The following is a 57,466-nucleotide window of genomic DNA, read 5'->3' on the forward strand; positions in this document are numbered from 1 at the left end:
ACAAATATTTCTGTTTGCTTAACTTCTGCAAGTGCCCACACAGTTTGCTTGGCTTGATATAATTGTTAAAGAGCGTTTCTCAGCAACCTTGGCTGCGAGAGGTGCGTATTCTACACACCGTGTGTTTTCCGTCAATACTTTTTTGAAAAAAGATTTTTTAGAAAACTTAGGTTTTCGGCGGCTTCGTTGCCTGCCTTGAACGTGGAGCGCATTTTAGAGATTTAACTCGTCCCGTCAAGCGCTTTTATCACCTTTCTAACTGTTTTTTTACTGACTGCGTAAAGTTTCAGCAAATGTGATCAGATCCAACATGAATAAAGGGCGTTGGCAGATAAAGGCATTGATGCGTAAAATAGAAGCCTGACTAATTACTGGCAAATATGGCGTAACCTTATAATGACTTACAAACGAATCGATACATCTGAATACCCACAACAACTCGCACAGAAGGCAGATCGGGTTAGAGAGATGTTTCGTCCATTTCACATTAATGATGTGGAAGTGTTTGAATCGCCTGCCAGTCATTACCGGATGCGTGCTGAGTTTCGGGTTTGGCACGAAGGTGACGACTTGTACTACATTATGTTTAACCCTGAAACGCGTGAAAAAATCCGCATGGATGAATTCATACCAGGGAGCCTGCTTATTAATGAACTAATGAAAGAGCTTATTAGTTTATTAAAGCCGAATGAGGTTTTACGTAGAAAACTGTTTCAAGTGGATTTCCTGACGACCACCACCGGCGAAGCCATTATCTCTTTACTCTACCATCGTCCTTTAGATGACCAATGGGAACAGGAAGCTATTCAACTTCGCGAGGCGCTGAGCGCTATAGCTAAGGTTGAAGTTATAGGAAGAGCTCGTAAGCAAAAACGCGTGTTATATAAAGAAAGCGTCATGGAAGAAGTTAAGGTTGATGGGAAAAGCTATCTGTCTCTACAAACCGAGAACAGTTTTACTCAGCCAAATGCCATTATTAATCAGCAAATGATCAGTTGGGCTAAACGTCACGCTGGCAAAAAGTCACATGACTTACTTGAGCTCTATTGCGGTAACGGCAATTTTACCTTACCGCTGGCTGAAAACTTTAACCGCGTTTTAGCTACAGAAATTAGCAAAAGTTCTGTAGCGGCAGCTCGCGAAAACGCAGAATTGAACAACATTGAAAATGTCACCGTTGTTCGTATGTCTGCCGAAGAGTTTAGCGCAGCATTAAGTGGTGAACTGGAATCTAAACGAGCGGCTGATGCCGACATTCACAGTTTTGATTGTAAAACCGTATTAGTTGATCCACCCAGAGCAGGCTTAGATGAAGACACACTGAAGCTGGTGTCTCAGTACCAAAGGATAATTTATATTTCCTGTAACCCAGACACTTTGACAGAGAACATTCATGATTTATCCAGTAGTCATAAAGTGACTGCAGCTGCAATGTTTGATCAGTTTCCCTATACAGACCACATTGAAACAGGCGTTGTTATGGAAAGGAAGAGTTAACCTTGAACGGGCTCTTCAGCAACTGGAGCAAAATTAAGCTTACGGTTTAGACGAAGATTCGAGACATGGGCATAAATAATAAGACCAGCACCAAATAAAATAATAACAGGTTCACCCCAGTGACCTAGAATATCGCGTTGGGAGTAAATAAATGCACCTAACAGCAATAATGACAACAGATGCCATTTACCGTGCTTCCGGGCACCGCTAACAAGAGATAGAAGTCCGATAACGACACTCAGGCCTAAAATAGCATTTTCCAGAAAATCTTCGCCGATAAAAGCGAGGCCGGCCATAGCTAACAACGGCAGAATCACAGGCAGCAATAAGCAATGAATCGCACACAGAGTGGTGACCCAAATTCCTGCTTTATCTAAATTTTTAGATGCTGCTGACATACTAGAAACTACCTTCTGCGCGAACCTAAGATGTAATATTATAACATACGAAAAAAATAACCAAGGGAGATCAGAAAAAAATTGTTTTTTCTGGTAATTCTAATTAAGCAGTTTGGATAGAAAAAGGCAGCACTTCGGTTATTGATTTCGCCCCACAGGCAATCATTAGCAGCCGATCGAAGCCTAGTGCTACGCCGGAACACGCGGGAAATCCTGACTCTAACGCCGCCAATAAGCGAGTATCTTCGGGTTGTGTGGGCAAATTAAGCTGTTTGCGTCGTTGGTTATCCTGGTCAAAACGCAGGCGTTGCTCTGCTGGATCCGCCAGTTCATTATAACCATTGGCCAATTCCACTCCCTGATAATAAAATTCGAACCGTCTGGAGACACGCGGATTATGCGGGTCAATTTTGGCCAGAGCAGCTTGCGATTTTGGAAACTCGGTGATGCAAACCGGTATCTCCGCAGGAAACTGCCCTTCTATTAATTCCGAAAAAGCGACTTGAAGAATGGTATTTTCGTCGGCTTCTTTGGACATCCAGTCCATTAAAGCGGGTTGTTCAATAAGCTGCTGCCTGATGCTTTCAACACCGGAGGCCGTCAAAGGGTCTTCGCCCAGATAATCAACAAAACACTGCTGGTAAGTGATGACTTTCGTTTCTGGAGCGTCACACATTTCAGTCAACAGTTCTGAAACTTCTGCAATTAATTGAATGTCGTTGTATCCCACCCGATACCACTCAAGTAAAGTAAATTCAGGGTTATGAAAACGTCCTATTTCGTCGTCGCGAACCACATGGCTCAATTGATAAATATCTTTTCCATAAGCTGCAAGAATTCGCTTCATTGCGTATTCGGGAGAAGTCTGCAAATAGAGTGTTCTATTTCCTGAAGTCAGCGGGTACTTGAATTCCGTGGTGAGATTATTCAGGTGGCAATCTGTTACTCCAAACTGAGACAACAAATGCGTATCGACTTCGGTGACCTTTCTTTCATAAAAAAACTGGCGGACTTGCCGCATGCAATCAGCGCGTTTAACAAGCACTGACCAATCTGCTGCTGGCCGCCAGTCGGTCGTCATATCTATTTACTTTTGAACGCGGGAAACGTATTCGCCCGAGCGAGTATCAACTTTGATCACTTCACCAATTTGTACGAATAACGGAACACGAACAACCGCGCCTGTACTCAGCGTGGCAGGTTTTCCACCAGTACCGGCGGTATCACCTTTAAGCCCGGGGTCAGTTTCAGTAATTTCCAATTCAACAAAGTTTGGCGGCTGCACATTAATCGGCTTCCCTTCCCATAGGGTCAGAGTACAAACATCCTGCTCGACTAACCATTTCTCAGCATCGGCAACAGCTTTAGCGTCTGCCGGAACTTGCTCAAAGGTTTCATTATTCATGAAGTGCCAGAACTCACCATCGTTATAAAGATAAGACAGTTCCAACTCAATAACATCAGCGCCTTCAACGGATTCGCCCGACTTGAAAGTTTTTTCGACAACTTTCCCGCTGATTAATTTGCGAATTTTAACTCGGTTAAAAGCCTGACCTTTACCGGGTTTAACCATTTCATTTTCAACGATCGAGCATGGCTCGCCGTCCTGCATGATTTTCAAACCACCTTTAAATTCACTCGTACTATAATTCGCCATAACAAGACTTTCCTTTGTAAATGCCTGATCATTTGCGCGCAATAATAAAACAAATAGCGACTTTTTTCAGGTAAAATATGGAGTATTTGCAGCAGTCGCGGAGGCGTAGTGTCTGAGCCAGCGTATCCTATCTCTATAAATGATCGTCCTGACTGGCAGTTCGAGCTGAAACAAGCCTATACCCAGCCAGAGGAACTGCTACGTGCACTCAAACTCGATCCCGCATTATTTAGTGACGATATCAAAGCTCGTAAGCTTTTTGCTATGCGAGTACCAAGGCCTTTTGTTGCACAAATGAAAGTACAGGACAGTAACGACCCATTATTACGTCAGGTTCTTCCTTTACACAACGAATTTGATTCGGCTCCCGGTTACAGCACCGACCCCCTGCAAGAGCAGAAAGGCCCCGTAAATGGACTTCTGCACAAGTATAAAAGCCGAGTATTGTTGATACTGCAAGGCGGCTGTGCGGTTAATTGTCGTTATTGCTTCCGGCGTCACTTTCCTTACGATGAATTAACCTTCAGTAAACGCCAGCTAACGGAGACACTGGAGTACATCCGGCAACACCCGGAAATTAATGAGGTGATTCTGAGCGGCGGCGACCCTCTGATGGCGAAGGACGAGCGGCTTAAGAGTTTAATTAACGAATTTGAATTATTGCCTCAACTCACCCGTTTACGTATTCATAGCCGGCTGCCAGTCGTGATACCCTCCCGCCTGACGCATAAGCTTAAAGAAGTGCTCAGCAACAGCCGCTTGCAAAGTGTTCTGGTGCTTCACGCGAATCATGCAAATGAGATTTCTCCTGAGTTAGCCGAAGCACTCGATGACTGGCACCAGGCGGGTATCCATTTACTGAACCAGAGCGTTTTACTTAGCGGAGTAAATGATAATTTAGCCGCGCTTACCGAGCTTAGTGAAACGTTATTTAGTGCCCGGGTTATGCCTTACTATTTGCATCAGCTGGACAAAGTTGAGGGCGCGAGCCATTTCGCGGTTAGCGACGAGAAAGCGCAAGCCTTGTGGCAAAAAATGACTCATGAATTACCTGGGTTTCTGGTTCCTCGTCTTGTTAGAGAGGAAGCTGGCGAGCTCAGTAAAACCGCTATCATGCCGGACGGCACTAATACATTAACAGAGGAAAAACTATGAGCGATAACCTGGAAAGTGTAGAAAGCAAACTGCAGGATCATCTTCAGCAACTGTATCGTCAAGTTATTGATGCAGACCAGTACCTTGATGACCTGCGTCAACAAGGCAAAGCCAAGTTCCAGGGCGTTTTCGCTGAGCAAACTGTCTTTGAAAGCACGGGTAACCGTTTTCAGCCCTACCTTAATGAAATTGCTGCCAACTTTGAAAAATGGCAGCAGGACAAAGAAAACGAGCAGCAGCTGCAGTTACTGGTACAACAATTACAGTTAATGACCGAAACTCTTGCTCGTCTTAAAGCTATTCGTCAGGCTGGCTAATAAGCGTTTCTTCAAACCAGTGAGTTAACATTTCTTCTTCAAAATATAAGTCGTTTCGACGCACCCGTGATGCCAGGCTGTCGTAATTGAATCTCATGTTTTTTACGTGAGCCTGGCCTTCTTTTATAGCCTCACCCGACTTATCAGCTAAGCGATAATCAAACTCCATTCGCGGGAAATCAATTTCCCGAACAATGCGCACGTAATTTGAGCTCGAACGCCCAAATGTCGGCTCCAGTCGACCGGTTAAATCAACATCCGTCACGGTAATTTCCAACTTCTGATCTTCCGGAAGCTTTGCCGCCAACTCCTGAAAATGCTCGGTCAGTTTATCCATGATCTTTTGTTCATAATCCTCTCTTGAACCGCTAGCTGGATGAATATCTGTGTAACTATCAACATCTTTCCAAGAAACCTCAGCCGTACCAGCTAATGCTGTAAAGCTAAAGGCTAATAAAGCCGTTCCTACTATACCTTGAACACGCATGCTATCTTCCTCCCATACAATCGCCAAGGATGTCATCTTGATGTTAGAACACAAATAATGAAAAAAATTCCATAAAAAAAGGGAGCCATCAAGGCTCCCTTCTTCAAAAGTGCGTTAGGAGGCTTACATCATGCCGCCCATACCGCCCATTCCACCCATGTCGCCGCCTGGCATACCGCCTGCGTTGTCATCTTGTGGAATATCAGCAATCATTGCTTCGGTCGTGATCATCAGTGCGCCAACAGATGCGGCGAACTGAAGCGCCGAACGGGTGACTTTGGTTGGATCCAGAATACCCATTTCCAGCATATCGCCGTAGGTGTCGTTACCAGCGTTGTAACCATAGTTACCTTCGCCACCACGAACATTGTTAGCAACCACTGACCCTTCAGCGCCAGCGTTCATTGCGATTTGACGCAACGGTGCTTCCATCGCACGCAGGGCTAAACGAATACCAACGTTCTGCTCTTCGTTATCACCACGCAGTTCTGCCAGTTGGCTTGCCGCGCGAACCAGAGCAACACCACCACCAGGCACCACGCCTTCTTCAACAGCTGCACGAGTTGCATGCAACGCATCTTCCACGCGTGCTTTTTTCTCTTTCATTTCCATTTCAGTAGCAGCGCCGACTTTAATTACCGCAACACCGCCAGCTAACTTAGCCAGACGCTCTTGCAGTTTTTCACGGTCGTAGTCAGACGTCGTGTCTTCCATCTGCTGCTTGATTTGGTTAACGCGACCGTCGATAGCGGTATCGTCGCCATTACCGCCAACAACAGTAGTATTGTCTTTAGTAATCACAACGCGCTTCGCTGTACCTAAGTCTTCCAGCTGAGTTTTTTCCAGCTCCATACCAATTTCTTCAGAAACCACAGTACCGCCAGTCAGAACAGCAATGTCCTGCAGCATCGCTTTACGACGGTCACCAAAGCCTGGTGCTTTAACCGCTGCAACTTTAACGATGCCACGCATGTTGTTCACAACCAGAGTTGCCAGCGCTTCGCCTTCAACGTCTTCAGCAATGATCAGCAGAGGTTTACCGGCTTTAGACACACCTTCTAATACCGGCAGTAACTCGCGGATATTAGAGATTTTCTTATCAATCAGAAGAATGAACGGGTTGTCTAATTCAACCGAACCGCTTTCCTGATTGTTAATGAAGTAAGGAGACAAGTAACCACGGTCGAACTGCATACCTTCAACAACGTCCAGCTCGTCAGTCAGTGCCTGACCTTCTTCAACGGTGATAACACCTTCCTGACCGACTTTGTCCATAGCCTGAGCAATGATTTCACCAATAGTGTGATCAGCGTTTGCAGAAATAGTCGCTACCTGAGCGATTGCTTTGCTGTCGGCACAAGGCTGAGAAATTTTCTTCAGCTCTTCAACTGCAGCGATAACCGCTTTGTCGATACCGCGTTTAAGATCCATTGGGTTCATGCCTGCGGCGACTGACTTCAAGCCTTCGTTAACAATAGCTTGAGCCAGAACGGTTGCAGTTGTTGTACCGTCACCTGCTTCGTCATTTGCTTTAGACGCGACTTCTTTAACCATCTGCGCGCCCATGTTCTCGAACTTGTCTTCCAGCTCGATTTCTTTCGCAACAGAAACACCGTCTTTAGTAATAACTGGCGAACCGAATGATTTGTCTAATACAACGTTGCGACCTTTTGGACCCAGAGTCACTTTTACTGAATCAGCAAGAATATTAACGCCTTTCAGCATTTGTTGACGCGCTGTGTTACCAAACTTGACTTCTTTAGCTGCCATTTTTGCTTTCCTCTTAAATTCGTTTAGTCGGTTGTGCTAGTAAGCGTTTCTGACGTCTTATTCTTCAACAGCCAGAATGTCGCTTTCGCTCATGATTAAGTACTCTTCACCGTCAATTTTCTCGGTTTTAACACCGTAACCTTCATTGAACAGCACTTTGTCACCAGCTTTTACATCTAGTGCACGTACCTCACCGTTATCCAGAATGCGGCCTTTGCCTACTGCTACGATTTCGCCGCGAGTAGATTTTTCTGCCGCAGAACCAGTCAGAACAATTCCGCCAGCCGATTTTGCTTCGACTTCGGTGCGTTTAATAATGACTCGATCGTGTAAAGGACGAAGTTTCATTGTTGATAACTCCTCAACCTATTGTTGTTAGTGGTTAATACCCCTAAGGGGCGTGTAAAAATCATCGTGCTCATTAAATGGGGGAGGAATTTTTGTTATCAAGGGGGAAGCACAAAAATTTTTATGCTAATTTGCAAAACTGACAGGCGCTATAGGGAGGTTTTATGACACAGCAACCACAATTAATTTTATGTACCACAGACAGTCAGGACTCGGCTAAACAACTGGCTCGTTCTTTGCTCGAAAAAAAACTCGTGGCCTGCGTCAATATAGTGCCGAATATAACCTCCATGTATTCGTGGCAGGACGAATTGTATGAAGACCAGGAATGGCTTTTGCTGATAAAATCGACTGCGGAACGTTTCAGTGACATAAAAAGTACCATCAGTGCGATTCACCCTTACGATTCCCCAGAATTAATAAGCATCAATATTGAAGATGGCTTACCCGATTATCTGACGTGGATACAGGACTCAGTTAAATGATACAAAGATTCATCACATGTCTCGCAGCCTTAACCCTGGTTTTTGCCGTCGTTGCGCCAGCACATAGTGTGCAGTCGAATCCATTTCAGCAGAACAATCAGTTTTTGTCGGTAGATCAGGCTTTCGATTTCGACAGCGAAGTTAACGGCAACAGAGTGACTGTCAGTTGGGTTGTCGCTCCCGAGTACTATTTGTATCAACACCGTTTTAAGGTGGTTCCCGAAAATGCGTTAGCAGCAGAACCTGAACTCCCGCAAGGCGAGTCTCACAGCGATGAGTTTTTTGGTGAATCGATTGTGTATCGCGACTACGTTGAGTGGTCTTTTACACTTAATCCGGACTTTTCCGGCAACACCATTACCGTTCAGTATCAGGGCTGTGCAGATGCGGGTTTATGTTACCCGCCCACTGAAAAGCAGATCAAACTCTCCAGTATTAGTGAGACTGGCTCAGGCTCCACCACCGCACCGCCAAACACCGACAGCAGCCTGTTCGGTATAGGTGAACAACATTTAATCATTACATTGTTACTCTTTTTTGCTTTGGGTATTGGTTTAGCTTTTACCCCCTGCGTGTTTCCTATGTACCCCATTTTATCCGGCGTTGTGCTGGGCAACCGTGAACGTAACTGGAAAAACACACTTTGGCTTTCCTTTATATACGTTCAGGGTATGGCCATTACCTATTCTTTATTAGGTCTGGTTGTGGCGTCGGCGGGTATGCAGTATCAGGCTTATTTTCAGCATCCGGTGGTGTTAATTGTTCTGGCTGTATTGTTCGCCCTTTTTGCTTTAAGTATGTTCGGGGCTTATACGCTACAACTTCCTATTAGCTGGCAGTCGAAACTGCAAAGCTTTAGCGGCCAACAAAGCGGTGGCAATGTCGTTGGCGTCTTTACTATCGGCGCTATTTCCGGCCTGGTCGCATCGCCGTGTACCACAGCCCCCTTATCAGGAGCGTTACTCTTTATTGCGCAATCGGGCGATATGGTAAGCGGCGCCGCTATTCTTTACGCATTAAGCCTGGGGATGGGCGTGCCGCTTATTTTATTCGGCTTAAGTGGCGGCAAGCTTCTGCCCAAAGCCGGCGCGTGGATGAACGTGGTTAAGCAGTTCTTCGGTTGGCTGTTATTGGCGGTTACCTTATTCTTAATTGAGCGCCTTATTCCGACCAGTATCAGCATGTGGCTATGGATTTTTTACTTTATTCTTGCCGCCGTATCTCTGGCTGTTTCGATAAGCCAGCCGCTTCGCATCACCACAAAAGTTATCACTATTGTACTTCTGGCAGCGGCGGCTACCACAGGAAGTTACTGGCAGGTGAATAAAGCGCAATTGGAACAAAAAAGTCACGGCCTTTTTACTGTTGTTAGTAATGTAAGCGACGTACAGCAACAAATAGCAGAGAGTGACCGCTGGGTAATGCTAGACCTTTATGCTGACTGGTGCGTGGCCTGCAAAGAATTCGATCAGTACACCTTTTCAAATGAACAGGTTCAGGCGCAGTTTCAGGAGTTTAAACTCATTCAGGCCGATGTTACCCGCAATAATGCGCAAGACGTAGAAGTTCTGAGTCGCTACAAGGTGCTGGGCCTGCCCACTATTCTGTTCTTTGACCCGGAAGGCAACGAACGCCCTGAATACCGGGTTACTGGTTATATGAACGCTGAAGATTTCAAAAAGCATCTGGAAAAGATAGTTTCCGAGTAAACTTGTGCCTAAATGCGCTGATAAGACCAGTAAAGTGCTGCAATCTTGCTTTTTTTCCCTATAATACTGTTGTTATAGGAACCCAAACTGAAAGTTGTGGTCACTTTTAATAGTTTTCGTAACTTCACAGCAAATGGCGGCACAATGGCAGAACGTTTTAAAATATTAGTGCTCAATGGCCCGAATCTCAATTTACTGGGGCAGCGTGAACCAGAGCTTTATGGTAAGCAAAGCCTAGATGATATCGCTGATTCGCTGGGGGTCATTGCTAAACAACACGCAACAGCATTAGATTTCCGTCAGTCCAATGCTGAACACCAGTTAATTGACTGGATTCAGCAAGCCGCCAAAGACTCTGTCGATTATATTGTGATTAACCCGGCAGCCTACGCACACACCAGTGTGGCCTTACGCGATGCGTTATTGGCTGTGAAAATCCCTTTCATTGAAGTACACCTTTCTAATATTTATCGCCGTGAGAGCTTCCGCCACCATTCGTATTTAGCGGACGTGGCCGACGGCGTTATCTGCGGGCTTGGCGCCCGTGGTTATGAATACGCTTTACAAGCAGCTTTAACTACATTGAACAACACAGATAACTAAAGGTAGACGTTAGCATGGATATCCGAAAAATTAAGAAACTGATCGAGCTCGTTGAAGAATCTGGCGTAGCAGAACTGGAAATTACTGAGGGCGAAGAGTCAGTTCGGATTAATCGTTACAGTGCGCAGCCTGCACCTATGCAATACGCGCCACAACCGCAGCAAGCGCCTCAACAAGCCCCACAATCTGCTCCGGCAAACCAACCGGCGGCTGAACCAGCCAGTGAAGAAATTAGCGGCCACGTTGTTCGCTCGCCTATGGTCGGAACCTTCTACGAAGCGCCATCGCCTGATGCAAAACCTTTCGTTACTGTTGGCTCGCGCGTTAATGCCGGCGAAACACTGTGCATTATTGAAGCCATGAAAATGATGAACCAGATTGAAGCAGACAAATCCGGTGTCGTTAAACAGATTTTAGTAGATAACGAAGAGCCGGTTGAATTTGATCAACCACTGTTTATCATCGAATAAAGTAACCGCAGGTATTTGTCATGTTAGATAAAGTGGTCATTGCCAACCGTGGCGAAATTGCACTGCGCATACTGCGAGCCTGTAAAGAGCTCGGCATTAAAACAGTGGCAGTTCATTCAACGGTTGATAGAAACCTTAAACACGTTTTACTTGCAGACGAAGCAATTTGCATAGGTAAAGCGCCAGCGAACGAGAGCTACCTGAACATTCCCCGTATTATCAGCGCGGCTGAAATTACGGATGCAGCAGCTATTCACCCGGGTTACGGCTTTCTGGCCGAAAACGCCGATTTTGCTGAGCAAGTTGAGCAGTCTGGCTTCATTTTTGTCGGACCAACACCGGATCTTATCCGTCTTATGGGCGACAAAGTGTCAGCTATAAAAGCAATGAAGAAAACCGGTGTTCCTTGCGTGCCGGGGTCAGATGGCCCTCTGGATGACGACGACGAGCGTAATAAGAAACTTGCCAAGCGCATTGGTTACCCAATTATCATTAAAGCAGCAGGCGGCGGTGGTGGCCGTGGTATGCGGGTTGTACGCGAGGAGAGCGAATTACTCAGCTCTATCACTATGACTCAGAACGAAGCTCGCGCAGCCTTCGGCAACCCTGTTGTTTATATGGAAAAATTCCTTGAAAACCCTCGCCATGTGGAAATTCAGGTTCTGGCCGATGGACAAGGCAATGCCATTCATTTAGGTGAACGTGACTGCTCGATGCAGCGCCGTCACCAGAAAGTGGTTGAAGAGGCACCTGCGCCGGGTATTACCCCTGAGATGCGCAAATTTATTGGTGAACGTTGTGCAAAAGCTTGTGTAGAGCTGGGCTACCGCGGTGCTGGTACATTTGAGTTCTTGTACGAAAATGGCGAATTCTACTTCATAGAAATGAACACCCGTATTCAGGTTGAGCATCCGGTTACGGAAATGGTCACAGGTATCGACTTGATTAAAGAGCAGCTGCGCATTGCAGCCGGTCGTCAGCTTTCGGTCAGCCAGGAAGACGTTGTCATTCGTGGTCATGCAATTGAATGCCGGATTAACGCCGAAGACCCGGACACTTTTACACCTTCGCCGGGCACTATTACCCGTTTCCACTCTCCTGGTGGCTTTGGTGTACGTTGGGACTCACACGTTTATGCAGATTACAAAGTACCGCCTAACTATGACTCAATGATAGGTAAGCTGATTACTTATGGCGAAAACCGTGATATTGCTATTGCCCGTATGCGTAATGCCTTAAATGAGTTGATCATCGAAGACATTAAAACCAATATTCCTCTGCAAAAGTCGATTATGGCAGATGAAAACTTCCAGCACGGTGGCACCAATATTCACTACCTTGAGAAAAAACTCGGCATAGGCGGGCATTAATTAATGCCCTGGATACAACTCACACTTTCCTGTAGTGAAGAGCATGCGCCCCAAGTAGGTGACATGCTCATGGCAAACGGCGCTCAGGCGGTAACTTACCGCGACGGCGCCGACACGCCCATTTTTGAGCCTCGCCCCGGCGACGTTATATTGTGGGAACACACTCTGGCCACCGGCTTATTTGATGCCGACGCGGACATCAAAGCCACTATTGCTAACCTGAAACAGTCCAACATTTTCGGCAGCGACTTGCAGTACAAAGTCGATGCACTGGAAGACAAAGACTGGGAACGCGAATGGATGGATAATTTTCATCCGATTCAGTTTGGCGAGAACTTATGGATTTGCCCCAGCTGGCGGGAGATACCAAAACCTGAAGCGGTTAATATTTTGCTCGACCCCGGCATGGCTTTTGGTACCGGAACACACCCAACAACCGCTATGTGTCTGCGCTGGATAGACGCCAACCCACCAACCGGAAAAACCGTGGTGGATTTCGGTTGTGGTTCAGGGATATTAGGCATTGCCGCGTTATTGTTTGACGCTGAGCACGTTGTTGGCATTGATATTGACCAACAAGCGCTGATTGCGACGAAAGATAACGCTAAGCGTAATAAGGTGGGGGATAAATTTAGCCTTTATCTGCCCAGCCAGCAACCTGAAACGCAGGTTGACCTGGTGCTAGCCAATGTCCTTGCCGGCCCTTTACGAGAACTCGCTGATACCATACTGGCTTTTGTCGCCCCCGGAGGACAACTGATTTTATCCGGTATACTGGAACGGCAAATAGAGGGGGTTATTGAGGCTTACCAACCGCACATTCAATTCGATACCCCGACTATAGACGGCGACTGGGCAATGCTCAGTGGCACTCGTATTGCTTAACAAGCGTACGCTTTGTCAATAGTGAAAAATGAAAAAAAGACTCAAATTGCGTAATAAATAGCCTTTTCTTTATTGCGCAAATTCCCTAAAATTCCTCACCCTTTCGCTGAGTAGTTTTTAACCGATGCGGATTGGTCCATATCAACTCGACAATCAGGTCATATTAGCTCCCATGGCTGGAGTTACTGATCAGCCGTTCCGTCAGCTGTGTTACAGCACGGGGGCTGGGCTTACAGTATCAGAGATGCTGTCCAGTAACCCCAAAGTATGGCAGACCGATAAATCCAGGCAACGCATGGATCATTCGGGAGAGCTAGGCATTCGTGCTGTGCAGATAGCGGGCTCCGAACCGGCGTTAATGGCTGAGGCTGCGCGCGTGAATGTGAGCATGGGTGCGCAGATTATTGACGTTAATATGGGCTGCCCGGCGAAAAAGGTAAACAAGAAAATGGCTGGCTCGGCGCTTATGCAGCACCCCGAGTTAGTAGAAAAGATATTAACAGCTGTGGTTGCAGCTGTTGACGTTCCGGTAACGCTGAAAACCAGAACTGGTTGGGATCCTGAACACAGAAACGGTATTGATATAGCGCAGCTGGCAGAACGTTGCGGTATTCAGTCTCTTGCCATTCATGGTCGTACTCGTGCCTGTATGTACAAAGGCATTGCCGAATACGACACCATAAAGGCAATTAAGAGCGCCGTTTCTATCCCGGTAGTGGCTAACGGCGATATCCGTACACCATTGCAGGCTCAACAGGTTTTAAAGCACACCGGGGCCGACGCCATTATGATTGGTCGCGGCGCGCAGGGTAACCCCTGGCTGTTTCGGGAAATTGCTCATTTTCTTGAAACAGGACAGGAGCTAAGCCCGCCGTCCTTAACCGAAGTGGCTGAGACCGTTATTCATCACGTTGGCAAACTGCACGAATTTTACGGCAGTTACCAGGGTGTCAGAATCGCCCGGAAACACGTTGGTTGGTATTTAAAAGAAAAAGCCAGCAATGATGAATTCAGGCAAACATTTAATCGTCTTGAGGATGCCAGCAAGCAACTTAAGGCACTTGAAGATTATTTTGTCACTGTAGAGAAGAGATAAGCGCATTATGTTTGATCAAAACCCTAGTCGTGAGAACGTATCTCCCCTAACCACTATCGGCAATAACGCACAGCCAAAGCCACTGCGTGATTCCGTAAAACAAGCATTGAACAGTTTTCTGCGTCAGCTTGATGGTCAGGATCCTGAAGAACTTTACGAGTTAGTGCTATCTGAAGTAGAAGCACCGTTACTTGAAGAAGTCATGACTTACACCCGGGGTAATCAAACCCGCGCCGCAACCATGTTAGGCATTAACCGCGGCACTTTACGCAAGAAGCTGAAAAAATACGGCATGAATTAAGACGTTTTTTGGGCGCCTTTTGGCGCCCTTTTTTTATTAACCTTCCCGTAAGTTAACTCAGTATAGAAAGGCAAAACAATGGAAACCCGTCCAATCCAACGCGCTTTAATCAGTGTTTCTGATAAAACCGGTATTGTTGAATTCGCTCAAGCTTTGGCTAAAAAGAACATTGAAATTCTCTCTACAGGCGGTACAGCCAAACTGCTTCGTGACTCAGGCATTGCCGTTATTGATGTCTCTGAACATACCGGCCAGGAAGAGATTATGGGCGGACGGGTAAAGACACTGCACCCTAAGGTTCATGGTGGTATTTTAGGCCGCCGCGACGTCGACCAAAATGTTATGCAGGAGCAAAATATTGCGCCTATCGATATGGTTGTAGTGAACCTGTACCCCTTCGCTGAAACGGTTGCTAAAGAAGGCTGTTCTCTCGAAGACGCTATTGAGAATATCGATATTGGCGGTCCGACTATGGTTCGTGCGGCTGCTAAAAACCACAAAGACGTGACCATTGTTGTCAATGCCAACGACTACCAACGCGTGCTTGCTGAACTTGAAGAGCAGGGTGGCGTCAGTCACAGCACTCGGTTTGATCTGGCGGTTGCGGCATTCGAACACACAGCTCAGTACGACGGCATGATTGCCAACTACCTTGGTAAGCAGCTTAGCGAAAACGACTTTGCGCGTACGTTGAACCTGCAGGTATCGAAAAAGCAGGACTTACGCTACGGCGAAAACTCGCATCAGTCGGCGGCATTTTATACTGAGCGCAATGCACCAAAAGGGACCGTTTCCAGCGCCACTCAAATTCAGGGCAAGGCGTTGTCTTTTAACAATATTGCCGACACAGACGCGGCACTTGAGTGCGTAAAGAGCTTTGTTGAACCAGCGTGCGTTATTGTTAAACACGCAAACCCTTGCGGTGTTGCAATAGGTGAATCTATTACCGACGCATATGACCGCGCCTTTAAAACCGACCCAACCTCCGCATTTGGTGGCATTATTGCTTTTAACCGCGAGCTGGATGAAGCAACCGCAACCGCTATTGTTGAGCGTCAGTTTGTGGAAGTTATTATCGCTCCAAGCGTCAGTGAAAGCGCCAAGGCAGCTGTTGCCGGCAAAAAGAACGTTCGCTTACTGGAATGTGGTGAGTGGTCGGACTCTGTTGAACAACTGGACTACAAGCGCGTCAACGGCGGCTTACTGGTACAAAACACCGATAACCAGGATTTCATTCAGGACAACCTGAAAGTCGTCACCGAAAAACAGCCAACCGAAGCCCAAATGACCGACTTATTGTTCTGCTGGAAAGTCGCTAAGTTTGTTAAGTCTAATGCCATTGTTTATGCCAAAGACGGCATGACCATAGGTGTTGGTGCAGGCCAGATGAGCCGGGTTTACAGTGCCAAAATTGCAGGAATTAAAGCCGCGGACGAGAACCTCAGCGTACCGGGTTCGGTCATGGCGTCGGATGCTTTCTTTCCGTTCCGCGATGGCATTGACGCCGCAGCTGAAGCAGGTATAACCGCTATTATTCAGCCAGGCGGTTCTATCCGCGACGAAGAGATCATTGCTGCTGCCAATGAACACGGTATTGCGATGGTCTTTACCGGCATGAGACATTTCCGTCACTAAGCACCTTTGCTGATAATTGCAGCATTGCGTCAGTAACGTTTGGGGGCTAGTCTTATAGGCTAGTTCTCAACTCTACAGGTGATAGTATGAAAAAAATAATAACTTCTGTTTCCGCCATTGCACTAGCAAGCGTCCTTGGCGCCTGTTCGCCGGCTCCTGAAGCCGACTCTTTGCAAGCCGCTGTTGACCATGAATCACGTACTGACAAGTATCAGGCTCGTGACGAATTTCGTCATCCCAAAGAAACTTTAGAGTTCTTTGAATTAGAGCCAAGCATGACGGTCGTCGAAATTTGGCCGGGCGGCGGTTGGTACACTGAAATACTGGCACCTTACCTTGCCGACGAGGGGCAGCTATACGCAGCTCACTTCCCGGAAAATTCAGACAGTGACTATTACCAGCGTTCACTGGAAAACTTTAAAGAAAAACTCACCACGAACCCGATTTACGGGAACGTCGAATTAACCGAATTCTCGCCAGGTGAAGATACCGATATAGCGCCACCCAGAAGTGCGGATCGTATATTAACCTTCCGTAACCTGCATAACTGGTACATGCAGGAAGGTGAAGAAGGCGTGCTGCAAGCTTTCCGTCATTTTCATCAAACATTAAAGCCTAACGGCATGCTGGGTATCGTTGATCACCGCTTGCCCGAGTCAGCAGATGCAGAAGCTTTTAAAGACTCAGGTTATGTGAAAGAAAGCTGGGTTATAGACTTAGCCGAACAAGCCGGTTTTGAGTTTGTCGCCAGCAGTGAAATTAACGCAAACCCGAAAGATACAGCCGATCACTCTAAAGGCGTCTGGACTTTACCGCCAACCCTTGCTCTGGGTGATGAAGACAAAGAAATATATGAAGCCATTGGTGAAAGTGATCGCTTCACTTTAAAATTTCAAAAACCCGTTACAGACTAACAGGATACAACTAACCTTATGAAAGTATTGGTCGTTGGCGGCGGAGGCCGTGAACACGCTCTGGCGTGGAAAGCAGCACAATCAAACCAAGTTGACTGTGTTTATGTTGCACCCGGTAATGCAGGTACAGAGCGTGAGCCAAACCTGACAAATGTTGCCATTGGTGCCGAAGATATCGACGGTCTTCTTAACTTTGCCAAAAAGGAAGGTATAGAGCTGACTATCGTCGGGCCGGAAGCGCCATTAGTTGCCGGTATTGTGGACCGCTTTAACGAAGCCGGACTCGCGGCCTTTGGCCCAACGGCAAAGGCCGCGCAGTTAGAGGGCTCTAAAGCCTTCAGTAAGGACTTTTTACAGCGTCACAACATACCCACCGCCGACTACCAAAACTTTACCGAGGTTGAGCCCGCTAAAGCTTATGTCGCTGAAAAAGGTCTTCCTATTGTCATTAAGGCAGACGGACTGGCCGCTGGCAAAGGCGTTATTATTGCCGAAAGTCAGGAACAAGCAGATGCCGCTATTGACGACATGCTGGCCGGTAACCGTTTTGGCGATGCCGGTCACCGCGTGGTTATCGAAGAATTTTTACGTGGCGAAGAAGCGTCTTTCATTGTTATGGTTGACGGTAAACATGCCATACCTTTTGCCTCAAGCCAGGACCATAAGGCTCGCGACAACGGTGACAACGGTCCAAATACTGGTGGTATGGGCGCTTACTCGCCGGCTCCAGTGGTTTCTCCTGCCATCCACGACTGGGTTATGCGTCATGTTATTAAGCCCACAGTAGACGGAATGGCTGCAGAAGGTGCGCCTTATAAAGGCTTTCTGTACGCAGGCTTAATGATAGCCGAAGACGGCACCTCCAAAGTACTGGAGTACAACTGTCGCTTTGGTGACCCGGAAACTCAGCCCATTATGATGCGTCTGAAGTCTGACCTGGTAGAACTTTGCCAGCAGGCAATTGATGGTAAGCTCAACCAAGCGCCTATCGACTTCGACGAGCGCGCCGCAGTTGGCGTGGTTATGGCCGCGGGTGGATACCCTGAAAGCTATGCAAAAGGTGACGTCATTCACGGTTTGCCGGATCACGCACCTGAGAACCAGAAAGTATTCCACGCCGGGACTAAAATGGATAATGGTGAAGTGGTTACCAGTGGTGGTCGAGTTTTGTGTTGTACGGCTTTGGGTGACACTGTTACAGAAGCACAAAAACTCGCGTATCAACTGGTTGATCAAGTAAGCTGGAATAACGTCTATTACCGTACCGATATTGCTCACCGCGCTATAAAGCGCGAGGGCTAAATACTTACCTCCTGTCATAGCACTGTCATAAAATAAAACTAAGCTTTTATGTCGTGCTGTAACAGGAGGTTCCATGTCAGGGTCTGAGTTAACTAAAGAACTCTTAAGTCTTATTCAGAAAAAGCAGCTCTATCCTCTATTCCAGCCCGTTATAGACACTTCCCGCGGAATTGTTATTGGCCACGAAGCTCTTATTCGCGGGCCTAAAGGCCACCCGCTTGAATTCCCGGATCGCCTGTTTTCTCTCGCCAGCCAGGTACAGTTGCTATCTGAACTGGAGCTGGCCTGCCGATCTGCAGCAATGGAAGCGTTTCAAAAAAACGCGATGCAGGGAAAACTTTTTCTTAACGTAAACCCTAACGTTTTGCAGGACGACAGCCACCCTCATGGCTCAACGCTGCGCTTGTCTCAGCAATTCGGCATAGCGCCGGAGCAAATCGTTATCGAAATTTCAGAGCGCTACCCAATTGAAGATACTGAGAACCTAAAACACGCCATTATTCATTATCAGAAGCTGGGGTTTATGATAGCAATTGATGACTTAGGAGCCGGTTACTCAGGGTTGAAACTCTGGTCAGAATTACGTCCTGATTATGTGAAAATTGATCGATACTTTATTCATTCTATTGAAACGTCCTCTGTAGAAAGGGAATTTGTACAAAGTATCTTATCGCTGGCCACCAGTCTGCGCACAAAAGTGATAGTGGAAGGCATTGAAACCCCAGATGAGCTTGAGCAACTGCAGGCTATGGGAATTAATTATTGTCAGGGGTTCCTGCTTGGCAGACCCGCACCTTATCCGGTGCTGGAGGTTCCGTCCTCACTGCTGCTGCCACATCATCATGTTGCATTAAACTACCAAAGTACTATCGCCAGTGTGGTCGACACCATTCATTGCGTATCAGCTCGTACGCGTTCATCTGAGGTACTTGATACCTTTACACAGGACAAAACTTTATCTTCCCTGCCCGTTATTCATGAGAAGAAAGTCGCCGGAATTATTCGCAGAGAAAAAATTATGGAGTTCTTTTCCGGTTCTTACGGGCATGCACTTTATGCTAACAAACCGGTTTCTTACATAATGGACGAACACCCTCTTTCCGTTGACTGGCAAACGTCGCTGGAAGACGTAAGCCAGCTTATTACCGATAACGACGAAGTCGATATCTATCAGCACATTATTGTAACTAAAAACGATGTTTACTACGGTGTGGCATCCATTAAAAACCTACTGCGCAGAATAACCGAATTAAAAGTTAACAATGCACGCCATGCGAACCCCTTGACCCAACTGCCGGGTAACGTGGCCATTAACCAGATTATTGAGGAACAACTTTCCCGCGCGCGCCCATTTCACGTAGCCTATTTCGATCTGAACCATTTTAAGCCCTACAACGACATTTATGGGTACGAACAAGGCGATCAAATTATTAAATGGCTGGCACAGATTCTGCAAAAGCAACTATTCAGACATGGTCATTTCATTGGTCACATTGGCGGGGACGACTTTGTCGCCATTTTCAAAGACACAGATAAAGAACAAGCCGAACAACAGTGTAATAAAATTATCAGGGATTTTGAGCAGGATATCATCCGCTTTTATCATCAGGAGCACATTAATTTAGGCGGAATAAAAGCGCTGTCCCGAAACGGCACGCCGGTTTTCTATCCTTTACTGGGCCTTGCTATAGGGGTTGTCCAGCCCGATCCTTCGGAGTGTTTATCGCATCACGATGTCGCACTGCTGGCCAGTGAAGCAAAAAAAGAAGCGAAACAATCTGACGGTAGCCGTTGCTACATGTGCCACCGCCAGAAACCCAGACGTTTACGCCAAATCAGTCCTCAACAATAAGATCGTCTTCCGTGTCCGAGGCTGAACTGAAGGTATCATCAGCAAATTTCCCCCGACCATACATGCTGGCAACCTTAGGCCGGTGAATTCGCGCCTGATACTTCGCCCAAACTTTTTCTACAGTACTTACCGGAGCTTGCTCACCTTTGCACGCAGCCAGTAATTCAATGTCCTCTTTTAACGTCGGCTTAAACTCACCGTTCAACATAGCTGTAATCAAACAACCATAATGAGTCAATGCATCGCTTTCACGAATTGAAAAGTCGCCGGAGCGTGAAAAGCCATAAGGGTAGTTGCGGAAATCGTTAAACGGTTTCTTTAACAGTAATTCACGGGTCATCTTGGTCATGGGTAAGCCCTTCCTACAGACTAAAAACCGAACAAAAGCCTGTCGTTGTGTACGACAAAGACGATATAGAGCTAACTCAGAATTTTGTCAATGAAAATTTCTGTAAAATGCCTTTTAACAAATTGTCACAGCATCTATACATTAGCCTCACGTAATCAAATATGTCACTTTGTTTCAAAGTGTTTCACGAGTAAAAGGAAGAGCACTATGAATAAGTTAATGTTAACAACGCTGGTCGCCGCTACATTAAGTCTGGCTGCATGCGGAGGATCAAATAGTAACGACACTAACGATCTCGCTCAGTTTTCTTTAGGTATCAGTGACGCACCGGTCGACAATGCTGAATCTGTTGTCGCTTGCTTTAATGCCATTGAGCTTAGAGGAAATGGCAGCTCTCCGCGGACTTTCACCGTTGGTGAAGATATCGAGGTTCCTGAAGAAAATGATCTTTGTACTAATGAGGAAGGCCAGCCCATAACTAACACCATAGGTATTAATCTATTAGAGTTCACTGGCAACGAGTCCATGATGTTTCTCGAAGATGCTGAAATAGAAGCCGGACAATACGGTCAACTGAGGTTGGTTATGGCCGACGGGTCATACGTTATGACCGACACAAATAGTGACGGCGAGGCCGAGAAGGTGAGCATTCAGGTTCCTTCTAATGAACTTAAATTGGATGGCTTTATTGCCGATGCCGGTGGCAACCTTAACTTTACCGTCGAGTTTGACTTACGCAACTCAATGACAAATCCGGTAGGTCAAAGCCACTATATTCTGAAGCCTCGAGGCGTTCGCTTAGTCGATAACTCTGCAGTTGGCCACTTGAAAGGCTCGGTAGCAGAAGGAGCTCTGCTGTTTAATGAAACCTGCACTGTCGCGCCTGACGATGAGTCACAACCGGTTGCTTACGTTTACCTTTATGAAGGCAGCGACTTAGAAGCTTCAGCGTTAGCCGACAACGGCGGTAACGAAGAGAATGAGCCGTACGCGAGTACAGCGGTCTATTTTGACGGGGTTGATACCTATGACTTCGCTATGGGTTTCATTGCGACCGGCGACTACACCGCTGCTTTAACTTGTAATGATTCGGATAACCCGGAAGCAGATGATGACATAGAGTTTTTCTTAACTGAGAATATTACCATTGAAGCATCAAGTGAGCCGATAGAACTCGAATTCGTTGGTGCAGCAAGCGAGTAACTCGTTTCATCGCTATAGGCAGCATGGACACTGCCTTCTTCTTATTTTAGAGAGCTAAAAAGCTCCAAACGCTGAGCCTAAACTTCTAGCACTCAATGCAACTGAAATAATGAAGACCATTGCAGCTAACAAGTTTTGCCACCAAGAATTGCGATTCTGACCCAACAAATTTCCGCAGCTCAACCACCATAAAAAGCCCACAATAACAGGCAGCAAAACCCCATTAGCTACCTGCGCAAACCAAATAACGGTGACAGGCTCTATACCAAGACTGGAAATAGCTACGCCCAACACCAAAATAGTCAACCATACAGCTCTAAAGGCGCGGCTCTTCAAATTCACTGACCACCCCATAATACCATTTAGTGCGTAGGCACTTGCTAAAGGAGCCGTTGTTGCTGAGGAGATCCCTGCAGCAAACAGACCAATTGCCATTAAATAAGTTGCGGCATCACCAAACAGGGGCTCTAAAGAGACGGCTAAGTCGGCAGCACTGGAGATTGTAATTTGATGGCCAAAAAATGCCGATGCGGCAGTCGCCACAATTGCCATTGATATTAAGCCACCCAACGGAATTGACACAAATAGATCTCGGCGAACAGCCGGCAAATCACTGGTTGACTGCCACTTTTTAGAAATACTGGAGGCATGAAGAAAGATATTATAAGGCACAACTGTTGTGCCAATGAGCGCAACCACGGTAAGCGTCGCGCCCGAAGGCATACTGGGCACGAAAATACCGTTAAATACGTCAGCCCAGTCAGCATCAGTCAAAAAGAACGTACCTAAAAATGCGACACTCATGAGGAGCACCATGGCGATTAGCGACTTTTCAATAACTCGAGCATTGCCTGACCAAAGCACAAGGAAAGCCACAACACCAATAACCACCGCCCAAGCATTGCTTAACCATTTATCAACTAATGGCACAGGCCCCAGTAGTTCGTAAGCCCCTAAACTCGCTCCGGACAAGTTTCCGCCTTGGTAAACGCTATTGCCAATGGCTATCGCACTGAAAATAAGCAAAAGAGCTAAGCACCGCAGCCAGCCAGAGGTCAGGTTATTTCGGATATTTTCGCCCAATCCGGCCTGCGTTACTAAACCAATACGAGCGGACATTTCTTGCAAGATAAGACAAGCGAAAACAGAGAAAACTAATGCCCATAACAAGGCATAGCCATAATCAGCACCAGCCAACGATGCCGTAACAACGGTACCCGGACCAATAAAAGCCGCAGCGACCAGTGCGCCAGGACCAAACTGAGAGAGCTTCATAATGGCTCTTGAGGCGCTTCAGGACCCTCTATGGTTTCCATAGAGATCCATTTATTACTTAATGCCTCAGATAAATCAGTTTCGAGTATTGCCTGGGCTTCTTCATACGACACATGCAATTGAGTAACCCCACAAGCACGGTTACGCCCGTGTGCTTTGCCCATATATAATGCCATATCAGCAACCTGAAGTACTTTTTCCCAATCCATTTGTTTCTCTGAAACACCCGAGAAAGGTAAGCGAATAAAACCAATAGTGGTTGTCACTCGAATTTCATAACCTTCAAACCTAACAGGCTTATTAGCCAGCTCATTCAGTATTCGCTCACTCAGTTCTTTTAAGTTCTCATCATCGACGTTGCGAACCAGAAAGAGAAACTCTTCCCCGCCCCAGCGTATCAGCTTGTCGCTGTCTCGGCATATCATCTGCAGACGTCGGCTAACCTCCGCTAACACTTCATCCCCCGCCGCATGCCCGAATTGATCGTTTATGCGTTTGAAAAAGTCGAGGTCAAGCAGAATCAAGCCATCCGACTGAGTAGCGGCATCACGACGCTCGCCATGTTTCTTGCGCTCATCCATTTCTTTTTGTAGTGCACGCCGATTCCACAAGCCTGTAAGCGGGTCTTTTAACGACTGATCAGCCAACATGCTGTTCGCCGCTTTTAAGCGTAAATTCGCTTTCTGTGCTTTACGGTACATAAAAAACACACAGACAACTGAGGATACGGCAAAGATCCCCAACAGCAACCAAATCATATTGCGTTGTTTGTTAATTTTCAGTACTTGTTCTTTTAAGTGATTTTGGCGTTCCAGCAACTCTATTTGCTGCTCTTTGTCTTTGCTTTCATAAAGCTGCTGCAAATTAGCCAGGTTCTGCTGCTGGTCACTCTGGTAAAGCTCCTCCATCAGTTCCATTTGTTGCTTCAGAGTTTCAGCCTGATTCTGATGTTGTCCGGCAAACTCATAGGCTTCGGCAAGCTCACCAAGTAAGCCTTCAACCTCTGTCTTTATGCCTTCTTCACGGTAAAACTCAACCGCTTCACGCATTTCTTTAAAGCCCGCCTCGGTATTCCCCTGATGCACATCAATAAAACCCAAATTAAAATAGATAGTCTGTGCCATCCAGATATCTTCGACTTCTTCGGCCAGCTCCAGGGCTTCTCGTAAATGGCTGCGAGCTTCTTCCCACTGTTCTTCATACATGTAGTGGTCGCCATAATTATTGAGAATAACGGGTAGTAAATACGTACGATTGTCTTTAATCGCAGCGTCATACGCTTTTTTAAGTGAATCCAGAGAGGAGTCGCGATCACCCATTCCAGCTTCAACGTAAGACTTATGCAGATAAAAATCAGGCAAGTCGTATTCCAGCTCGTTTTTCTTAGCGCTTTGAATTGCCTTATTAATTGTTTTTAGCGACCCTTCCCAGTTTTTCAACTCAGACTGAATAATCGCGATTGAGTAGTCCAAATATTGTTGACGGATGGGCGTTCTTTCGTTGTTTGTTTCGTTCACTGCATCCTGAGCCAGCAGCAAGTGGCGCAAGGCATCATCGTAACGGTTCCAGTCAGCATAGACTCTCGAAATGAGGTTATGACCGTAATAACGAACCCGTGGCATACGTGAGTTTGAAAGGGGAATTTCAACATCGTTGAGCAGCAAAAACGCTTCGCCGTATTTACCTTCCATTTGAAGTATCTCAACTCGAGTCGCCTGAGCTTCGGCTTTTACATCAGCAATTTCACTTTCTCTGGCAAGTGCTAACAGTTCATCCAGCTTTTCAAAGGCTAACTCTGTTTCACTTTCATAGTAATACCAGGAAACTTCGTAACTTTTAGCTCTGGCCCGGGTCGCTATGGCCGTTTTCGCTGACATATTCTCCAGCACATTAAACAAAATGGCTTTGGAGTCTTCATCTTCACCCAGGGAATTAAGATAATCATCCAACTGCTCCTCCATGGCCATATTAACCGGAACACCGTTAATATTTTCTGCCGAAGGCTGAGCTGATACGGACCCAAAACTTACCAACAGATAAAACGCTGAAGCGGCTAAGCAATAGTGAACCCATTTCTTGTTTTTATTATTCATGGCAGCGAGTCCGTTCAATGATTAATTAACGACCAAGTTTATCTCAATTTGAATGATTGCACAAAGCTAATCACTAAGGTAAAACAGCAGTATGACAACGACAAAATTAGATTGGTCAAAGATACTGAAATCGGGGCAGAGGATCTTTATAGGCTCCCACGCGGCGGTGCCTACGGCTCTTATTGATGACCTGATAGAAAATGCGAAAAACCTGCACGATATTGAAATTGTGCAGTTAATGACGCTGTCCGATAACAAGTGGGCAGGCCCGCAGTATCAGCAACTCTTTAAGGTAAATACCTTTTTTATTGGGGGCGATACGGTACGAACGGCAGTTAACGAAGGACGCGCAGATTACACCCCCAGCTTTATTTCCGATATTCCGAATTTGTTCAGTAACGGAATTCTGCCGCTGGATGCGGCCTTAATTATGGTCAGCCCCGCCGACAAGTACGGCTACCATTCTATGGGCGTGTCGGTTGATGTGGTTGCGGCGGCAGCTAAGTCTGCCAATACAGTAATAGCTCAGGTTAACCCGAATATGCCGGTTACCTATGGTCAGTCATTTTTGCACACGAATCAGATTAACCATTTTTGGGAACATGCGGCGCCACTACCGGAGCTGCCACCGCCAAGCCTGGAAAACAATAAAATCATCGAACGTATAGGCCAGTACATTGCGTTGCTGGTTGAAAATGGCGCGACTCTGCAAATTGGCGTAGGCACTATTTGCGCGGCGGCACTGCGTTACCTGAGCAATCATAAAGATCTTGGCATTCACAGTGAGCTTATCACTGACGATGTCATGCACCTTATGCTCAAAGGGGTTATCAACAACCGTAAAAAAACCTTTCACCCAAACAAAATCGTCACCAGCTTCTGTATGGGTTCTAAAGCGTTGTATGACTTTGTTGATCACAACCCCCACGTTGGCTTTTACCCCAGCGAGTACGTTAACTCGCCAGCCAATGTCGCCCGTAACGACAAACTCGTGGCTATTAACAGCGCCATTGAAGTGGACTTAACCGGACAGATTGTTTCCGACTCCATAGGACATCAGTTTTACAGTGGTATTGGCGGGCAAGTTGACTTCAGTCGTGGCGCGTCTTTAAGTAAAGGTGGTAAGCCTGTAATAGCTCTGCCATCGACTACCGAAGACGGTAAGGTGTCACGGATTGTGCCTTTTATTCGTGAAGGAGCCGGAGTGGTCACCACACGAGGGCACGTGCACTATGTCGTAACTGAGTTTGGAGTGGCGTCGCTGCGCGGAAAAAGTATCCGCGAACGCGCATTAGAGCTGATTCGGGTTGCCCACCCTAAATTCCGTAGCCACCTGTTGCAGGAAGTACGCAAACATTACTGGGTGCCCAACTACCAGCAACAAACGCCTGTCGATGTGCCTGAACTTGGTGACATCGGCTTTAAAAAGCTAAAAATTAATAACGAGTCTTTTGACTTAAGACCGCTGTATCCATCAGATGAACGACGATTGCAGGAGTTTTTCTATTCTCATACCAAAGAAACTCTGCAGCTACGATACAACGCAGTCCCCACCAACATGACCCGGGAAAAATCCTGTAATTTGGTCAGCGTTGATCAGTCCAAAGACCTGGCCCTGTGTATTGTTCGGCAAAAGGGCTCAGCGGTTCAAATTCAGGCCGTAGGACGTTACTACTTCATTGAGTCTCAAAATAGCTGTGAAGTGGCTTTTGTTACCCGTGAGAAGTACCAGGGACGCGGCATGGCGGGGATGTTACTGGATGAAATGATCCGCATTGCCAAAGAGCGCAAGCTGGACAGTATGCAGGCCTATGTTCTGGCAGCTAATAAGCCCATGCTCAGCGTGTTCGAGCGCGGAGGCTTTAAGCGCTTACCCAGTGAAGAGCCCGGAGAAGTGCTGCTGAAACTCGAGCTGAACGAGGACGCAGACTAGCTATGTCTATCGTTGTTTTTAGTCACTCAGATTGCCTGGATCATATTCCTGATGAACAACACCCGGAGTGCCCGGCGCGCATAGCGGCCATTAACGATCAACTGATTCGCTCCGGAATGGACTTTGTGCTGGTCAGAAAAGACGCCTCCGACGCGCCTCTGGAGGCTATTTATAGAGCTCACACCAAAGAGCATGTCGACTTTGTTTTCGCGCAAATTCCGGAGTACGACCACGAGTGGATTGATCCGGACACCTTAGTAACCGCAGGCAGTAAAAGCGCCGCCCTGAAGGCTGCCGGAGCCACCATCAACGCGGTGGATGATGTGCTGACCACCTACAATAAACAAGCTTTTTGCGCCGTTCGGCCTCCCGGACACCACGCCACTCGCGATAAAGCGATGGGCTTCTGCCTGTTTAATAATGTTGCTATTGCCGCTTATCATGCTCTGGAAACGCACGGGCTTGAACGCGTTGCCATTGTCGACTTTGACGTACATCACGGTAACGGAACAGAAGACATTGTTCAAAACGACGAACGCATTTTATTTTGTTCTTCTTTTCAGCAGGCGTTCTACCCATTTACCGGGGAGGACACCAGCGCAGACAATATCCACAATGTTCCCTTACCCGCAGGATGCAAAGGCCCACAATGGCAAGAAGCCGTTAGCCAACAGTGGTTTCAGGCGTTAGATGACTTTGCACCACAACTCATACTTATTTCAGCAGGCTTCGATGGTCACGCCGAAGACGATATGTCGCAGTTCTTACTGAAAGAAGAAGACTATCACTGGATAAGCGTTAAGCTGAAAGAAATTGCCGACAAACATTGTGACGGTCGTATCGTATCTACGCTCGAAGGCGGGTATAATCTCAGCGCTTTAGGCCGTAGTGTTGTTGCGCATTTAAAAGGTTTACTCTAATTGGTTAACGCCTGTAAATAAGGCCTGCAACAACACGCCTCCATTCGTAAAACATTCATAAAAAGAGTCGAATATTATGGGATTAGTTCTTAAGCTTGTGGCGGGTATAGTCGCCGGCATTCTCATTGGATTATACATGCCGGAGTGGGTCAGTCAGGTATTGTTGACTTTTAAAGCTCTGTTCGGTCAGCTGTTATTCTTTACCATCCCATTGCTTATTTTGTTCTTCATTACCAGCGGTATTGCCAGCTTACCGAGCAACTCCGGAAAAATGCTGGGGAAAACCTTAGGTATTGCTTATGCCTCTACCGTTATTGCAGGTATTGTTGCGTTTTTTGCTGCCAGCATTGTCGTGCCCTGGCTTACCACCGATGCTCAGAGCGTTTCTACCGAAGCCAAAGCCACTATCGAACCATTTATTGAGCTGTCGGTTCCACCACTAATGGAAGTGATGTCAGCACTGGTTTTAGCCTTTATCTTCGGGCTGGGCATTGCCAGTACCAAAGCAGAAAGTTTGAAAAAGTTGTCGGATCAAGGCCGTGACATTATCGAACTGCTACTGGTTAAAGTTATTATTCCATTACTACCGCTGTATATTGCCGGTATCTTTGCTGAAATGGCTGTTGCAGGTACAGTATTTGACACCCTGAAAACCTTTGGTGTAATACTGATACTCGCCGTTGCCCTGCACTGGATTTACATTACCTCCATGTACATTATGGCGGGTATAAAAACCGGTCGTTCACCACTGTTTTTAATCAAAAATATGCTACCGGCGTATTTTACTGCACTAGGTACTATGTCCAGCGCAGCCACTATTCCGGTTACCCTGCAAAGCGTGCGTAAAAACAAAGTCGATAACGACGTAGCCAACTTTACCGTGCCACTTTGCGCCACCGTTCACTTAGCCGGCTCCACCATTACCATTGTCAGTTGTGCGGTCGCGGTTATGGTACTGCACAGTTCACTGGCCATTCCCGGCTTCTTTACCATGCTGCCGTTTATTTTAATGTTAGGTATTGTCATGTTAGCCGCACCCGGGGTACCTGGCGGTGCCGTTATGTCGGCAGTTGGCCTGTTAGGTTCCATGCTGGGCTTCGGCGAAACCGCAGTTGCCTTAATGATAGCCCTGTATATGGCACAAGACAGCTTTGGTACCGCCTGTAATATTACGGGTGATGGTGCTATCGCTATGTTTGTGGACAGTTCGAAGAAGAGTTAGTAAACGAAGGTTCAGAACATCTAGTCGCTGGTGCGTATTAAATTCAATTGAAACGTACTAGCGATTAAAACTTGGAGCGGGAAACGAGATTCGAACTCGCGACCCCAACCTTGGCAAGGTTGTGCTCTACCAGCTGAGCTATTCCCGCGTATTGCTACTTCTGGTGGAAAGACTGACGTTGGAGCGGGAAACGAGATTCGAACTCGCGACCCCAACCTTGGCAAGGTTGTGCTCTACCAGCTGAGCTATTCCCGCTTCGTCAGTGCGGCGTGTATTCTACCCATTACGCCGCATTCGTCAATATTTTTTCGGAAAAACATCTCTATTTGTAGAACATTTAGTCAGATGTTCCCTGGGACTGTTCCTCATACATAGCTTTCGCAGTCTGAGGCCCGGTCCACAAAGTGGGCAATATTACTAACGACACCGGCAATGCCGTAATAACAATAAACTGCTGTAGGACACTAATTTGCCCAGCTCCCATATACAGTAAAACGGCCGCCATAACCGCCATAGCCCCACCCCAAAAAACACGAACCCAAGGCTGAGGTTCATCATGGCCGGCGCCAACCATAGCAATAGAGTAACTCATAGAATCACCAGTAGTTGCTACAAATATTGTTGTTAACAGCAAAATAGCCGTAGCCATTAGCTTACCGCCAGGTAATGCCTGTGCCACGGTCAACGTCGCTACATCAAACTGAAAGTTGGTCAAAGGCTCCGTTAAGTCGAACACGCCTTCAAGCTGATAGAAAATGCCTGAACCACCGAGCAAGGTAAACCAAAGTGTTGTCGCAATCGGCGCAATAACCGCTACTGATAAAACCATTTGTCTAATCGTTCGGCCCTGAGAGATTCGCGCCACAAATACAGCCATCAACGGCGTGTAACCAATAAACCAGGCAAAAAAGAAGACTGTCCACCATTTCATCCACCAGTCGGGTGCGGTATTCGTCGTCATTGTTGCCATTTCGAAAAATGAACCAATATACTGCCCCATTCCCTGCAAGTAGCTATTGGCCAAAAATAGCGTTGGTCCGAATATTACGATAACAGCAGCTATGGCTATAGCCAGAAATACGTTCATTCGGCTAAGAAACTGAATTCCCTTGTGTAGCCCCGTAAGTGCGGAAATCATGTAAATTGCAGCCAGGCACAAAAGAATAACAAGCTGCAACGCAAAGCCATCTGTCGCGCCGAACAGCTCACTCAGCCCGAAGCTCACTTGCGTCGCTAAAAAGCCAATTGGTCCTACAGTGCCTGCAACAACGGCAATGACACAGCATGAGTCTATAACACTCCCGAAAACGCCTTTCAGTGCTCTTTCACCAAAAACAGGGTAAAGCAAGGTTCGGGGTTGCAAGGGCTTGCCTTTAACATAATGGGAGTAGGACAACACAATTGCAGAGAGTGACCCTAAAACCGCCCATGCTAAAAACCCCCAATGCATAAAGCTTTGAGCCAAAGCTGGTGCAATCGCATTTTGTGTGCCGGCTTCCGCAGGGCTAACAGGTGGAGTCACCAGAAAGTGATAGACAGGCTCTCCCGCCGCGAAAAAAACACCGCCGCCTGCAAGCAAGGTACAAAGAATCATTGAAAGCCATCGGAAAGTGCTAATTTCAGGTGTAGACCTTGCTCCAATTCTGGCTTTTCCATAACGACTAAGCGCAATACCTAAGGCTATGAAAAATGTGAGTATTAGCAAAGTCTGAAAGAACGAACCAAAGTATTTGGCCGTCCAGGCGAATCCCGTTTCTATGGAAGCTGCCGTAAGCTCAATATTCCAAAGTGACAAGCCCAAAAACAGGATAATAAACCCCATTGTCAGAACCAGTACGACTTTATCGCCTACACTTTTTGCTTTCGACATTTCATTTGGTTTCATATTTCTTCCAGCCTGGTTGAGCAATAAATTCTAGTACCGATTAAAGTCGTAAAAAGTTTTCCCGGTAATGTTTCAGTTCACCAATAGACTCCCGAATATCCGCTAAAGCCTCATGCGCTCCTGACTTTTTAAAGCTATTGGCAACTTCCGGGTTCCAGCGTTTAGCCAGCTCTTTTAACGTGCTGACGTCTAAATTCCGGTAGTGGAAAAAGGCTTCCAGCTCAGGCATATGCTTTGCCAGAAAACGGCGATCCTGACAGATACTATTACCGCACATTGGCGATACGCCGGCATCAATGTACTGCTTTAAAAACTCAATGGTCTCTGCAGCCGCTTTTCGCTCGTCGTGCTGACTTTGCTTTACCCGCTCAACCAGACCGGAGCCGGTGTGCGTTTTCACATTCCAGTCATCCATTCTGTCCAGGTACTTTTGTGGCTGATGAACCGCAATGACAGGCCCTTCGGCCAGAGTGTTTAACTGGGCATCGGTGACTATAGTAGCCACTTCAATAATGTGATGTTCATCAGGCTCCAGTCCTGTCATTTCAAGGTCAATCCAAATTAAGCGTTGTTTCTTATTGTCCTCGGTCATTACCCTGCTCTCTCAATACAATTTGTTGTATGATAGCGTCATTTCTAGCACGACAACAGGTTAACGGGCTTGGTAAAACGCAGACGTCTTAACAAAGGTCAGCAACGGCAAGTATCAGTCAATCAGAAAAAACGACTGAAAAATACCGATATAGAGTGGACCAACAGCCAGCTTAATGCACCGGAGCCCGGTCGCGTTATAAGCCGCTTTGGCCAACATGCCGATATCCGTGACGAGCAGGGAAATACCTATCGCTGCCATATTCGCCGAGTCATCAGCAGCCTGGTGTGCGGCGACAGCGTTTTATGGTCCAGATCGTCGGTTGAGCAACAAGGAATGCAGGGTGTGGTGGTTGCCGTTCAGGAACGTGACAGCTTGCTTTCACGCCCCGACTACTACGACGGTCTTAAACCGGTTGCCGCTAATATTGATCAAATCTTTATTATCTCGAGCGTATTGCCAAGCTTCTCCTCCCCGATTATCGATCGCTACTTAGTCGCCTGCGAAGACATTGGTATAGAGCCGATTATTGTCCTGAATAAAGCCGACTTACTGCCGGAAATAGACGAAGATGAGCGCAACCATATCCAGCAGCGCTTAGAAGACTACGAGAGCATTGGCTATAAAGTCCTTAACGTCAGCAGCGCGACTCAGGATGGTCTCGATACCTTGCAGGATATGCTGAAAGACAGTATTTCTATTGTGGTTGGACAGTCGGGAGTGGGCAAATCCTCGTTGGTCAATCAACTGCTACCTGACGTGAACGCAGAAACAAATTTAGTGTCCGATAATTCAGGATTAGGCCAGCACACAACCACAGTCGCGACTTGGTATGACTTAAAGCAAGGCGGCGCATTGATTGACTCCCCCGGGATTCGGGAATTTTCATTGTGGCATCTGGAACCCGAGCGAATCGCTCGTTGCTATGTGGATTTTCGCGACTATTTAGGTGGCTGTAAATTCCGTGACTGCAAACACGCAGACGACCCGGGTTGTGCATTACAGGAAGCTGTCAGCAACAATCAATTGCATGACTGGCGTCTTTCTAATTATCATCGCATTATTGAGACTATGAAAACACAAAAGCCCAGTCGGGCAATTCGAGGTAAATAACTGTGGCTAAGACCGATAAAGTCAAAATTTTCTTCCAGCATGTCATGCCTAAGCATTTGATTTCCCGCTTAATGGGAAAGTTTGCTGCAGCGCGTGCCGGATGGTTTACTCAGCTGTTTATCCGTTGGTTTATCCGGCAGTATAAAATTGATATGAGTGAAGCCATTGAAGAATCGCCAAAAGCTTATAAAACCTTTAATGCGTTTTTTACCCGCCATTTAAAACCTGAGCTCAGACCCTTAGAAGCCAGCGAAAACGAACTGGCTCATCCGGTCGATGGTGCCGTCAGCCAATTGGGCGACATTGAAAAAGGACGTATTTTTCAGGCCAAAGGCCACGATTATTCGTTACAGGAATTACTGGGAGGCAACGAAGAAGATGCGAAACCTTTCGTTGACGGTAAATTTGCGACCATTTATTTAGCGCCAAAAGACTACCATCGCATTCATATGCCCTGCGACGGCGTGCTGAAAAAAATGATTTATGTACCTGGTGACTTGTACTCCGTTAACCCGTTAACGGCGGCTAATGTCCCTAACCTTTTTGCCCGAAATGAACGCGTAGTTGCCATTTTTGATACCGAAGTTGGCCCCATGTCATTGGTATTGGTTGGTGCGACAATCGTTGCCAGTATCGGTACTGTATGGTCCGGTACCATAACGCCTCCTACCGGCGGCCGTATTCAAAGCTGGTCATATCCAACCTCGGGACACTGTGCTATACATCTTAAAAAGGGCGAGGAAATGGGGCACTTTAAACTGGGCTCAACCGTTGTGTTGACCTTTGCTAAAGACGCCATTGAGTTTGACGATGAACTTAAACCTCAGTCAGTGACCCGCATGGGTGAGGTGATGGCAGAAATAAAAGAGAGCGACGATTGATTTTATGGGCTCACCGAGGAGCCAGTTATGAGGCTCCGGAGAATACGCTCGCCGCGTTCTCGCGCGCAATGGACAGCGGAGTGCATGGCATAGAGCTGGATGTTTACGCCATTGACGGTGAGCGTTTTGTCTTTCACGACCGGTATTTAGAACGCCTGACAGCCACTCCGGGCAGGTTAAAAGATTTGACCGCAGAGCAAATTCGACGCCTGAAAGTCTTCGGTCAGCAGTCCATACCCACACTGCGTGAAGCTTTAGCCCATATTAACGGATATTGTCATGTCAACATCGAGCTCAAAGGCGACGTACCCACTAAAGAACTCCTGCTGGATGTTGACTACGCCCTGGAGAACGCCAATTTTAAGCACGAGCAATTGCTGGTTTCGTCTTTTAATCATCATTGGCTACAACGTCTTAAAAAGCGTCGTCCTGAAATTAAAATTGGCGCTTTAAGTGCCAGTTGCCCATTGAGCTATTGTCAGTTCGCAGAGGAGCTACAGGCTTTCTCTGCTCACTTTGCTGTCGACTTTGTCACTCCGGAACTGGTGGCAGATGGTCATCGCAGAGGCTTACAAGTTTATGTCTACACTGTGGATGGACAACACGATATTGAAGAACTGCACGCAATGGCCGTCGACGGTATATTTACCAATCACCCAAGTTATGCGCAAAACGTTGTTGCCGGCCTGACCACTGCCGGCAACGAACCTATTCTGCACTACTAGCACTTTAAATATGCTTTAAATAACGCCGCAGACCATCAACTATGATGGTCCGGGTACTCTTCCTGTAAAGATTCCAGTTTACGTGTAATAGCCATTGGTGAGCTGGTATTTTTCGCTAGTGCAATATACAGAGCAGGAATCACAAATAACGTCAAAAACGCTGACACGGCAACTCCGGCAAAAATAACCGTACCAATAACCATACGACTTTCTGCCCCCGGACCAGAGCCCAGAATCAACGGCATGGCGCTCATTAAGGTCGTGAAGGCTGTCATCACAATAGGCCGTAGACGCTGCTGTGCGGCCTTAAGCACCGCCTCTTTGAACTCCATACCAGAGTCACGCAACTGGTTCGCAAACTCAACGATGAGAATACCGTTCTTCGCGGCCAGACCTATAAGCATCACAATACCTATCTGACTGTATATATTAATGCTCATTCCGGCTACATACAGGGCCAGTAAAGCCCCAACTATCGCCATAGGCACCGCCAGCATAATGACCAAGGGGTGAATAAAGCTTTCAAACTGAGCAGCCAGAACCAGGAAGGTAATGACCAATGCCAACCCGAAAACAAAGACGATTGAACTGCCACTCTCTTTGTACAGTTGAGACTCACCTTTATAATCAATCGAAACGTCTTCCGGCAGTTTTTCCTGCACCACGCCTTCCAGGTAACTTAAGGCTTCACCCAGTGAATAGCCTTCAGCCAGATTCGCCTCAATGGTGACACTGCGCATACGGTTGTAACGGTTCAGCCGGGCTGACGTTGCCTGCTCAGTGATGGTTACGAGGTTAGAAAGCGGAATCAATTCATCACTTTTGCGAGAGCGAACATAGATATTATCGATAGCGCCGGGACTACGGTAATCCGCTTTCTCGCCTTCCAGCATCACGTCATACTCTTCGCCCCGATCAAGGTAGGTTGTTACTCGTCTCTGACCTAACACAGACTGCAAGGTAATACCGATGTCCTGCACCGAAACACCCAGGTCGGCAGCACTCGCTTCATCGACCTGAATCAGTAACTGTGGCAGCGTTTCCTTGTAATCACTGTCGAGATTTTGTAACCCAGGATTTGTCGATGCCTCTTCAATCACAATGTCTCTGAATTCCGCTAAGCGCTCATAGGTGTTCCCCTGCAGCACGAACTCGACCGGTCGGCCGCCTCCGCCGCTAATACCACTGCGCATAAAAGCGAACGCCTGAACGCCGACAACTGAGTTCAATTGAGAGCGCATTTCTTCCATAAGCTCAAAACTTGACCAGTCACGCTCGTCAAAAGGAACAGCGCCAACAATGGCGATACCGGCACTACCGCCCCAACCGGGCGCACGAACAATTAAGCGGTCAATCTTGCCTTCATCAATGTAAGGCAAAAGAATCTGCTCTATTTCGTCCATATGTCTGGAGCTGGACTCAAAACTCGCTCCTTCAGCACTGCGCACCTGAATGTAGAAAGTTCCCCTATCTTCAGGTGGCGCGAATTCTTGTGGAATAAAGCTGAATAAACCGAACGCGACAACGCCCGACATCACTACAAGCACTATCGCCATCATGGGACGCTTCACGCTTTTCTCAAGCACACGTCGATAGCCGTGTTCCAGCCAATTGAAAGTTGCATCAAAAGCCTGGCCGAATTTGCTGGTACGTTCCTTTTTACTGAGTATTTTAGAGCTCAGCATTGGTGTTAACGTCAGTGCGGCAATACTCGAGAAAGCAACTGCGGCGGCTATGGCAAGAGCAAACTCAGTAAAAAGCTTACCGATATTCCCGTCTAAGAAAGCCAGGGGTACAAATACCGAAATCAGTACCAGGGTCGTCGCAATAACCGCAAAGCCCACCTCCCGGGCCCCGCGGTAAGCGGCCAGGATAGGAGGTTCTCCCTCCTCTATGCGGCGGTATATGTTTTCCAAAACCACAATGGAGTCATCAACCACCAAACCAATAGCCAGTACCAGCGCCAGCAGGGTCAGTAAGTTGATGGAAAAGCCCAAAGCAAACAAAACCATATAGGAAGCAATAATAGCCACAGGTACCGTCAACGCAGGCACTATGGTTGCCCTTATATTCCCTAAAAACAGGTAAATAACCACAATAACCAGCGCCATCGCCACGGCCAGCGTGTTGTAAACCTCATCAACGGAACCCTGAATGAATATCGATGAATCGTAACTGGGTGCCAGATACATGGTTTCCGGCAATGTTTGCTGAATTTTTTTCATTTCCCGGTGAACGTTCTTCACTACGTCCAGAGTGTTGCCTTTCGACTGCTTAATGACACCGACACCAACCATGTTAACGCCGTTTCCACGGAAGTCGGTTTTGTCGTCTTCTGCACCCAGTTCTACCCGGGCAACCTCCGCCAGACGCACTAAATAGCCATCGTCACCTTGTCTTATCACCAGATTTTTAAAGTCTTCCGGTGACAAATAAGCGCGTGCCATACGAACCGAGAACTCCCTGTCGGTTGACTCGACTTCTCCCGCCGGAAGCTCAACATTTTCTTCACGTAAACGGCTGACGATATCGGTCACCGTCACCTGTCGTGCCGCCATGGCATCACGATCCAGCCAAACACGCATCGCATAGCGTCGGTCGCCACCAATGACAACTCGTGCAACCCCGTCGGCAACTGACAGACGATCGACGATGTACCGCTCCGCATAGTCAGTCAGCTCCAGAATCGACATGCTCTCGCTGCGCAGGTTATACCAGACAATGGTGCTTTCATCGCTGGAAGCTTTTGAGACTTCGGGTGGGTCGGCTTCTTCAGGCAGGTTATCAAGTACCCGGGACACTCGTTCACGAACATCATTTGAGGCTGCATCAATGTCGCGGGTCAGATTAAACTCAATGCTAATACTGGAGCGGCCGTTGCGGCTGCTAGAACTAATGTTTTTAATGCCTTCTATACCGCTAATGCGGTCTTCGACCAGCTGTGTGACCTGAGTTTCCACCACTTCGGCAGAGGCGCCGGGGTAGTCTGTATTAATAGACACTATGGGCCGGTCAATATCCGGGTATTCGCGCAACGGCAGCATGGTAAAAGCCACAATACCGAAAACCACCAACAGAATATTCAGTACGGTTGCAAAAACCGGACGTTTTACAGAAAGGTCAGACAACAACATAACTTAACCTCCCTGCACAGAAACAGGTACACCGTCGCGAAGGCGAACAATGCCTTCTATAATGACTTTTTCTCCCGGCTTAAGACCGTCAGTAATCTCTACAATACCGGGCTTACGGCGACCTATGGTGACTTCTTTTTGGCGAGCTCTATTATCCGGAGTTAACACATATACGTATTGTCTGTTCTGAATCGGAATAAGGGCTTTTTCGGGCAATAATAAGGCTTCGTCAATGCTGCGTAGCAAGGTAATTTGCAAAAGCATTCCCGGACGCAGGCGCTCATCATCATTATCAATTTTAGCGCGCACTTTCACGGAACGAGTCACGGGGTCAACGCGCGAATCAATACTGGAAATACGCCCGACAAACTGTTCGCCAGGATAAGCACGGCTGCGGGCAATCACTTCCTGGTCTACAGCAATACTGGCGAAGTAACGTTCAGGAACGCTAAAATCCACTTTAATCGGCTTAATATCATCAAGGGTCGTAAACACATCCCCCGGACTCACCAGAGAGCCTGCACTAATTTCACGAATACCGACTCTCCCTGAAAAAGGTGCATAGATTTTCATTTCCTGCAAATTAGCTTCTGCGACTTCTAAATCGGCTTGTAACCCGTTAACACGAACTTCCTGTTCATTAAATTGCTGCTGAGAGGCCGCGTTCCCCCGACGTAGTTCGGTTATTCTGTCCAACTGGCGTTTGGCTTCGTCCAAGCTGAATTTTAACTGTTGCACGCGCGCAACTTCTGTACGTGCATTGAGCTCTGCCAGAAGTTGCCCCTGTTCAACTAAGTCACCGCTTTCAAAATAGATTTTTTCGACAACGTCCTGCGTTTGCGTAGTAATACGAACCGTTTCATTGGCCATGGCGGTGCCGAGTGCTTCAATAGTGTCGCGGAACTCACTGATTTCAGCGGTCTGGATTTTCACCGGAACCGATTGCTCCTTTCCTTCCTGGACTTTCGATTCGGGCGGAAACCCAAACAGGTATATAGCTGCCGCAATCAGGACAATGACAACAATCGTAATCGGGTTAATCCAGGAACGCTTCGCCATGCTTACCTCTAGGTTCTTTGTAAAACGGTTTTAACATGGGCTATTTTACGCAAAACACCGCCTAAAGGCGGTGCACTTAACGAGTATTCTGGCGGTTTAGTCGCAAATTCAATCGTTTGAGTGAAATGCCGGGCTGTATTTATGAATAGCCTCAATAAAAGCACCTGCATGTTCAGGGTCAACTTCCGGGTGAATTCCATGCCCCAAATTGAACACATGCCCCGTACCTGAACCATAGCTTTGTAATATGCTTTGTACTTCTTGTTCAATCCTTTGAGGTTTAGCATACAGTACGCTAGGGTCCATATTCCCCTGCAGCGCGACTTGCCCCCCAACACGAGCTCTGGCATCGGATAAATCTGTGGTCCAGTCCACTCCTAGCGCATCGGCACCGCTGGCAGCCATAGTTTCCAACCATTGCCCACCATTTTTGGTAAATAAAGTAACCGGCACTTTGCGTCCGTCGGCTTCCCGAGTAAGACCCGCGACAATTTTTTCCATGTAAGCCAACGAGAATGCCTTGTAGTCACGAGGTGACAAAACACCGCCCCAGGTATCAAATATCATCACCGACTGCGCACCTGCGGCAATCTGTGCATTCAGATACTGAGTAACGGAGTCAGCCAGAACATTCAACAAGGTATGCATAGCTTCAGGATCAGCAAACATCAGCTGCTTCACCTTGGAAAAGTTTTTGGTGCTTCCGCCCTCAACCATATAGGTAGCCAGTGTCCACGGGCTACCAGAGAAACCAATCAGCGGTACACTGCCATTCAACTCACGACGAATAGCGCGCACAGCATCCATCACGTAACCTAACTCATCTTCCATATCGGGTACGGCCAGGTTTTTTATGGCGGCCATGCTGCGTACCGGATCCTTAAACTTCGGCCCCTCACCGGCTTCAAAATATAAGCCCAGACCCATAGCGTCGGGAATCGTTAGAATATCGCTAAAGAGTATGGCAGCATCCAGGTCGAACCGACGCAACGGTTGCATGGTCACTTCACAAGCAAGCTCAGTGTTTCGGCATAATGACATAAAGTCGCCAGCCTCCGCGCGTACTTCTTTATACTCAGGTAAATAGCGTCCAGCCTGACGCATCATCCAGACGGGAGTGCGATCAACGGGTTGTTTTGCCAGTGCACGGAGGTAACGATCATTTTTAAGCGCCGGAGCGGTCATAGCGAATCCAATTATTTATCAACATCAATGCCAGGCATTTTATCAGTCCGCAGGCATTGGCTCCATGAAAACTTGTGCTTACCTCTTTTGAGATAGATCAATCAAAGTTCTTGCTATGGTCCCTTCGGGCGGAATATCCGGCAGGTCGTCAAAAGCAAACCAGTCGCCTGTCACCAGTTCGTACGGGTCGATATGCAATTCACCCTCTGCCCAGTCTGCCGTGTAACCCATCATTAGCGAATGAGGAAAAGACCAGGGCTGGCTTAAATGATACTGAATGTTCTTAACGCGAATGCCGGCCTCTTCATAAACTTCACGCTCTAATGCCTGCTCCAGACTCTCGCCGGCTTCAACAAAGCCTGCCAATATAGAGTGTAAGCCGGGCTTATGGCGCTTGCCTTGAGCCAGCAGAATTTTATCATCTTTGCGGATAGCCACAATAACGCATGGCGACACGCGCGGGTAACAACGGTGCTGGCACTGATTACAATGCATCGCCAGCTCCCATTCTATGGTTTGCATGCGAGCACCGCAGCGGCCGCAAAAACGATGAGTATTCAGAAAGTCGCTGAATTGCCGGGCTCTGCCTGCCATAGCAAACTTTTCCATGTCGTCCACGGTAAGTAATTGGCGTAAAGGTGCAAACTCACCACCAATGAACTGTTCGTCCATATAGTCGGCCATAACCAAATAACAGCTACGCTCCCGCAGCTCGCCTATTTCCACTACCCGGTAGTCATTTAAGTCTGGAAAGCCTAGATCTTGCAGGCAGCCAAAAGGGACTTCTCCGCTTTCATCCAGAAAGAGATGGTCAGAGCTCACCACAAACCACCAGGCAGGTTCATCAGCCGCCGGTTTTGAATACAAAGTCGCCATATTAATCCCGCGTATCAAATGCGTTTGATTTTCTGTAAAATCAGTTGAGTTCTAATGCTTATGAATTTACATTAGGTACTGAAACTATAGACGGAGAGTATCATGTTAAGCCGTAATGAGCAGGCAAAAAAGCGCTGGGCCGGCGCTCATAAAAGTATCGACCTATGGCTATCCGAGCGCCAGAACTTACTGGTAAATTATTTTAAACTTGCCGCGCTCCCGCCTTATGAAAGCATTCGCTCGGGCTTACCCAACGTCACTGATATCCGCGATTTTTGCGGTCAATTAGTCGACTACGTCTCAAGTGGTCATTTTGAAATTTATGATCAAATTGTGCGCGAAGCTTCATCTCAGGGAAACTCAGTTGATGATTTAGCTGACGAATTATTCCCTTTAATTTCTGACACCACTGAAATTGCGTTAGATTTTAATGATAGATATGGTGAGATAAGCTCAACTGATCACTGTGAAACCTTCGATAGAGATTTATCGGCACTGGGTGAAGCACTGGAATTAAGAATGGAGTTTGAAGACAAACTTCTCAATCATTTAGACGAGCATAATTTAATAACAGCATAAGCTGAGTTTTATTGAATTTATAAAAACGCCGGCATTTCGCCGGCGTTTTTGTATACATGAAAGCGCAACGGAACCTATTCGGTATCCAGTTCGTCTTTTTGTACGTTAAGCAGCTCAACAGTAAAAATCAGCGTTGAATTTGGTGGGATTTGACCATCACCCAATTCACGATCACCGTACGCCAGTTCAGACGGGATCACGAAACGGTATTTAGCGCCTTCTTTCATCAATTGCAGACCTTCAGTCCAGCCAGGGATAACGCGGTTTAGCGGAAATGATGTTGGTTCGCCACGCTCATATGAGCTGTCAAACACTTCGCCATCAACCAGCGTACCTTCGTAATGAACTTCTACCATGTCGGTTTCTGATGGGCTAACACCGTCACCTTCTTCAAGAACCTCATACTGAAGACCCGAGTCAGTTGATTGCACACCCTCTTTTTTCGCGTTTTCCGCTAAATAGGCTTTCCCTTCTTCAGCAGCTTTTTTACCTAAAACGTTCTGACGATGTTCCATGACCTCTTCGCGCATAGCGTTCAGAATTTTTTCAGCTTCTTCTTCACCCAGTTGAGGGTCACCTTTAACCGCATCGACAAAGCCGGCAATAACAATGTCACGTTCCAGCATATAGTCCGCTTCTTCCTGACGATCCAGGTTACGCGCAATGAACCCACCAACAGAAGAGCCTAACGCGTAAGCCTGCTTATCTTTGTCTGTTTTTAATTCCGTATCATTAGCCGGAAATTTTTCTTGCGAGCAGGCCGTCAGTGCCAGCGCGATGGCTGAAATAGCTAACGGCTTTATCAGTTGTTTCATCGTTTTCTCCAATTATCGTCTTGCATCCTTTCGGACTATGCCATAATAGTGTTATCTAACAGAACCATACTACACAACCACAAGGAACTTGCCTATGCCTTTTCTCAAGCTGTGCGGTGCGTTTATTTTGCTGGTTGTACTCACCGGTTGCCAACCTGCACCGGAAAAGATCAATAAAACAATTCACGCTGACAACGGTACCTACGCCGCTGATATTTCGGACGACGGGAACTTTAGTCTGGTCTCTACAGACGAAGCTGGCTTGCTGTTGTGGCCTCGTTATGCCACCAATGCAAAGTACCAATGGCAGCATAATGAAAACGCCGTCTCTCAAATAATCGACGTAGATATTAGCGCCGACGGAGAAGTCGCGGTTGCCGCATCGCGTAAAGAGTTTTCCATGTGGGATATTAATAGCGGTGAAAACCTGGGTTTCTGGAAAATAGGTTCAGGGGGTATACAGAAGCTGGTCGTCAGTAAAAAAGGCGGAACTGTGGTACTGGGTAAGCGAGACGGCACGCAAGTTGCTTTTAATCCTGCCTCAGGACGGCGTATTGAATTTTATGGCCATACCGAAAACATTAATGCTCTCGATATTTCTCCCAACGGTTTTTATGTGCTCAGTGGTTCTAATGATCATTCAGCCATACTATGGGATACCCGCAGCGGGCAAATTGTGCACCGTTGGCCTCTTGATGGGCGGATCACACAGGTTGCTTTGCACCCTGATGGCCATTTTGCGTTTATCTCAGATGCAATCGATAATGCCATTATCCGTTCGCTACCAAAGGGTGAAGTTGTTTCAAAACTTAAGTTCATAGAACGCCATAAAATTTTTAGTGCGGCGCGCTTTAGTGCCTCTGGTGATTACCTCATTACCGGATCGCCCTCGCGTCAAATTGCAATCTGGGACACCTCGACCGGAGAAGAGCTCACGCACTGGCGAGTTGATTTACGCGACGGAGGTCATCCGAGCAACGCTTCCATATTGGCCGTCGTGTTTGATGAAAAACAACAACAGGTCATTAGCGAGAGTTCTGCGGGTCTCGCTGAGTGGTGGAGTATTGATTTAACAGGTATTAAAGAATGACAGTAGAAAAAATAGAAGCGCAATTAACTAACCTTGAAATGCAATTAACCTTTCAGGAAGACACCATTGATTCATTGAATAAACGGGTTACTGAGCAAACTCAGCAAATGAGTGAAATGCAAAAACAAATTCGCTGGTTAGGAAAGCGGCTGAAACAAATGCAGGAGAATCAGTCGACTGACTCAGATCCGGCAGATGAACCACCCCCTCCTCATTATTAAAGCGTTGGGTTTACCTTGACCTTAGTAAATCAGGTCAGTATAACAACTGTTCTTATTTAGTTTGCGAGAATGTTATGTCATCAAAGCACCCGATTATTGCCGTTACCGGTTCATCAGGAGCAGGAACAACTACCACAGGACAAGCCGTACGCCATATCTTTCGTTCGTTAGATGTGAGTGCAGCATTTGTAGAAGGTGACAGCTTTCATCGCTACTCCCGCCCTGAAATGGACTTGGCTATTCGCAAAGCTCAGGAACAGGGTCGTCATATCAGTTATTTTGGTGCCGAAGCCAATGACTTTGACCGGTTAGAATCCTTATTCCGTTCTTATTCACAAACCGGCAACGGCAAAGTGCGTCGCTATTTACACAGCTTTGATGATGCCGTGCCTTATAACCAAATGCCCGGGACTTTTACGCCCTGGGAAGAGCTCCCCGAAAATACCGATGCGCTTTTCTATGAAGGCCTGCATGGCGGTGTTTGCGGTGACGGGTACGATGTCACTCAGTATGTCGATTTATTAATCGGCATGGTGCCCATTGTTAACCTTGAGTGGATCCAGAAGTTGATTCGCGATACATCAGAGCGGGGCCATTCACGTGAAGCGGTTACCACCAGCATTATTCGTGGCATGGAAGATTACATTCACCATATTGTTCCCCAGTTTTCGCGTACTCATATCAACTTCCAGCGAGTGCCTACGGTTGATACGTCCAACCCTTTCAGTGCCAAGGATATTCCGTCACTGGACGAGAGCTTTGTTGTTATTCGTTTTCGGGGTATTAAGAATGTCGACTTCCCCTATTACCTGCAGATGATAGACGGCTCTTTCATGTCGCGTACCAGTACCCTGGTTGTGCCCGGCGGGAAAATGGCTTTAGCCATGGAGCTTATTCTGACACCGCTGATAGAACAAATTATGGAAAGGAAAAACCAGGTTCGCCGACAGGTTGACTGGATATCAAGTAAATAAGTAACTACTCACTAACTAACCATCTACTGTGAAAGTTGGCACCTTTATCCTGAGCGAGAGTTTTGCACAAGACGGGTAACAGATGCTCGCTGTCCTGCACCACGCCATAAGGCGGATTGATCCAGAGAAAGCCACAGCCGTGAAGCCCTTTACGCTCATCATTGGTGCGTATATTCAGTTCCATAATCAGAGTCTTAGGCAGACCTGGCAAAGCACCAACATCACGGTGAAAAGCAGCCGTTTTCAACTCATCTTTAATAGGGTACCAAACCGCAAAGCTACCGCTTTGCCAGCGTTTTAAGCCCTGTTCCAACGCGCTGACCACATCGTCAAACTCCGTGGTGTTTTCAAAAGGCGGGTCAATAAGTACCAACCCACGCTTTTCAGCAGGGGGCAGTTGCGCACGCACAGCCTGATAACCGTCCATGGGAGCCAGTATTTGCACTTGTTTGTGCCGACCCAAAGGGGTGTTTTTAAGGGTCTCTGCGTCTTCTTTATGCAGTTCACAAACAACTAACCGGTCATTTTCGCGTAAAAATTCAGAGGTTATGACTGGTGAACCAGGGTAATACCTAAGCTTACCTTGCTCTTCGTTTAATTGACGCACGGTGTTTAAATAAGCGCCGGCTAAGGGTTCTTCGGATGAGTATTGAGCAAAACGGACAATACCCTGTTCGGCTTCGGCAGTTCTTACGGCCTGATCACCTTGCAAATCGTAGTAACCGATACCACCGTGAGTATCGAGTACAAAATAGGGCTTACTCTTTTGCTGAAAATACTCCAGCGCTCGCGCCAGAAGCAAATGCTTAAAAACATCGGCAAAATTGCCGGCATGAAAAATGTGTCGATAATTCAAAGATCAGTCGTCTTGTTGAGGAGGTTCAATACGGTAACTGTGGGTAATATTAACCGACGCTTCCAGCATTTTAGCCACCGAACAGTACTTATCGGCTGACAGTTTCACCGCACGCTCCACGTGCTTTTCGTTAATATCCGTGCCCACAATCACGAACTCCAGATGAATGTCAGTAAAAACCTTTGGTACTGAATCGGCACGGGTTCCTGACAACTCACAATAGCAGCGCTGAAGGTTCTGCTTAGCTTTTTGCAATATACTGACCACGTCAACAGACGCGCAGCTTCCTGCGGACATGAGTACCATTTCCATAGGACTCGGGGCTTTGCCGGGGTTGTCACCATCCATAACCACTTGATGACCACTACCTGAGGTAGCCACAAAAGTCATGCCGTCTAACCAGGCAACCTTTGCATTCATGCTATTTGCTGACATTGAATATCCTTGCTGAAATCGATAAAAGACTACAGTCGGTAACTTTGCAGGCGCTCATCGAAAAGGTTTTTTACCAGACCAACAAACTCATTAATGAAGGCTTCCTGCTGCGGAGTCGGGTGTGTATCCAAAACTTTGGATAACACTTCTTCCAAATCGTAAACAATAGCATCCGTTTCCCGGACAATATTCAGCCGCAAAGCTTCATCGAGCTCGTTCTGCTCAAACACTGCCATCATGCTTTCTGACAAACGCTCTTCCATAAAATCACGCAAAGTATAGTCTGCAGTTTTTGCGCTGCTACTTTGCTCAGTGAAGACCGGTAACTGACCTGTCAGGTACTGGATTAGCTCAATGTATCCGTCTGTTTCAACTATCATCTGTTTCTCTTTGTCTCGCGGCCAGGCAACCCATACGTTGCCCAGCCACTAAGCTAGCACAGATTGCGATTAAAATTTAAGCCCTGGAGCTAAACTCTCAGGTAAGCTCATGCTGTCAGCTTCCACAGAGGCAACCGGGTACGCGCAATAGTCCGCCGCATAATACGCACTAGCACGGTGATTACCGCTTGCGCCAATGCCTCCAAAAGGTGCGGAACTGCTGGCACCAGTAATCGGCTTATTCCAATTCACAATACCTGCACGAATGTGTTTAAAGAAGTAACGATAGGTTTGCTCATCATCACACAAAACACCAGCAGACAGACCATAACGCGTATTGTTCGCTTCTTTGATAGCCGCATCAATATCTTTAAAACGATACACTTTCAATAATGGTCCAAAATGCTCGTCGTCCGGTAAATTTTCAACTCCAGTTACATCCACAATACCCGGAGTGACAAACCCTTTCTTCGAGTCAGCCTGCTTCATACGAACTAATGACTTAGCTCCTTTGTGCAACAGCTCATTCTGTGCATCGACCATTTCGCCCGCAGCTTTAGCAGAAATCATAGCACCCATGAATGGCTGTGGATCAGCTTCGTAATCGTCGACCAGAATATTCTCAGTGACTTCAATGAGACGTTCCAGTACAGCACGGCCTTGCTCAGAATCTTCGATGAACAAGCGACGTGCGCAAGTGCAGCGCTGGCCAGAAGTGATGAAAGCTGAGTGCACAATATTGTGTACCGCTGCATCAATATCAGCCACATTCGTCACCAACAATGGGTTGTTACCGCCCATTTCCAGTGCCAGAATCTTATCAGGACGACCGCCAAATTGTTTGTGTAACAAATGCCCAGTGTTTGATGAGCCGGTGAAATACAGACCATCAATTTGTGGGTGTGCTGACAATGCCTTACCCGTGTCAACTTCGCCCTGAACCAGGTTAAGAACCCCCGCCGGGATGCCTGCTTTTTCCCATAACTTAACGGTTTCCTGGGCCACCATAGGAGTCAGTTCGCTTGGTTTGAACACCACGGTATTACCCGCAATAAGCGCCGGAACAATGTGCCCGTTAGGCAGATGCCCCGGAAAGTTATAAGGGCCATAAACAGCGACCACGCCGTGCGGCTTGTGGCGAATAAAGGCTTTTGCGCCCGGCATATCGTTTTCAACCGTACCGGTGCGTTCATGGTAGGCTCGTTCTGAAATCGCCACCTTACCCATCATAGCGCCAACTTCGGTACGTGTTTCCCAAACCGGTTTGCCAGTTTCTTTAGCCATAGTACGAGCCAGATGCTCTTTATTTTCTTCCAGTAACTCTGAAAATTTCTTACAAACAGCTAAGCGCTCTTCCACGCTGCGACCGGACCAATCCGGAAATGCCGCCCGTGCTGCCAGAATGGCCTTTTCAACCTGGGGTTCACTGGCAGCTTCGCCACTCCAGATAACTTCGTTTCGTGCCGGATCAATCGATTTGAACAGCTGACCTTCACCAGCTTCCCAACAACCATCAATAAATTGAATACTGTTCGTCATACAAATACTCCTGCTTAGAGTGCAACAATGCGGGCTTCATCGCCGCTTTCTAAATGCATTGCCTGGGCTTGTTCTGTCGTCAATACGAGTTCGTCTGCACCTGCCGGTAAAGACAGTTTGGTCGCACGGAAGTTCTTCAGTTGCGTATTGCAGACAATATGAGGAATGCCTTCATCTTCCGCTTTAGATTCGCTTACCGTTACCGTCACTAAACGACTGTTACGGACACTGTTAAGATTACACACTTCGGCTTCAACCGTTGGCCCTGCATCAAATATATCGACGAACCCGCGAAAACGAAAGCCTTCGGATTCCAGCAGTTTCAGTGCCGGCCGGGTATTGTCGTGAACTTTACCGACAACCGCCTGTGCTTCTTTACTCAACAAATTAGTATAAATAGGGAAGCGTGGCATCAGTTCAGAAATAAAGACTTTATCGCCAATGCCACTTAAGTAGTCGGCTTTAGGAAAGTCCATTGAGAAAAAGTTCTCTTCCAGCCAATTCCAGAATGGCGAATCACCATTTTCATCTGAAACACCACGCATTTCGGCTATTACCCAGTCGCTGAAACGCTGTTTAAATTGCGCTAAAAACAGCATACGGAAACGTGACAATGTACGTCCGTTCATATTGTGCCGGTAAGGTTCACGCAAGAACAGTGTGCATAGCTCGGAAACACCGGTGTAGTCATTACACAAGGTTAAGGTTTCCAGTGCATTATAAATATTGAGCTTCTCTGAATGATGCACAACTTTACCTAAACGGTAATGCCAGAAGGCTTCATTCAAACCCACCGCGGCTTCAATACCACTGACACCTGCAATAGTACCGGTTTCGGTATCTTCCATAACAAACAGATAGCTTTCATCGCCCGGTGTTTCAACGGTATCTTTAGCGAATGCTTTTTGCGCCGCGTTAATGCGGCGCTCCAGCAGCGACTGGTCTACCGGTAAAGAAGTAAAACCATGACCGGACTCAATCGCACACTGGTATAACGCTTCGTAATCTGACGGCTTAATGGGTCTGATTAGCAACATAAAACAGCCTCAGTTATTGACCAACGACCTGGGCAACGGCTTTTTCAAAGCGCTGCAGGCCTTCTTTAATGTCTTCTTCAGAAATAACCAGCGACGGGGTAAAGCGCACCACATTAGCACCGGCAATCAGTACCATAACGCCATGCTCCTGGCCGGCCAGCAAGAAGTCGCGCGCACGCCCTTCGTACTCTTCATTCATTGCCGCACCAAGCAATAAGCCCTGACCGCGAATTTCGCTGAACACGTTATATTTTTCATTAATTGCTGTTAGTTGTTCTTTGAACCACTGCTCACGTTGCTTCACGCCGTCCAGCGTTTCTTTCGTATTTACAACATCAAATACCGCTTCTGATACCGCGCAGGCCAGTGGATTACCGCCATATGTACTGCCGTGTGTACCCGGTTTAAGGTGCTCAGCAATTTCCGTCGTTGTTAGCATAGCGCCAATAGGAAAACCGCCGCCCAATGCTTTTGCTGAAGTCAGAATGTCCGGCGTCACGCCCAGCTGCTCGTACGCATAAAGGCTACCGGTACGACCAAAACCTGTTTGTACTTCGTCAAAAATCAATAACGCGTCGTTTTCGTTACACAGCTCACGTACCGCTTTAACAAACTCTACGTCTGGAGTAACTACACCGCCTTCACCTTGCAATGGTTCCATCATTACAGCGCAAGTTTTGTCGGAAATCAGTTCTTTTAGCGCGTCAATATTGTTGTAGTCCACATGCTCAATCGCACCAGGTTTTGGGCCAAAGCCGTCAGAGTATGCTGGCTGACCACCCACGGTTACGGTAAAGAAGGTACGCCCATGGAAGCCTTTAGTGAAAGCAATAATTTGTTGCTTATGCTCGCCATGCTTTTCAATTGCCCAGCGACGTGCCAGCTTTAATGCTGCTTCGTTAGCTTCAGCACCAGAGTTAGCGTAGTAAACACGATCGGCAAAGGTGGCTTCAGTTAATTTCTTCGCCAGGCGAATTGCCGGTTCGTTAGTAAAAACATTACTTAAATGCCACAGCTTCTGGCTCTGCTCCTGCAGGGCAGACACCATCGCCGGATGGCAATGACCAAGACAGTTCACAGCGATGCCGCCGGCAAAGTCGACATACTCGCGACCTTCCTGATCCCAAACACGAGCACCTTCTCCTTTAACGGGAACCATTGATGCCGGGTTATAGTTCGGAACCATTACATCATTAAACATTTCACGGTTTACTGTCTTATTGTCTGTCATTACTCTCGTCCTTATCGCCTTAGCGAGTTAACAAAGGTGTCAACAAATTCATCTCTAAAAGTAGCCCGCTATTATGCCAAAATTTGTGCAGTTTGTCTGTGATAATTCAGTTATAAATCCCTAAAACCGAGGGTTTACGCTTTTCTTGCATAAGATACGAATAGTTATGCTAATGCATGCTGAAACGATGAATCTTTAGTCATTATTTTTTAGGCCAGAAAAAATGAACCTACTGAGTTAACATTTAACTACGCAGAATTACATTGATTTTTAACTGGCGTTAATTTAGCCTGAATTATTGAATAAATGTTCGGCTGGAAAAGACGTTATGGAAAATCAGACTCCGCCCCTGAACGCCTCATCTCAACCCCACTTAAAGCTGACCTACTTACGCCCGGGCGACGTAATTGATGTTGAGTTTTCTTCGGCGACCAAGGTACGCACCAAGCTTCAGGTTGTGGGCTTTGACACCGGTAACTATTTATTGTTGAAGCAGCCTAACCCGCGCACTGATGGCAGCTACGCCGATGTTTTATATGAAGGTAACCCGGTTATTGTTCGCTTGGTTTTAGAGGGAGAAGCGGGTGAATGCCTGGCTTTTAAAACAAAGATCCGGGCCGTCTCTAATATTCCTTTCCGGTTGCTGTATCTGGATTATCCGAAACAAATAGAGAATCGCGCATTGCGGGCACAACGGCGTGTACGAACTCATATTCCAGTTGATGTTACTGCTGATGGCACTCAGACCAAAAACAAAAAGAAGTTAGCCAGTGGCGTTATTGTCGATATTTCTTCTGCCGGTTGCCAAATTGTGTTTAAGGCGCAGAGCCAGACGGGTAATGTCACTCACATGAATATAAAGATCAGTATAGGTTCAGGTTCTCAGAGAGACCCTCTGACTCTTTCAGGTCAAATTATGAACCAACGCAAAGACTATGGAATGATAAGTGTTGGCGTGCGCTTCACTGACGAGGAAGCGCATATCAATAAGGTATTCGATCATTTATTAATCGACACCGAGTTTGAATGTTGAAGCTTCTATTCAGGCACCACAATTGGCGGGCGTTTTAAACTCACATTGTGCAAACGAGCGACAGTTTCTGACTTTATTGAATGCTTGTTTAACAGGTGTTTACCCTCTTCCAGACTGGCAAGGTCTACTTCCCGCAGCATTCTGAATTCGCAATAAGCATTGGCCTGAGCTAACGCTTCAGCATATTCAGATTCATATCCTTGCTCTTTCGTTTTACTTTGTGTAAAAGCTAGTAAGTGTTCGCTTACCGGAACTCGCTTTAATCCCCAGCCTTCAGCAACCAGGTAACTTACGTCCTTATCCTTTTCCAACATTAAATCGCGCAGAAAGCGCTCGTCCGGAGTTAAGGTGACAATAGTATTGTGACGCTCAGGTGACTTATCGTTAACGCTTTGCATAGCGAATTCGCGCTGTACCTCATCAAATAAACGCAAATACAGCTTGGTTAAGGCAATTTTTCCCAGCTCATGGAACATACCAATGGTATAAGCTAAAACAGGATCTCGCAGGTTACGCTCTACCGCAATATTGTGCGCGGCAATAGCCGTACCCAGCGAATGCTCCCAAATTTTCCGGCGGAATAAGGTGAACGGTTGCGTAGCCGGCGGCAACCAGTTTTGCATAATGTAGGCAGGGGCCAGCAGGCGCAAATTTTCGGTACCCACGAAGCTCATGGCCACCCGCAGATTATCAATTTTTACCTGCTTATTCCGGTCAATAAATGGTGGTTGATTGACCGTACGGATTAGTCCCGTATGGAACCAGTCCATGCCTTGCACAACAGACTCAATCCGGCGCATAGACGCGGCTTTCATGCTAAGCGTATCGAGTAATTCAGGTAGTTTCTCAGGCAGTGGGATCAAGCGCTCGCTGATGTAGTCGCCATCTTCTATGGCTTTCAACGCACGATGATAAATCTCTTCATGCAATTCATCAGAAATACGATCGGCATAACGCTGACGCGCCTGCGCTTTGCGATCCCGCTCTTCATAGTTCAGACGCTCAACTTCTAAAAGCTTACGTCGCTGCTCATGCACTTCATTGTCGGTACCATCTTCTTTTGAACGAGTTTTACGCGCAAACGGAAAGCTTATGAGATAGTTAATAAAGCGTTTTTCTAAGCGCAAAGCGGGATCGTTACTACCACCTTCTGTGGTACCCGCAAAAAAGTGGAACATGTTACCTCGGTATTAGCTGAACTGCGGCTGTATTATGTTGAATAAGCAGAGAAAATACTACTTACTGATTATCGTATATAACGTAAAAAATTCGCTAACAGACTATGTCCTTGTGCCGTCATAACAGATTCAGGATGAAACTGGACACCAAACAGTGGTAAATTTCGGTGTCTTATCGACATAATCTCAAATTGCCCATTTTTGCTTAACGTATCGGCATCAATAATAAAATCTGTAGATAAGCTCTCAGGAGAAACAACCAACGAATGATAGCGGGTCACTTCTAAGGGGTTATTCAGCTGCCGGAAAAGCCTTTCCCCTGAGTGTCTTATCACACTGGTTTTTCCGTGCATAACATTTTCTGCCCGAACAACGCTTGCACCAAAAACTTGTGCCAATGCCTGATGACCAAGGCACACACCTAATATTGGTAACTTTGTATGAAAGTGCTCAATGGCCGCCAAAGATATCCCTGACTCGTTGGGAGTACAAGGGCCCGGCGATACAACGAGCGCTTGCGGTTCTAGTTGCTCTATATCAGTAAGGGTTAATTCGTTATTTCTGAAAACACTAACGTCTACACCTAATTCCCGAAAGTAGCGGGCCAGATTGTGAGTAAATGAGTCAAAGTTATCAATTAATACAATCATACTGCTAAGTCAGTCGGCCACTCAGCCAGTCTTGAAAATGGGCTGGCCGCGCAAAATAGAACCCCTGCAATAAATCAGCACCATTTTCTTTCAGTAATTTAACCTGAGCTTCAGTTTCTACGCCTTCGGCTACTGAAGAAACCGATAGGGATTTAGTCATATTCAGCATAGCCAACAATAATCCTCTATGTTTATCGTTCTCTTCTGCAAGTTGGACAAACTGTCTGTCTATTTTTAACTCGCCTATCGGCAGCTGCTGAATACGAATAAAATTAGAGTAGCCCGTTCCAAAATCATCTATGGAAAATAAGACACCCAGCTTGGCTAGTCGGGACATCCTTTGTTGAACTATTTCAGGGTCAGCCAGTAATAAATTTTCTGTAATTTCAATAGTTAACTGGTTTAGCGGTGCCCCGTGTTCAGCGAACATATTCTCTACCGTATCCGCATAGTCTGCTTGTAAAAATTCAATTGGGCTGACATTAACCGCAATACGATCGTTGAGACCTTTATCGCTCAGTTGCCGCACGACAAAAGCCACCTGACTCAACAATTCTTTAGCCATAGGGATAATTAACTTAAAGCGTTCTGCGACCGGAATAAATTGATCTGGAGGAATAATTTCTCCTGCTTTATTACGCCAACGCATTAAAGCCTCCGCACCACACACAACACCATCAGTATCGACTTTAGATTGAAGCCAGCACTCGAACTGTCCCTGACCCAAAGCCCCTCGTAAAGCCAACTCTGTTTTAGCGTCAGTTACAACGGACTCGGATATTTCAGTTCTGTAAACTGCAATTTTATCCCGGCCGCTATGCCGAGCATTAGACGTGGCCGTATCAGCCTGTGACAGCAGTCCGGAAGCATTTTCATCTTTATCACTTAAACTGACCCCAATGCTTGCGGTTAAGTAATGCGTCTGAAATGCCGTTTTGAAAGGTTCGCGTAATACGCTATGTAGCTCCTCAATAATGCTCAAGCTGTTATCAGTAGAATCCAGCATGACCCCCACCCAAAATCGGTCACCGAGATCTCTCGCTATCCAGCCTGAATCACCAATGGTTTTTCTCAGACGCTGCGCAATTAGCTGAATAACACGGTCACCTTCCTCGTGTCCGTGAATCGTATTCACGCGATTAAAGAAATCGATATTAATGGCTGCCACAACAATGGGGAGCTGGCTTTCAATACGTTTCTCAACAAGGTCAAGAAATCGGTGTCGGTTTGGGAGTCCGGTTTGTTCATCAAAATTGGCTAAATACTCGAGCTTACGGGCATTTTCCTTTTGTTCGGTAATATCCCGTATAACGCCAATATATTGCGTTTCACCCGAGTGCGTGACCTCGGTTACCGCTAAGTCAATAGGGAACACTTCTCCAGTTTTACGCTTAGCCTGTACCTCACGACCAATACCGATAATGCGTGCACGGCCAGTTTTTTGGTATGCATCAAGATAATGATCATGTTCACGGGCATACGGTTCGGGCATTAATACATTGACGTTCTTACCTTTAACTTCAGTGGCGCTGTAACCGAACATGCGCTCAGCCGGCGCGCTAAAGTTAATAATAATGCCATTGCTGTCGATGGTGATAACAGCATCCAGTAAGTTATCCAGCGTGCTTCTTAAAGTGTTAGTTTGCTCTTGTAACTGCTGCAAACGGTACTTTTTAACCGTTATGTCCTGAATTGCACCAAACAGCGCCACGTCGCCATTTTTTAACGTTCGGGTAATGCCTGTAATAGCAACCCAATGAATTAATCCGCTTCTGTCTTTAAGGCAACTTTCTGCCGACCAGCTATGACAGTGCTGAAAACTCTGTTCGACTAAGTGCTCTATATTTTCACGGTACTCAGGCAAATGAAACGCCATAGCCTGTTCATAGGTGATAGGCTCATCCTGCCCTACTCCATGAATCTCTCTTAACTGAGGGCTCCAATATAAATCTCCAGACGCAGGTTCGTACCAAAAGCTGCCAATGTTTGCCATGGTTTCAACACTGTTCAGCAACTCTTTTTCGCGCTGTTCCGAAGATCTCTCTAGCATAATTAAATTTATCCTGGGTAGGGTACAAAGCCTACCGCTTTATAAACATCTGACAACGTTTTTGCTGAGGCTTCACGTGCCTTATCAGCGCCTTGTTTCATAACCTGTTGCAAAAATGCCTGGTCATTACGCATGTCGTGGTACCGCTGTTGAATAGGTTCCAGCATGGCCACCACAGACTCTGCCACATCTACTTTTAAATGCCCGTACATTTTGTCTTCATAGTCCGGTACCAGCTCGTCTATCGACTTACCCGTCGCAGCAGACATAATGCTCAGTAAATTCGATACACCCGGCTTTTCTTCCTGATTAAAGTAAATGCGCGCCTGCTCGTCGGAGTCGGTAACGGCTTTCTTAATTTTCTTCAGAATCTTCTTCGGTTCTTCCAATAAACCTACAAAGTTATTCGGGTTATCGTCCGACTTTGACATTTTCTTAGTCGGCTCCTGCAATGACATGACCCGCGCACCGACTTTTGGAATCATTGGCTCCGGAATCGTAAAAATATCGCCATACAAGTTATTAAAACGCTCAGCAACATTACGGGTCATTTCCAGGTGCTGCTTCTGGTCATCGCCCACCGGCACTTCATTCGCCTGGTACAACAGAATGTCTGCCGCCATTAGCGCCGGGTAAGTAAACAAACCCGCGTTAATATTACTGGCGTGACGCTGAGACTTATCCTTAAACTGCGTCATGCGGTTTAGCTCACCCATTTGAGTGTAGCAGTTCAAAACCCAGGCAAGTTGAGTATGTTCGGGTACATGCGACTGAATAAACACAGTGCTTTTCGCTGGGTCAAGGCCACAAGCCAGGTACAAAGCCAGCCCGTCCAGGGTTGCCTGCTGCAATTTTTCCGGCTCCTGACGTACAGTAATGGCGTGCTGATCAACCAGCATAAATTTACACTCGTGAGTGTCTTGCATATTAACCCACTGACGTAGTGCGCCAATGTAATTACCAATAGACAATTGCCCCGACGGCTGACAACCACTTAACACAATTGGTTTCGACATTCCTGTTTCCTCTAAGAACCTGTTACCGCGCCGATTTCATCGCGCATTGTCTGGATGACACTGGCGTAATCATCCGCATTAAAAATAGCTGAACCGGCAACGAACATGTCCGCGCCCGCTTTCGCAATTTCACCAATATTTGACACCTTAACACCGCCATCCACTTCCAACCGAATATCTCGTCCACTGTTATCTATCAGCTTGCGCACCGCTCGGAGCTTATCAAGCGTTGACGAAATAAAAGACTGTCCACCAAATCCCGGGTTAACTGACATCAGTAAAATGACATCCACTTTATCCATAACATGATCAAGATAATGCAGCGGTGTTGCAGGGTTTAGAACCAACCCCGCCTGGCAGCCATGTTCGTGAATAAGCTGCAAAGTCCGGTCAACATGGTCGGAGGCTTCCGGATGGAAGGTAATGATAGAAGCCCCTGCCTCTGCAAAGTCAGGAATAATACGGTCAACGGGCTTAACCATTAAATGCACGTCAATTGGTGCTTCAACTCCATAATCACGCAACGCTTTGCAAACCATAGGACCTATTGTCAGGTTAGGCACATAGTGGTTATCCATTACGTCAAAATGCACGACATCGGCGCCGGCGCTCAATACCGCGTCAACTTCCTCCCCTAAACGGGCAAAGTCCGCAGACAGTATTGACGGTGCAATTAATGGTTTCATCGTTCGTTTTCCTGACCTATTTCAAAATGATGCTTATTGTAGCAGTTAACCCCTGACAAAAAAATTCGCAGTGATGACTAGAATTTTTACAAAATCGCTGATAAATTAGTCAATCAAGACTTGAGAGGGAATTTCATGCGATTACTCACAATAATAACATCACTGGCATTAGCTGCGTTTGCTATTGTGAGTCCTTCCTCGCTCGTTGCTCAGCAAAACGCCACTCAACGCTGCCAACAACTTGTTACTGAAAAAGATCAAAGTAACACCTCTGTCGAGTGTCAATTAGCTGCAGATCAAGTGACATGGTTTAGCTGGTTAAAAGGCGACAGCCGTTCCGTACAATTTCACTTCTTCGATTTGATTGAGTTAATCTCAAGTTCAAGCGACACCAAAAACACACGTTACCAAAACGAATACACCGATTAATGTCTGAATCTACCGAAAACAAAACCTCGAAACCAGGTTTCTTCAATATGGTTATGAGTGTGTTGGCGGCTTTTTTGGGTGTGCAAACAGAAAAAAACCGCCAACGAGACTTCCAGCATGGGAGCCCGAAAGCCTACATCATCATAGGCATCATACTCACTATCCTGTTCGTGTTTGGTTTAGTTGGTCTCGTCAACTTGGTTATGGCTATCGCAGCCTGATGCTTACATCAGGCTACTATGCCGCTATGACGTAACAAAGCTTCGGCACTCGGTTCACGCCCACGAAACTCCTGGAATAAATCTGCAGCTTTACGGCTGCCACCGCGTTCCAGAATGACATGTAAAAAGTCTCGCCCGGTTGTGGCGTTAAATATGCCTTCCTCTTCAAAGCGTGCAAATGCATCAGACGACAGCACTTCAGCCCATTTATAACTGTAATAACCTGCCGCATAACCGCCAGCAAAGATATGACCAAAACTGTGCTGAAAACGGTTGTATTCCGGTGGAATACGTACTGAAGTTTGCTGACGCACGTCATCTAAAATTTCGCTAATTCGCGCACCCGTGTT

Annotated in this window: 57 protein-coding genes and 2 tRNA genes (1 of these 59 cut by a window edge); 29 read left to right on the plus strand and 30 right to left on the minus strand. The window is 46.9% G+C overall.

Features of this window, described 5'->3' with window-relative positions:
* Window positions 1-396 precede the first annotated feature (396 nt).
* Window positions 397-1,497 (plus strand): tRNA (uridine(54)-C5)-methyltransferase TrmA, encoded by a 1,101-nt coding sequence (gene trmA / locus Q5L94_RS05935; RefSeq protein WP_317497535.1) that lies wholly within the window; start codon window positions 397-399, stop codon window positions 1,495-1,497.
* On the opposite strand, the gene Q5L94_RS05940 is transcribed toward trmA, so the two are convergent.
* The 3 genes from Q5L94_RS05940 to efp all read right to left on the minus strand — a co-directional run bounded on the left by Q5L94_RS05940 (window position 1,494) and on the right by efp (window position 3,552).
* Window positions 1,494-1,895, minus strand: coding sequence for a MerC domain-containing protein (locus Q5L94_RS05940; protein WP_317497536.1), 402 nt, complete (start codon window positions 1,893-1,895; stop codon window positions 1,494-1,496). The two genes, trmA and Q5L94_RS05940, sit on opposite strands and share 4 nt — an antisense overlap.
* Window positions 1,896-1,998: 103 nt before the next feature.
* Entirely contained in the window at window positions 1,999-2,976 is a 978-nt protein-coding gene (gene epmA / locus Q5L94_RS05945) for an EF-P lysine aminoacylase EpmA (protein WP_317497537.1), read from the minus strand.
* A gap of 6 nt (window positions 2,977-2,982) precedes the next feature.
* On the minus strand, window positions 2,983-3,552 hold the full coding sequence (gene efp / locus Q5L94_RS05950) for an elongation factor P (RefSeq protein WP_253618093.1): 570 nt from the start codon (window positions 3,550-3,552) through the stop codon (window positions 2,983-2,985).
* Window positions 3,553-3,660: 108 nt separating this feature from the next.
* Here efp and epmB point away from each other — a divergent pair, with 108 nt between their 5' ends.
* Window positions 3,661-4,707, plus strand: a complete 1,047-nt coding sequence (epmB, locus tag Q5L94_RS05955; protein ID WP_317497539.1) for an EF-P beta-lysylation protein EpmB — start codon at window positions 3,661-3,663, stop codon at window positions 4,705-4,707.
* Entirely contained in the window at window positions 4,704-5,024 is a 321-nt protein-coding gene (gene priC, locus Q5L94_RS05960; protein ID WP_011235504.1) for a primosomal replication protein PriC, read from the plus strand. The genes epmB and priC overlap by 4 nt, the downstream gene beginning before the upstream one ends.
* Here the strand turns inward: priC and Q5L94_RS05965 are convergent.
* From Q5L94_RS05965 to Q5L94_RS05975, 3 genes are all read right to left on the minus strand, one after another.
* Entirely contained in the window at window positions 5,005-5,511 is a 507-nt protein-coding gene (locus tag Q5L94_RS05965; protein WP_317497542.1) for a DUF3016 domain-containing protein, read from the minus strand. The two genes, priC and Q5L94_RS05965, sit on opposite strands and share 20 nt — an antisense overlap.
* 123 nt (window positions 5,512-5,634) lie before the next feature.
* Entirely contained in the window at window positions 5,635-7,281 is a 1,647-nt protein-coding gene (gene groL / locus Q5L94_RS05970; protein WP_317497543.1) for a chaperonin GroEL, read from the minus strand.
* Between the two features lie 57 nt (window positions 7,282-7,338).
* The gene (locus Q5L94_RS05975; RefSeq protein ID WP_011235507.1) at window positions 7,339-7,629 is read right to left on the minus strand and encodes a co-chaperone GroES; all 291 of its coding nucleotides are present in this window, start codon (window positions 7,627-7,629) and stop codon (window positions 7,339-7,341) included.
* 164 nt (window positions 7,630-7,793) lie between these two features.
* On the opposite strand from Q5L94_RS05975, the gene cutA reads away from it, so the two are divergent.
* The 12 genes from cutA (at window position 7,794) to Q5L94_RS06035 (ending at window position 20,251) form a co-directional block, all read left to right on the plus strand.
* Window positions 7,794-8,114: a divalent-cation tolerance protein CutA gene (gene cutA, locus Q5L94_RS05980; RefSeq protein WP_317497544.1), complete on the plus strand. Its 321-nt coding sequence runs from the start codon at window positions 7,794-7,796 to the stop codon at window positions 8,112-8,114.
* On the plus strand, window positions 8,111-9,823 hold the full coding sequence (locus Q5L94_RS05985) for a protein-disulfide reductase DsbD (protein WP_317497545.1): 1,713 nt from the start codon (window positions 8,111-8,113) through the stop codon (window positions 9,821-9,823). The genes cutA and Q5L94_RS05985 overlap by 4 nt, the downstream gene beginning before the upstream one ends.
* A gap of 144 nt (window positions 9,824-9,967) precedes the next feature.
* A complete protein-coding gene (aroQ, locus tag Q5L94_RS05990) occupies window positions 9,968-10,426 on the plus strand; it encodes a type II 3-dehydroquinate dehydratase (RefSeq protein WP_317497546.1) in 459 nt (152 codons plus the stop codon).
* 14 nt (window positions 10,427-10,440) lie between these two features.
* Window positions 10,441-10,896, plus strand: coding sequence for an acetyl-CoA carboxylase biotin carboxyl carrier protein (gene accB / locus Q5L94_RS05995; RefSeq protein ID WP_317497547.1), 456 nt, complete (start codon window positions 10,441-10,443; stop codon window positions 10,894-10,896).
* A 20-nt stretch (window positions 10,897-10,916) separates the two neighbouring features.
* A complete protein-coding gene (gene accC, locus Q5L94_RS06000) occupies window positions 10,917-12,266 on the plus strand; it encodes an acetyl-CoA carboxylase biotin carboxylase subunit (protein ID WP_317497548.1) in 1,350 nt (449 codons plus the stop codon).
* Window positions 12,267-12,269: 3 nt separating this feature from the next.
* Window positions 12,270-13,151, plus strand: coding sequence for a 50S ribosomal protein L11 methyltransferase (gene prmA / locus Q5L94_RS06005; protein ID WP_317497549.1), 882 nt, complete (start codon window positions 12,270-12,272; stop codon window positions 13,149-13,151).
* A gap of 124 nt (window positions 13,152-13,275) precedes the next feature.
* Window positions 13,276-14,247, plus strand: a complete 972-nt coding sequence (gene dusB / locus Q5L94_RS06010; protein WP_317497550.1) for a tRNA dihydrouridine synthase DusB — start codon at window positions 13,276-13,278, stop codon at window positions 14,245-14,247.
* Window positions 14,248-14,254: 7 nt separating this feature from the next.
* Window positions 14,255-14,548 carry a DNA-binding transcriptional regulator Fis gene (gene fis / locus Q5L94_RS06015; protein WP_011235515.1) on the plus strand — a complete coding sequence of 98 codons (294 nt, stop codon included), beginning with the start codon at window positions 14,255-14,257 and terminating at the stop codon, window positions 14,546-14,548.
* Between the two features lie 78 nt (window positions 14,549-14,626).
* Entirely contained in the window at window positions 14,627-16,183 is a 1,557-nt protein-coding gene (gene purH, locus Q5L94_RS06020; protein ID WP_317497551.1) for a bifunctional phosphoribosylaminoimidazolecarboxamide formyltransferase/IMP cyclohydrolase, read from the plus strand.
* An 86-nt stretch (window positions 16,184-16,269) separates the two neighbouring features.
* Window positions 16,270-17,097 (plus strand): methyltransferase, encoded by an 828-nt coding sequence (locus tag Q5L94_RS06025; protein ID WP_317497552.1) that lies wholly within the window; start codon window positions 16,270-16,272, stop codon window positions 17,095-17,097.
* Window positions 17,098-17,115: 18 nt separating this feature from the next.
* Window positions 17,116-18,399 (plus strand): phosphoribosylamine--glycine ligase, encoded by a 1,284-nt coding sequence (purD, locus tag Q5L94_RS06030; RefSeq protein ID WP_317497553.1) that lies wholly within the window; start codon window positions 17,116-17,118, stop codon window positions 18,397-18,399.
* Window positions 18,400-18,472: 73 nt separating this feature from the next.
* Window positions 18,473-20,251, plus strand: a complete 1,779-nt coding sequence (locus Q5L94_RS06035) for a bifunctional diguanylate cyclase/phosphodiesterase (RefSeq protein WP_317497554.1) — start codon at window positions 18,473-18,475, stop codon at window positions 20,249-20,251.
* On the opposite strand, the gene maoP is transcribed toward Q5L94_RS06035, so the two are convergent.
* Window positions 20,235-20,600: a DUF413 domain-containing protein gene (maoP, locus tag Q5L94_RS06040; protein ID WP_272988573.1), complete on the minus strand. Its 366-nt coding sequence runs from the start codon at window positions 20,598-20,600 to the stop codon at window positions 20,235-20,237. The genes Q5L94_RS06035 and maoP overlap by 17 nt on opposite strands.
* 207 nt (window positions 20,601-20,807) lie before the next feature.
* Between maoP and Q5L94_RS06045 the strand changes: the two genes are divergently transcribed.
* Window positions 20,808-21,803: a DUF4382 domain-containing protein gene (locus Q5L94_RS06045; protein WP_317497555.1), complete on the plus strand. Its 996-nt coding sequence runs from the start codon at window positions 20,808-20,810 to the stop codon at window positions 21,801-21,803.
* Between the two features lie 54 nt (window positions 21,804-21,857).
* Here the strand turns inward: Q5L94_RS06045 and Q5L94_RS06050 are convergent, their stop codons facing one another.
* Window positions 21,858-23,078 (minus strand): Nramp family divalent metal transporter, encoded by a 1,221-nt coding sequence (locus tag Q5L94_RS06050; protein WP_317497556.1) that lies wholly within the window; start codon window positions 23,076-23,078, stop codon window positions 21,858-21,860.
* Entirely contained in the window at window positions 23,075-25,171 is a 2,097-nt protein-coding gene (locus Q5L94_RS06055) for a GGDEF domain-containing protein (protein ID WP_317497557.1), read from the minus strand. Before Q5L94_RS06055 ends, Q5L94_RS06050 begins: the two co-directional genes overlap by 4 nt.
* Window positions 25,172-25,262: 91 nt before the next feature.
* On the opposite strand from Q5L94_RS06055, the gene Q5L94_RS06060 reads away from it, so the two are divergent.
* The 3 genes from Q5L94_RS06060 to Q5L94_RS06070 all read left to right on the plus strand — a co-directional run bounded on the left by Q5L94_RS06060 (window position 25,263) and on the right by Q5L94_RS06070 (window position 29,246).
* Window positions 25,263-27,104: a GNAT family N-acetyltransferase gene (locus tag Q5L94_RS06060; protein WP_317497558.1), complete on the plus strand. Its 1,842-nt coding sequence runs from the start codon at window positions 25,263-25,265 to the stop codon at window positions 27,102-27,104.
* A gap of 2 nt (window positions 27,105-27,106) precedes the next feature.
* A complete protein-coding gene (locus tag Q5L94_RS06065; RefSeq protein ID WP_317497559.1) occupies window positions 27,107-28,024 on the plus strand; it encodes a histone deacetylase family protein in 918 nt (305 codons plus the stop codon).
* Between the two features lie 76 nt (window positions 28,025-28,100).
* Window positions 28,101-29,246, plus strand: a complete 1,146-nt coding sequence (locus Q5L94_RS06070) for a dicarboxylate/amino acid:cation symporter (protein ID WP_317497560.1) — start codon at window positions 28,101-28,103, stop codon at window positions 29,244-29,246.
* A gap of 72 nt (window positions 29,247-29,318) precedes the next feature.
* Here Q5L94_RS06070 and Q5L94_RS06075 read toward each other — a convergent pair.
* The 4 genes from Q5L94_RS06075 to orn all read right to left on the minus strand — a co-directional run bounded on the left by Q5L94_RS06075 (window position 29,319) and on the right by orn (window position 31,723).
* Window positions 29,319-29,394, minus strand: a tRNA-Gly gene (locus tag Q5L94_RS06075).
* Window positions 29,395-29,425: 31 nt separating this feature from the next.
* Window positions 29,426-29,501 (minus strand) — tRNA-Gly (locus Q5L94_RS06080).
* Between the two features lie 82 nt (window positions 29,502-29,583).
* Window positions 29,584-31,131, minus strand: a complete 1,548-nt coding sequence (locus Q5L94_RS06085) for a BCCT family transporter (RefSeq protein ID WP_317497561.1) — start codon at window positions 31,129-31,131, stop codon at window positions 29,584-29,586.
* A gap of 40 nt (window positions 31,132-31,171) precedes the next feature.
* Window positions 31,172-31,723, minus strand: coding sequence for an oligoribonuclease (gene orn, locus Q5L94_RS06090; RefSeq protein WP_317497562.1), 552 nt, complete (start codon window positions 31,721-31,723; stop codon window positions 31,172-31,174).
* Window positions 31,724-31,792: 69 nt separating this feature from the next.
* On the opposite strand from orn, the gene rsgA reads away from it, so the two are divergent.
* The 3 genes from rsgA to Q5L94_RS06105 are packed head-to-tail and all read left to right on the plus strand — an operon-like array spanning window position 31,793 to window position 34,442.
* Window positions 31,793-32,836 (plus strand): small ribosomal subunit biogenesis GTPase RsgA, encoded by a 1,044-nt coding sequence (gene rsgA, locus Q5L94_RS06095; RefSeq protein WP_317497563.1) that lies wholly within the window; start codon window positions 31,793-31,795, stop codon window positions 32,834-32,836.
* 2 nt (window positions 32,837-32,838) lie between these two features.
* A complete protein-coding gene (asd, locus tag Q5L94_RS06100; RefSeq protein ID WP_317497564.1) occupies window positions 32,839-33,717 on the plus strand; it encodes an archaetidylserine decarboxylase in 879 nt (292 codons plus the stop codon).
* Complete coding sequence (locus Q5L94_RS06105; RefSeq protein ID WP_317497565.1) at window positions 33,714-34,442, plus strand: glycerophosphodiester phosphodiesterase; 729 nt, start codon at window positions 33,714-33,716, stop codon at window positions 34,440-34,442. Before asd ends, Q5L94_RS06105 begins: the two co-directional genes overlap by 4 nt.
* Window positions 34,443-34,477: 35 nt before the next feature.
* Here Q5L94_RS06105 and Q5L94_RS06110 read toward each other — a convergent pair whose 3' ends face one another.
* The 4 genes from Q5L94_RS06110 to nudC form a co-directional block, all read right to left on the minus strand.
* Window positions 34,478-37,576, minus strand: a complete 3,099-nt coding sequence (locus Q5L94_RS06110; RefSeq protein WP_317497566.1) for an efflux RND transporter permease subunit — start codon at window positions 37,574-37,576, stop codon at window positions 34,478-34,480.
* A gap of 3 nt (window positions 37,577-37,579) precedes the next feature.
* Complete coding sequence (locus Q5L94_RS06115) at window positions 37,580-38,635, minus strand: efflux RND transporter periplasmic adaptor subunit (protein WP_317497567.1); 1,056 nt, start codon at window positions 38,633-38,635, stop codon at window positions 37,580-37,582.
* A gap of 108 nt (window positions 38,636-38,743) precedes the next feature.
* A complete protein-coding gene (gene hemE, locus Q5L94_RS06120; RefSeq protein WP_317497568.1) occupies window positions 38,744-39,820 on the minus strand; it encodes a uroporphyrinogen decarboxylase in 1,077 nt (358 codons plus the stop codon).
* A 78-nt stretch (window positions 39,821-39,898) separates the two neighbouring features.
* Window positions 39,899-40,696, minus strand: coding sequence for an NAD(+) diphosphatase (gene nudC, locus Q5L94_RS06125; RefSeq protein WP_317497569.1), 798 nt, complete (start codon window positions 40,694-40,696; stop codon window positions 39,899-39,901).
* A 102-nt stretch (window positions 40,697-40,798) separates the two neighbouring features.
* Between nudC and rsd the strand changes: the two genes are divergently transcribed.
* Window positions 40,799-41,275 (plus strand): sigma D regulator, encoded by a 477-nt coding sequence (gene rsd / locus Q5L94_RS06130; RefSeq protein ID WP_317497570.1) that lies wholly within the window; start codon window positions 40,799-40,801, stop codon window positions 41,273-41,275.
* A gap of 74 nt (window positions 41,276-41,349) precedes the next feature.
* On the opposite strand, the gene fkpA is transcribed toward rsd, so the two are convergent.
* The gene (fkpA, locus tag Q5L94_RS06135) at window positions 41,350-42,090 is read right to left on the minus strand and encodes an FKBP-type peptidyl-prolyl cis-trans isomerase (protein WP_317497571.1); all 741 of its coding nucleotides are present in this window, start codon (window positions 42,088-42,090) and stop codon (window positions 41,350-41,352) included.
* A 94-nt stretch (window positions 42,091-42,184) separates the two neighbouring features.
* Between fkpA and Q5L94_RS06140 the strand changes: the two genes are divergently transcribed.
* The 3 genes from Q5L94_RS06140 to Q5L94_RS06150 all read left to right on the plus strand — a co-directional run bounded on the left by Q5L94_RS06140 (window position 42,185) and on the right by Q5L94_RS06150 (window position 44,375).
* A complete protein-coding gene (locus tag Q5L94_RS06140) occupies window positions 42,185-43,180 on the plus strand; it encodes a hypothetical protein (protein ID WP_317497572.1) in 996 nt (331 codons plus the stop codon).
* Window positions 43,177-43,401 (plus strand): SlyX family protein, encoded by a 225-nt coding sequence (locus Q5L94_RS06145; RefSeq protein ID WP_317497573.1) that lies wholly within the window; start codon window positions 43,177-43,179, stop codon window positions 43,399-43,401. Before Q5L94_RS06140 ends, Q5L94_RS06145 begins: the two co-directional genes overlap by 4 nt.
* A gap of 74 nt (window positions 43,402-43,475) precedes the next feature.
* Window positions 43,476-44,375: a phosphoribulokinase gene (locus Q5L94_RS06150; protein WP_317497574.1), complete on the plus strand. Its 900-nt coding sequence runs from the start codon at window positions 43,476-43,478 to the stop codon at window positions 44,373-44,375.
* A 4-nt stretch (window positions 44,376-44,379) separates the two neighbouring features.
* Here the strand turns inward: Q5L94_RS06150 and Q5L94_RS06155 are convergent, their stop codons facing one another.
* The 6 genes from Q5L94_RS06155 to Q5L94_RS06180 all read right to left on the minus strand — a co-directional run bounded on the left by Q5L94_RS06155 (window position 44,380) and on the right by Q5L94_RS06180 (window position 49,853).
* Window positions 44,380-45,231: a 23S rRNA (adenine(2030)-N(6))-methyltransferase RlmJ gene (locus Q5L94_RS06155; protein WP_317497575.1), complete on the minus strand. Its 852-nt coding sequence runs from the start codon at window positions 45,229-45,231 to the stop codon at window positions 44,380-44,382.
* Window positions 45,232-45,234: 3 nt separating this feature from the next.
* The gene (locus tag Q5L94_RS06160) at window positions 45,235-45,666 is read right to left on the minus strand and encodes an OsmC family protein (RefSeq protein ID WP_404397526.1); all 432 of its coding nucleotides are present in this window, start codon (window positions 45,664-45,666) and stop codon (window positions 45,235-45,237) included.
* A 29-nt stretch (window positions 45,667-45,695) separates the two neighbouring features.
* The gene (locus tag Q5L94_RS06165) at window positions 45,696-46,046 is read right to left on the minus strand and encodes a DUF3802 family protein (RefSeq protein ID WP_317497576.1); all 351 of its coding nucleotides are present in this window, start codon (window positions 46,044-46,046) and stop codon (window positions 45,696-45,698) included.
* A 69-nt stretch (window positions 46,047-46,115) separates the two neighbouring features.
* Complete coding sequence (gene astD / locus Q5L94_RS06170) at window positions 46,116-47,585, minus strand: succinylglutamate-semialdehyde dehydrogenase (protein ID WP_317497577.1); 1,470 nt, start codon at window positions 47,583-47,585, stop codon at window positions 46,116-46,118.
* 14 nt (window positions 47,586-47,599) lie between these two features.
* Window positions 47,600-48,622 (minus strand): arginine N-succinyltransferase, encoded by a 1,023-nt coding sequence (gene astA, locus Q5L94_RS06175; protein WP_317497578.1) that lies wholly within the window; start codon window positions 48,620-48,622, stop codon window positions 47,600-47,602.
* A 13-nt stretch (window positions 48,623-48,635) separates the two neighbouring features.
* A complete protein-coding gene (locus Q5L94_RS06180) occupies window positions 48,636-49,853 on the minus strand; it encodes an aspartate aminotransferase family protein (protein WP_317497579.1) in 1,218 nt (405 codons plus the stop codon).
* A 328-nt stretch (window positions 49,854-50,181) separates the two neighbouring features.
* Here Q5L94_RS06180 and Q5L94_RS06185 point away from each other — a divergent pair, with 328 nt between their 5' ends.
* Window positions 50,182-50,886 carry a flagellar brake protein gene (locus Q5L94_RS06185; RefSeq protein WP_317497580.1) on the plus strand — a complete coding sequence of 235 codons (705 nt, stop codon included), beginning with the start codon at window positions 50,182-50,184 and terminating at the stop codon, window positions 50,884-50,886.
* Window positions 50,887-50,891: 5 nt separating this feature from the next.
* Here Q5L94_RS06185 and Q5L94_RS06190 read toward each other — a convergent pair whose 3' ends face one another.
* From Q5L94_RS06190 to rpe, 5 genes are all read right to left on the minus strand, one after another.
* Entirely contained in the window at window positions 50,892-52,064 is a 1,173-nt protein-coding gene (locus tag Q5L94_RS06190; protein WP_317497581.1) for an HDOD domain-containing protein, read from the minus strand.
* A 68-nt stretch (window positions 52,065-52,132) separates the two neighbouring features.
* Window positions 52,133-52,714, minus strand: coding sequence for an aminodeoxychorismate/anthranilate synthase component II (locus tag Q5L94_RS06195; protein ID WP_317497582.1), 582 nt, complete (start codon window positions 52,712-52,714; stop codon window positions 52,133-52,135).
* A gap of 4 nt (window positions 52,715-52,718) precedes the next feature.
* Window positions 52,719-54,764, minus strand: a complete 2,046-nt coding sequence (locus tag Q5L94_RS06200) for an EAL domain-containing protein (RefSeq protein ID WP_317497583.1) — start codon at window positions 54,762-54,764, stop codon at window positions 52,719-52,721.
* Between the two features lie 8 nt (window positions 54,765-54,772).
* The gene (trpS, locus tag Q5L94_RS06205; RefSeq protein WP_317497584.1) at window positions 54,773-55,780 is read right to left on the minus strand and encodes a tryptophan--tRNA ligase; all 1,008 of its coding nucleotides are present in this window, start codon (window positions 55,778-55,780) and stop codon (window positions 54,773-54,775) included.
* Window positions 55,781-55,791: 11 nt separating this feature from the next.
* Window positions 55,792-56,466 (minus strand): ribulose-phosphate 3-epimerase, encoded by a 675-nt coding sequence (rpe, locus tag Q5L94_RS06210; protein ID WP_317497585.1) that lies wholly within the window; start codon window positions 56,464-56,466, stop codon window positions 55,792-55,794.
* 135 nt (window positions 56,467-56,601) lie between these two features.
* Between rpe and Q5L94_RS06215 the strand changes: the two genes are divergently transcribed.
* The gene (locus tag Q5L94_RS06215) at window positions 56,602-56,895 is read left to right on the plus strand and encodes a hypothetical protein (protein ID WP_317497586.1); all 294 of its coding nucleotides are present in this window, start codon (window positions 56,602-56,604) and stop codon (window positions 56,893-56,895) included.
* Entirely contained in the window at window positions 56,895-57,116 is a 222-nt protein-coding gene (locus Q5L94_RS06220; RefSeq protein ID WP_317497587.1) for a DUF2970 domain-containing protein, read from the plus strand. The genes Q5L94_RS06215 and Q5L94_RS06220 overlap by 1 nt, the downstream gene beginning before the upstream one ends.
* An 8-nt stretch (window positions 57,117-57,124) precedes the next feature.
* On the opposite strand, the gene prlC is transcribed toward Q5L94_RS06220, so the two are convergent.
* On the minus strand, window positions 57,125-57,466 hold the end of the coding sequence (gene prlC / locus Q5L94_RS06225) for an oligopeptidase A (protein WP_317497588.1). It continues 1,698 nt past the right edge of the window; the window shows 342 of its 2,040 coding nt (coding positions 1,699-2,040); its start codon lies off the right edge, out of view — the gene reads right to left on this strand; the stop codon is at window positions 57,125-57,127.

It is taken from the genome of Idiomarina sp. Sol25 (assembly GCF_033052775.1).
Taxonomy (GTDB): Bacteria; Pseudomonadota; Gammaproteobacteria; order Enterobacterales; family Alteromonadaceae; genus Idiomarina.

Coding starts and splice junctions, on each gene's coding strand:
- Q5L94_RS06050 (WP_317497556.1), bottom strand. CDS start 23,078: ATGAAGCTCTCTCAGTTTGGTCCTGGCGCACTGGTCGCTGCGGCTTTT.
- epmA (WP_317497537.1), bottom strand. CDS start 2,976: ATGACGACCGACTGGCGGCCAGCAGCAGATTGGTCAGTGCTTGTTAAA.
- Q5L94_RS06150 (WP_317497574.1), top strand. CDS start 43,476: ATGTCATCAAAGCACCCGATTATTGCCGTTACCGGTTCATCAGGAGCA.
- Q5L94_RS06055 (WP_317497557.1), bottom strand. CDS start 25,171: ATGAATAATAAAAACAAGAAATGGGTTCACTATTGCTTAGCCGCTTCA.
- trpS (WP_317497584.1), bottom strand. CDS start 55,780: ATGTCGAAACCAATTGTGTTAAGTGGTTGTCAGCCGTCGGGGCAATTG.
- accC (WP_317497548.1), top strand. CDS start 10,917: ATGTTAGATAAAGTGGTCATTGCCAACCGTGGCGAAATTGCACTGCGC.
- Q5L94_RS06200 (WP_317497583.1), bottom strand. CDS start 54,764: ATGCTAGAGAGATCTTCGGAACAGCGCGAAAAAGAGTTGCTGAACAGT.
- Q5L94_RS06025 (WP_317497552.1), top strand. CDS start 16,270: ATGAAAAAAATAATAACTTCTGTTTCCGCCATTGCACTAGCAAGCGTC.
- Q5L94_RS06065 (WP_317497559.1), top strand. CDS start 27,107: ATGTCTATCGTTGTTTTTAGTCACTCAGATTGCCTGGATCATATTCCT.
- Q5L94_RS05940 (WP_317497536.1), bottom strand. CDS start 1,895: ATGTCAGCAGCATCTAAAAATTTAGATAAAGCAGGAATTTGGGTCACC.
- efp (WP_253618093.1), bottom strand. CDS start 3,552: ATGGCGAATTATAGTACGAGTGAATTTAAAGGTGGTTTGAAAATCATG.
- groL (WP_317497543.1), bottom strand. CDS start 7,281: ATGGCAGCTAAAGAAGTCAAGTTTGGTAACACAGCGCGTCAACAAATG.
- Q5L94_RS06165 (WP_317497576.1), bottom strand. CDS start 46,046: ATGATAGTTGAAACAGACGGATACATTGAGCTAATCCAGTACCTGACA.
- accB (WP_317497547.1), top strand. CDS start 10,441: ATGGATATCCGAAAAATTAAGAAACTGATCGAGCTCGTTGAAGAATCT.
- Q5L94_RS06180 (WP_317497579.1), bottom strand. CDS start 49,853: ATGACAGACAATAAGACAGTAAACCGTGAAATGTTTAATGATGTAATG.
- Q5L94_RS06035 (WP_317497554.1), top strand. CDS start 18,473: ATGTCAGGGTCTGAGTTAACTAAAGAACTCTTAAGTCTTATTCAGAAA.
- Q5L94_RS06215 (WP_317497586.1), top strand. CDS start 56,602: ATGCGATTACTCACAATAATAACATCACTGGCATTAGCTGCGTTTGCT.
- Q5L94_RS06185 (WP_317497580.1), top strand. CDS start 50,182: ATGGAAAATCAGACTCCGCCCCTGAACGCCTCATCTCAACCCCACTTA.
- purH (WP_317497551.1), top strand. CDS start 14,627: ATGGAAACCCGTCCAATCCAACGCGCTTTAATCAGTGTTTCTGATAAA.
- Q5L94_RS06220 (WP_317497587.1), top strand. CDS start 56,895: ATGTCTGAATCTACCGAAAACAAAACCTCGAAACCAGGTTTCTTCAAT.
- orn (WP_317497562.1), bottom strand. CDS start 31,723: ATGACCGAGGACAATAAGAAACAACGCTTAATTTGGATTGACCTTGAA.
- Q5L94_RS06115 (WP_317497567.1), bottom strand. CDS start 38,635: ATGGCGAAGCGTTCCTGGATTAACCCGATTACGATTGTTGTCATTGTC.
- dusB (WP_317497550.1), top strand. CDS start 13,276: ATGCGGATTGGTCCATATCAACTCGACAATCAGGTCATATTAGCTCCC.
- fkpA (WP_317497571.1), bottom strand. CDS start 42,090: ATGAAACAACTGATAAAGCCGTTAGCTATTTCAGCCATCGCGCTGGCA.
- maoP (WP_272988573.1), bottom strand. CDS start 20,600: ATGACCAAGATGACCCGTGAATTACTGTTAAAGAAACCGTTTAACGAT.
- priC (WP_011235504.1), top strand. CDS start 4,704: ATGAGCGATAACCTGGAAAGTGTAGAAAGCAAACTGCAGGATCATCTT.
- Q5L94_RS06195 (WP_317497582.1), bottom strand. CDS start 52,714: ATGATTGTATTAATTGATAACTTTGACTCATTTACTCACAATCTGGCC.
- Q5L94_RS06045 (WP_317497555.1), top strand. CDS start 20,808: ATGAATAAGTTAATGTTAACAACGCTGGTCGCCGCTACATTAAGTCTG.
- Q5L94_RS06160 (WP_404397526.1), bottom strand. CDS start 45,666: ATGTCAGCAAATAGCATGAATGCAAAGGTTGCCTGGTTAGACGGCATG.
- cutA (WP_317497544.1), top strand. CDS start 7,794: ATGACACAGCAACCACAATTAATTTTATGTACCACAGACAGTCAGGAC.
- Q5L94_RS06085 (WP_317497561.1), bottom strand. CDS start 31,131: ATGAAACCAAATGAAATGTCGAAAGCAAAAAGTGTAGGCGATAAAGTC.
- rsd (WP_317497570.1), top strand. CDS start 40,799: ATGTTAAGCCGTAATGAGCAGGCAAAAAAGCGCTGGGCCGGCGCTCAT.
- fis (WP_011235515.1), top strand. CDS start 14,255: ATGTTTGATCAAAACCCTAGTCGTGAGAACGTATCTCCCCTAACCACT.
- astD (WP_317497577.1), bottom strand. CDS start 47,585: ATGACGAACAGTATTCAATTTATTGATGGTTGTTGGGAAGCTGGTGAA.
- Q5L94_RS05965 (WP_317497542.1), bottom strand. CDS start 5,511: ATGCGTGTTCAAGGTATAGTAGGAACGGCTTTATTAGCCTTTAGCTTT.
- trmA (WP_317497535.1), top strand. CDS start 397: ATGACTTACAAACGAATCGATACATCTGAATACCCACAACAACTCGCA.
- rpe (WP_317497585.1), bottom strand. CDS start 56,466: ATGAAACCATTAATTGCACCGTCAATACTGTCTGCGGACTTTGCCCGT.
- Q5L94_RS06190 (WP_317497581.1), bottom strand. CDS start 52,064: ATGTTCCACTTTTTTGCGGGTACCACAGAAGGTGGTAGTAACGATCCC.
- hemE (WP_317497568.1), bottom strand. CDS start 39,820: ATGACCGCTCCGGCGCTTAAAAATGATCGTTACCTCCGTGCACTGGCA.
- prmA (WP_317497549.1), top strand. CDS start 12,270: ATGCCCTGGATACAACTCACACTTTCCTGTAGTGAAGAGCATGCGCCC.
- astA (WP_317497578.1), bottom strand. CDS start 48,622: ATGTTGCTAATCAGACCCATTAAGCCGTCAGATTACGAAGCGTTATAC.
- Q5L94_RS06110 (WP_317497566.1), bottom strand. CDS start 37,576: ATGTTGTTGTCTGACCTTTCTGTAAAACGTCCGGTTTTTGCAACCGTA.
- Q5L94_RS05975 (WP_011235507.1), bottom strand. CDS start 7,629: ATGAAACTTCGTCCTTTACACGATCGAGTCATTATTAAACGCACCGAA.
- Q5L94_RS06140 (WP_317497572.1), top strand. CDS start 42,185: ATGCCTTTTCTCAAGCTGTGCGGTGCGTTTATTTTGCTGGTTGTACTC.
- aroQ (WP_317497546.1), top strand. CDS start 9,968: ATGGCAGAACGTTTTAAAATATTAGTGCTCAATGGCCCGAATCTCAAT.
- Q5L94_RS06070 (WP_317497560.1), top strand. CDS start 28,101: ATGGGATTAGTTCTTAAGCTTGTGGCGGGTATAGTCGCCGGCATTCTC.
- purD (WP_317497553.1), top strand. CDS start 17,116: ATGAAAGTATTGGTCGTTGGCGGCGGAGGCCGTGAACACGCTCTGGCG.
- Q5L94_RS06145 (WP_317497573.1), top strand. CDS start 43,177: ATGACAGTAGAAAAAATAGAAGCGCAATTAACTAACCTTGAAATGCAA.
- Q5L94_RS05985 (WP_317497545.1), top strand. CDS start 8,111: ATGATACAAAGATTCATCACATGTCTCGCAGCCTTAACCCTGGTTTTT.
- Q5L94_RS06060 (WP_317497558.1), top strand. CDS start 25,263: ATGACAACGACAAAATTAGATTGGTCAAAGATACTGAAATCGGGGCAG.
- nudC (WP_317497569.1), bottom strand. CDS start 40,696: ATGGCGACTTTGTATTCAAAACCGGCGGCTGATGAACCTGCCTGGTGG.